The sequence below is a fragment of the Paenibacillus sp. J22FR21 genome, assembly GCF_056269135.1.
This window is the reverse complement of record NZ_JBWDNJ010000003.1, coordinates 115,344-173,014: the sequence shown is the minus strand read 5'-3', so window position 1 is coordinate 173,014 and position 57,671 is coordinate 115,344. Positions and strand designations below refer to the sequence as shown.

Here is a 57,671-nt window from a genome sequence, read left to right as displayed (position 1 = left end):
TGCAGCTCTGGGGACATAGATTTGCAAGGACAAATCGACTTCGTTACTGCTCGTCCTATCGATCGCTGCTCCCGTAATCAGCGCAAGATCATTGATTTCGATTCGATCCCAACAACCGGTAAGCAGAAACAGCCCGCATACGCACATGACTTGGGGGAGTAAACGAGACCGCCACTTAGCTTTCATGCCTTTTCCTCCCCTTGATGATCGCGATTAGGAGCAGCAAAGCAGGAACGAGCATTTGCATGAGAAAGGTGTATACAGGCACGCTGGTACCCAAGGTAACACGCAGCATTTGATAGTTAGGCGCACACCATATGCTGACGAGGATAACGAGCAGCCCAATAGGCGCAATGATCGTCCGATAATTCGGCAGCTTCAGCCACTGGGCGGTCCACAGGACAGAGCCATAGAAATTAACGGTCACCTTAATAAAGATTCCGATCAACCACGTTGCCATCAGCAACGATTCGATATGTTCCAAGAAGTCCGATAATGAAATATAACGAACCGCGACGAGAAACGGATAGTTGAACGCTTTGCTTAAGTTACCGAACATGAACAGGATGGAAAGGTTGATCAGTACCATTGTAATCGTGACGGATGCCACACTGATCAACGACCATTTGAGTTTATCGCCTTTATTCTTAGTCACGTAAGGCAGGAACGTCGAGATAATAAAGTACTGTGAGAACCACGAAGCAGGAAGAATCGAACCTCTTAGCAAGGGAAACGGTCCGTATTCCATAACCGGGTACATTTCCTTCAAACTCATATCCGGGATCATAATGATGAGCATCACAAGGATAATGGCGAGCGCAATTGGAATGAGCAGTTGAGCTGCACGGGTCCATGCCTCCAACCCCATATACAAGGCATATGCACAAACAATCATCAGACAAATGACGATCACGATCATCGGCGTCTGAATGAGAAACGTTGTGGAAATAAATTCGCCGTATTGGCGGAGCACCATCGCGTTGGTATAAATAATCGATACCACATAGATCAGCGCTAAGCTTTTGCCCAGAAAACGCCCGAGAATCGATTCAATATATTCGATAAAAGTTTCATTCGGGTACCTGAGATGCAGGGCGAACATAAGAACGACAATCAAGCAGGCGAATACTCCTGCTAGGATCGGAGTTGCCCACATATCCCTGCCCGCTGTGACCATAGATATAGCCGGTGCGCTTAAGACTAACGTCGCCAGAATATACGGATGCAAGAGATAGGAAAGCTGCAGTGGTGAAATTCGACCTTTCTCCATCATGGCGACTCATTCCCTTGGGGTGGACCCGGCTTCTGGCCTGCCGCCACTCTCGTTCTGTTCGGTGCCTTGTTCGACACATAAGGTCTCTTGCGTATCATCCAAATTGGTGCACGTACAAGCACATCCTTCATCTCGCTTCCTTTCATCGGTGCGAGTGGCTGCAGATAGGGGATCCCAAGAGAGCGCAGGGAACACAGATGGATGACAACCACAATAACACCGAGCATGAGCCCAAGCAGACCGAGCATGCCGGATAGAACCATTATCGGGAAACGCAGCATCCGAATCGCGATGCCGCTGCTGTACTGGGGCATCATGAATGAGGCGATACCCGTGATGGCAACCACCATGACCATTGGTGCGGATACCAGTCCGGCCGAAGTCGCTGCTTGTCCGATTACAAGCGCGCCTACGATACTGACAGCGGCGCCGACTTGTCTTGGCAAGCGTACGCCGGCTTCGCGGAGCGCCTCGAATGAGACCTCCATGAGCAAAGCCTCCACAAGCGCCGGGAACGGAATATCCTCTCTGGATTTCGCGATGCTGAGCAGCAGCGAGGTCGGAACCATCTCTTGGTGAAACGTCATAATCGCTACGTAGAGGGACGGCAAGATGAGCGTCATAATAAAGAATAGGTAGCGCAGCCACCGGATGAACGTACCGATCAAGAAACGCTGATAGTAGTCTTCCGGCGATTGCAGCATCGTGAACAGTGTTGCAGGGGCAATCAGCACAAACGGTGTACCATCTACGAGAATAGCGACTCGCCCCTCGAGCAAGGATGCGCTCACGACATCCGGCCGCTCCGTCACTTGAATTTGCGGAAAAGGGGAGAACGGATTGTCTTCAATTAATCCTTCGATATAACCGCTCTCTAATATGCCGTCAATATCGATCCTCTCGATACGCTCTCGCACCTCTTCGATCAATGATGGCTCTGCGATGCCTTCGATAAACGAGATGAGCACCTCCGTACGGGTTTGGCGTCCGAGATAGTAAGGAACCATTTTGAGCGAAGGCGTTTTGATTTTACGGCGAATCATCGCCGTATTGACACTAATCGTCTCGGTGAACCCTTCCCTTGGTCCACGAACGACTGCTTCCGCTCCCGGCTCCTCGATGGAACGCTTCTCCCACTTGGCAAGTCCAATTGAAATCCCCTGTCTCATGCCATCAATGACGAGCAGCCCGCAACCATTGGATAAACATGCGATGGCATCTTCCAATGCATCGTGCTCCAGCACAAGGGACAACGTCAGAATAGAAGCAAGCCGCTCCGACGTCATGTCGCCGGATGCCTCAGCCGGCAGCTCTAGCAAGGGCCTGATGACATGCTGATCCAGCAGCTCTACATTAACTAATCCATCAATATATACAACAAATGCATCCGTGGTATCCCCTATCGAGAATTCGCGGAACATCACATCTTTGCAATCCGAGTAAATAGCATGCAGCAAATCATTATTATCAGCCAGCACGGTGGAAAACGGTTGTGACTGAGTAGATGCATCCATAGGCAGGCTCCTTGTAAGTAATAGGTTAATTTTTTCCATAATGCACCTATGATAAACGCAAGGCTGCTTCAAAAGTAATGTTGTCTCTGATCCAGTGACGTTAAAGTGACCTGCTCGTTGAGCAGAATGTTATCCCCGACGATACCTTGAAGAGATTAGCTACTTGCACCCGTTTCCCCGAATTTCCCGCCAATTTAGATCTCTGGACGAGCTACTTTTCACTCATGAAAGGTACCCAGTACCTCTCTTTTACACCAAACCACCTTTTCACCCACATGCGAGGTACCCAGTACCTCTCTTTCTCCCAAAACCACCATTGCAAGCGCAAGTGAGGTACCCAGTACCTCTCTTCGTATTTGCCTTCCCTTTGCTCAAATTGCGTTGCCCCTCCCAAACGAACAAAAAAAAGCTGCCCCAAAAGTGTTACTACACTTTCGAGACAGCTTCTTCTATACAAATCAGCTATGCAGCGGATAGTGACACGCTACTTGCCGCTCATCCATGACGACGCGCAGCACCGGCTCCTCTGTCTTGCACCGTTCCTGCGCGAACGGACAGCGCGGGTGGAAGCGGCAGCCCGAAGGCGGATTGGCCGGAGACGGAACATCTCCCTCCAATATGATGCGATCCTTCTTCCGCTCGGTTGTCGGCTGCGGAATGGCCGACAGCAGCACCGACGTATAGGGATGAAGCGGCTTGGCGAACAGTTCCTCTGTCGGCCCTACTTCGACCATTTTGCCCAAATACATAACCCCTACACGATCGGAAATATGCCGGACGACGTTAAGGCCGTGCGCAATAAACAGATAAGTCAGACCCAATTCCTTCTGCAGCTTCACCATCAGATTGAGCACCTGCGACTGAACGGAAACGTCCAGCGCCGACACCGCTTCGTCGGCCACGATGAATTTGGGATTGAGCGCTATTGCCCGGGCAATGCCGATCCGCTGCCGCTGACCGCCGGAGAACTCGTGCGGGTACCGATTGCGGCGTGAAGCATCCAAGCCGACCAGCTCCATCAATTCCACGACGCGGTCATCGATTTCCTTAGCCGTCATTCTGCGGTGAACCTTGAGCGGCTCGCCAATCAGATCTCGTACAAGAAACCGAGGGTTCAAAGAACCGAACGGATCCTGGAAAATAATTTGCATCTCTTCCCGAAGCTTGCGAAGCTCGCTCGTTCCTACCTCTTGAATATTCCGGCCCTCGAACTTAATTTCTCCGGCTGTTGCTTGCTTCAGATTCAGCAATACGCGGGCAAGTGTAGACTTGCCGCAGCCGGACTCGCCTACGAGGCCGAAGGTTTCTCCGGCACGGATACCGAACGATACATCATCGATCGCCTTAACCTGTCCTACGACACGATTGAGCAATCCGCTCTTAATGGGGAAATACTTCTTCACATTGGAGGCTTCGATCAAATATTGGCCGCTCATGAATGTGCCACCTCCAGCTTGCTCTTAATTGTCACTTTCAGCTCTTGGCTGCTGAATGCGCCGGGCCTTGGATCTGCTCCATCATGATCATCAAGCCAGCATGCAGCCTTATGCCCCGATGGTGAAGTCTGCATCGCCGGCTCCTTATGACGGCAAATATCCATGGCATACGGACAGCGCGGGTGGAAACGACAGCCTTCCGGCAGCTGGCTGATCGGCGGAATCGAGCCTTTGATCGTATACAGATCGCCGCCCCGTTCCCCTTCTAAGCCCGGAATGGATTTAAGCAGCCCAATCGTATACGGATGACGAGGCCCATCGAAAATTTCCTTCACCGTTCCTTCTTCCACTACGGTTCCCGCGTACATGACCGCAATGCGGTCTGCCACCTCAGCTGCTACGCCCATATCATGGGTAATCAGCAGCATCGACATATTGAACTCTTTCTTCAACTGGAGCAGCAAGTCCAGAATCTGCGCCTGAACCGTCACGTCCAGCGCCGTTGTCGGCTCATCCGCAATCAGCAGCTCCGGGTTGCAGGCGAGCGCCATGGCAATGACGACACGCTGGCACATGCCTCCGGACATCTCATACGGATACTGCTTCGCGCGAATTTCCGGTGCGGGAATGCCGACGCGGCGCAGCATCTCGATGCTTTGCCGCCAAGCTTCCTTCTTCTTTAAGCCTTTATGAATACGCAGCGCTTCTGAAATCTGGTCACCGACCGTAAAGACCGGATTAAGTGCAGACATCGGATCTTGGAAGATCATCGTAATCAAATTGCCGCGGATTTTGAGCATGTCGGATTGTTTCTTCTTCACCAGATCTTGACCGTTAAACAGCACTTCGCCATCTACAATCAAGCCGCCTGCATAATCGATGAGACGCATGACGGACATGGCCGTAACGCTTTTGCCGCTGCCGGATTCGCCGACGACGCATAGCGTTTTTCCTTTTTCCAAATCGAACGAAACACGATCCGTCGCCTTGGCTAAACCTCTATCAGACAGAAAGCCAGTTGTTAAATTCCGGATTTGGAGAATTTTTTCCGCCATCTGTCCAGCCTCCTTCGAGGAATCGTTGTCTTCCTAGGATCCAAGCCATCGCGAATGCCATCGCCGATAAAATTAACCGCCAGCACGACAAGCAAGATACATAACCCCGGATAAATCGCTTGAATCGGGTCAGTCAGCATAAATTCCTGCGCGTTGCTCAGCATCAGTCCCCAGCTTGTATTCGGCGTCTGAACGCCGAGTCCAAGGTAGGAAAGGGCCGATTCACTCAGAATCGCTCCGCCTACCATGAGTGTTGCCGTAACGATAATCGGTGCCGAAGCATTGCGAAGCAGGTGTCGGAAAATGATGCCAAGGTCAGAAACCCCCGTAGCCTTAGCTGCTTCTACATACTGCATTTCGCGAAGCTGCAAGTACGTGCCGCGGACAAGTCTGGCTACGCCCATCCAGCTCGTCAAAGCAAGAATCAGAATCATGTAACTAATCTTCGAACCAAATATAGCCAAGATCAAAATGTTCAGGAACAACGTCGGAATCGAGTTCATGACGTCAACGAAACGCATCGCAATCGTATCTACCCAGCCTCCGAAGTAACCGGCAAACGCGCCGACAAGCGTACCGATAAATACGGATACAAAAGCCACGGAGAAACCAACCGTAAGCGAGATCTGCGAGCTATGCAGCAATCTGGAGAAAATATCCCGGCCCAGCTCATCGGTGCCGAGCAGATGACCATCTGTCCCTGCCGGCAAATTCGGAAACATCATATCGATCCGCGTAGGATCATAAGGTGAAAACCATCTTGCACCCAGCGCGGCAATAACAAATATAGAGAGGATCACAAGTCCTGTCACGGCAAAAGGGTTTGTGCGAAACTTCTTCCACGCGGTCTTCCACGGTCCGTCCGGACGTTTGTCCAAGGCCGCTTGGGTTCCGGAGGCCGACTTCTTCTCAAGCACTGCGTTACTCATGATGCCGCGCCTCCTTTAGAGCCTAATTGCACCCTTGGATCAACAACGGCGTATAAGATATCGGCAATCAAATTGCCGACGACGACGATAACGGATACGATCAGCGTGATGGACATCAGCACGGAGTATTCCCTTGCCACAGCCATATCTACGAATAAGCGTCCCATTCCCGGCCAGTTGAACACACGCTCTGTTAGAGCGGCTCCGCCTACCAGAATCGGCAGGTCGAGACCCAGAATCGTAATGATCGGAATCAGTGCATTGCGCAGGGCATGGCGAAAAATAACCCTTCCCTCTTTCAGCCCTTTCGCGCGCGCGGTACGAATATAATCCTGGTTCAATACCTCCAGCATGCTTGCTCGCGAATACTTCGTGTACGCAGCCAGAAATCCGAGCGTCAGCACGGATACCGGAAGAATCAGGTGCAGGAACAGGTCGCCGAGGTTGCCCTCTTTGCCCATGGTATACATATCCGATAAAGGCAGCAGATCAAGCTTGAGTGAGAAATACTCCTGCAATATAATGCCAAACCAGAACGTCGGCATCGCGAATCCAACATAGGAAACGAAGTTGGCCGTCTGGTCGGAAAGTCCATATTCGGCTGTACTGTTATAAATCCCCCAAGGAATTGCGATCAAGAGCGAGAAGAGCCATGCAGCGCCCATTAATACCATTGTGTTTTGCACGGTTGGCCATAGAATGTCGCCGACCGGAATATGATTCTTAAACGTATAGCCGAGATCGCCCGTAAGCAGATTACCTAACCAAATCGTATATTGTACAAAGATGGGACGGTCGAGCCCCAAGTTATGGGCTTGTATCGCTCCAGCTTCCGGTGATAAGCCGGGGGCTAAAAATATCTTCGTAGGTCCGCCGGGTGCGGCGTGAATCATGAGGAACGTAAGAATCGAAATTAAAAATAGTACAAGGACGGATTGCAGTGTTCGGCGTATCATATATTCAGTCATTCCAGCGCCCCTCCTTTTACTGAACACAAGAGAAGGGCCTGTTGGCCCTTCCCTTGTTCAGCTATACAGTATGATTGTCGAACCTATTCTGTTGCCCACCAGTTGATTGCATGGTACAAGTAGCCGTAGCCGAGGGCAGATTCCGGTTTGTCTTCTTCAGCCCAGTGGATCTTCGTGCCGTCTACAACTTGCGGAAGACCATATTGGTACAAGAATACATAAGGAAGGTCAACCGAGATTTGTTTGCCGATTTCATGGTACACATTTGCGCGCTCTGTTTGATCCGTAGTCAGTTGACCTTTGGTCCATAAAGCGTCGATTGCTTCGTTCTTATACCAGCCGCCGTTTTGGCCGGTTGGCGGGTAATATTTCGAAGAGAAGATGCTCTCTGCATCCGGATCCGGGTTAGACAAGGACCATGAAAGCAGAATGGCAGGGAATTTACCAGGCGTGATGTTCTGGTCGATCCATGTTGCAAAGTCAATGCCCTTAGGAGTTACTTCAACGCCAACATCTTTCAGGTTTTGCTGAATGATTGCGGCAACTTGCTCACGACGGCTGTTGCCGGCGTTGTATTGCAGTTCGAAGGAGAAGCGGTGTCCGTCTTTCACAAGGATACCGTCTTTGCCCGCTACCCAGCCGTCTTCAGCCAGAAGTGCTTTGGCCTTCTCAGCGTCATAAGCGTAGTTAACGGCTTGGTCACCCGGATCTGCCCATGAACCCGGCAGGAATGGCGAGTTCATCAGCTTACCGGTTCCTTTAAGAACATTGTCGACCATACCTTGACGGTTCAGTGCAGTAGCAATGGCTTGACGTGTCTTCTGACCTTTGAACGGTGAATATTTATCAGGGAAGTTCTCATCCTTAAAGTTGAACTGTACGTATTCGTATTGAGGACCCGGAGCAAGAATCACGTTCAGATTCTCTTTCGCCTTAATCGCATCGATTTGGGTAACCGGAATCGCCGGAGACATTTGAATGTCGCCTTTGATCAGGGCTTGTACTTCTGTGTTCTGGTCAGCGTAAATTTTGTAGATGATCTTAGCCAAGTGCGGCTTCTTCTCGCCCCAGTAGTTCGGGTTCGCTTCCAGCGTAATGTATTGGCCTTGTTTCCACTCGGCGAATTTCCACGGACCGCTTGTAACGGTTTTCGCTGGATCTACGCCGTATGCGTTCTTGCTCAGTTCTTTAACCGGCACATCCTTCAAGATGTGGGAAGGAACTAGGGAGCTGGCAAGCGTGTATTGGAATGGTGCATACACTTGCTTCAGTTTGAATTCAATCGTCGTATCATCGACTTTCGTGATGGTATCGATTTTGTCGACTGTGCTGATACCAGGTGCGCCGGCATCAGGGTTTTTAACAGTGTTGAAGGTGAAGAGAACGTCGTCTGCAGTAAGCGGCTGACCGTCGTTCCATTTTGCAGTGCTTTTGATTTTGACTGTATATGATTTGCCGTCTGCGCTGATCACTGGAAGCTCGGCAGCAATCGACCAAGGCTCAACTACCAGGTTGGCATTGCGGTCTACGTCGTATAACTTGGCGTTGATTAATGTTTCAATATCGCCGGAAGAAGTGTCATTGATATAAATAGGATTTACAGAGACGATATCGGAGAATGTGCCAATCGTCATGGTTCCGCCGTCTACAGGCGTGTTTGGATCAGGAGTCGCGGGTGTTTCAGTCGTAGTGTCGGTGTTTGTGGTAGTGTTCGTTGCTTCAGTTGTATTAGCAGGTTTGTTGTTCGTTGTTGTATTGGCGTTGTTTGCATTGTTATTACCGCTGCACCCCGCCAACATTACTCCAACAAGAGCGATGACAGACAAACAGGAAAACCAATTCGATACCTTCCTCATCTTGTTCATTCCTCCCCATGATCTCAACAAAATGATTACATAAATTGACTTTTGTTGAAATATACCAAACTATTAGAATTTTCTCAAAACTTTTTCGCGAGATTCATAGCCTTTTCTGAAATCTTTAGAACTTCTTTACCAAGTTTGCCTTCAAACGACCAAATCCCCTATTAAATGACTCCTTTCGAACGCTTGTATTTGATGCTGCAGTTAGGCTGCTTGACTTCGAAATCATTGTAATCGATTTGACATTTACAGTATATTGGGGGAATTTCAGCATAAAAGAAAGCGTTTTTAACATCCCAATCTACCGAAGTCTTGCATTTACAAGATTTAAACATGTCATGAGTTGGGGGAATTGGATGGATCGGTTGCATACGGCTACATTCGAAAAATAGTCCCAAAGTAGGCGGAGTGTATTTTTATGCAGTAGGCACTATTCGCTTCAACGCGTTGGCGCGGCGCCTCAATTTGACAATAATCTTCACCGCGTTTACCGATTACTTCATTAAAGCAGTTGAGTGAATAGTATTTCTTATAGGTTTTGAAACCGTTGGTTTTACTAGTTTTTTTAATTTATAGTTTCCAGTTACAGGAATTATTAATTTCCGGCAGGCAAAATGAAAGGCCTCCCGAAATAGACCGCGCGGAATACGAGTATGAGCCAGCTACGTTCAATGAACGCAGTTTAGATGAGCGTGTTACAACACTATGAATATTTATGCACAATTAATAATTCTTCAAAAAATATCACGAATTTAACGTAAAATGTTAAGAAATATTACATAAGCTTCATTTTGATGACAGTTGCATGCGTTGTTTGTCCAATAAAACAAACCGCCAATACGTCTGTTCACGTATTGGCGGTTCTCTTCTTCCTTACAAGGAATTCATTACGCGGTAAATCGTTACAGCCGCTTGAGCTCTGGTAGTCTCGCCTTTAGGGGCGAAGCTGCCATTGCCAAGGCCGTTCATCAAGCCTGCCTCTTGCACGGCAAGCACAGCTTCTTGCGCATAAGCCGAGATTGCGCCTTGATCTGTGAACGATGCTGCTGAGCCAGCTTCCGGTTTCGCCAGTTGAAGCGCACGGTAGAGGATGACCGCCATGTCTTGGCGCGTGATGCTGTCATTCACGCCGAAGCTTCCGTCTTGCTTACCGGTTACGATGCCCAGCTGCTTCGCCGCTGCAATGGCATCCGAGTACCACTGGCCGCTCTTCACATCAGTGAACCCTGTTTCTGTGCCCGCCGCTGCTGCTTGCAGGTCCAGTGCTTGGATCAGCATCATGATGAAGGCTGCCCGCGTCACTTGCCCTTGCGGTGCGAAGCGATTGTCCTCAACGCCTTGCAAGACTCCGCGTGCAGCCAGCGCTTCAATGCTGTCCTTCGCCCACGCTACCGTTTCAATATCTCCGAATTGGATAGCTGACGAGCCTGCTGCATAGTAGCTGAAGTGCTCCGGCGAGAACGTGACGGTTTGAGTCTTCTTGTCATATTTCGCGTTCTTCACCACTTCCAGCTTGCCTTCGTCGTTCACGTAGTACACCACGACTTGGTTCGGATTCTCTCCTGCTTTCAGCTGGTATGGCAGTTCAACCGTTACGTCCTTCTTCTTGAACTGACTTACCTTAGTACCGTCTACAGTTAGCGTAAAGTCATATATAATGTGATCGCCGATCTGCGCTCTGGTTTGCTCGTTCAACCTAGATCCATCGACCTGTTTCACCGATAGCTCTACTTCATTGCTGCTATCGCCGATAATCGCGTTCCACATGCCTGCATCGAACGATACCGTTGCCAGACCTGCATCCAGCACCAACGATTTCTTATCGTCTGCCAATCGGTTCACTTGCTGCGCCGGCAGCTGGAACACAATGCCTTTGACTGTGCTAACCACATCCGCCGCTGCCGTTACCTTGACGGATTTCGTTTTCCCTTCGCCCGCTTGAAGCAGCTCTGCTCCCGTTACCTTCACCGCTGCTTGTCCGGATGCATCCGGCGTTGCTTTCAGCGCTACATGACCTTCCGTTACGACTGTTGTCGGAGGAGTCGGTGTAGGCGGTATATACGGTGTTGGGTCAACATTCGCAGTCGTTATTTTAATCGTAACTTCCGTACTGCTCGACAATTCGCCGTCTGTAGCCGTTACCGTAATGACGTAATTGCCTGCTGTTGCGTTCGCCCATTGGAATTCGCCGGTCGCTGCATCAAGCGTTGCATCTGCCGGTAAATTCGAAGCACTGAATGCAAGGTCGTCCCCATCCTCATCTGTAGCCGGAACAGTAAAGCTTACGGTCTCTCCTGTCTGTACAGAGATCGGAGCAATCGTACCGATAACCGGCGCATGATTAGCCGAAACCGCATCCAGATCATCCACGAAGAAATCATCCAGAACCACGACTACATCAATTGCCGACAACGTTGGAGCACCTGGTGCTCTTACAACTTCGAATGCAATGTAGTAATCGCTGTAATTGCCCGTATTAAATGTCAGCTCAGCACTGGCTGTACCGGTTGATTTAATAATAGGGAATGTCCAGTCTGGGATATTGCTCTTTCCAGTTCCCGTTGCTTCAGATAACAATACGCTTTGTTTCGGTCCGCCAGAGCGTGACTTCGCCGAAATCTGATACAGACCGGCTTGGTTCGCTTCGTATTTCAGTCCGACTTTATACGTCGTATTCGCTTTAAGCTTCAGCGTAGATGGCAATGTAGCCGCAATCTCTTGCACGGAAGTTGTGCGATTAATGAGATCTTGTTCGTTCGACTTTAAGGAGAACAAGCCATCAATAACATACGTCATCGGCTGCTTCACATTCGGATCCGCTGCTTTCAGCCCATCGCTTGCTTTCTCCGCAAGATGAGTCTGATTACCGCTGTTTGCCCGGAATGCGAATGGCCCAAGTCCTTCCGATACATTCTCGAAATCCTCATAGAAGTAATGAGAGCCAAAATCCGTTCTTCCCGGATTTTCCCACAATCTCACATCATCGAACCATACATTGGATGTGGCTGCAGTGACTGCATCTGCCTTCAAAGCAATCGTCGCTTTGCCCGACTGGTCTGCCGTGAAATCAACCTCTAGCCGTTGGAAGTAGGTGCCTTTAAATTTACTAGGCTCTTCCAAATTCAAAACCTTCGAAGCGTTGATCGTATTCATCAACACAGGTCCACCATAGTTAGACACTTGTAGGTACGCGTTTCTATTCGTGGTGCTGGCAGCTTGATCGTCTATATTACTACCTGTACCGTTATTGATATCCACCCATACAGAAGCCGTATAGGTCTTACCAGGTGTTAAGCCGGATACGGTTTGTGAAAGTGTCGCATCGTCCACACCGCTAATTCTTACATAGTTGTTCATGTTGTAATCATGCTTAACCGTAACATGACTTGCAGTGGCGTTTGTGGTTGAAGATTTCTGCCAGGAAGTGAAGCTGCTGCTGTCGAAGCCCGGATCTTTGACCGGTCCGCCAACGCCCCATTCGCCCGCTTGTTGAATCGTCGAGCCTTGTTCGTCAGCTTTAGACTTATAGACCACATAAGGAACGCCGACCGTTGTGTTGTCGATCGTTACTTTACCGTCCACAACAGGAAGAGTCCGCTCCCAGACACGGCCGGTATCCGTCAGCTTGTACATTTCAACCGAGGATAAGCCGTTCCAGCTGTTTGGCATATCCCAAGTCGTTGCACCGCCTATAGGATTCCAATAATAAATTTTCGATTCGTTTTGCGGATCCCACGGCAGGAACAATTGGGATTTCTGATTCTGAACATCCAATTGTCCGATTCCCGTGTCGCCAGCCGCTTTGTCCAGCACGACATCATAAACAGCAATTTTCTTGCCGTTCTTCTTGAGAGACGCCGTACCGAGAATCAAATTCGCATTGGATGGGCTTGCATGATACTCATCCAAAGTTGCCGTTACGCCGTTGCTGAATACGACGCTTTGATCCATACCTGTACTGTCATAGGTAAGGTTCATAATCGGGAAGTGCTGCATGTATTTCGTCAGTAGATTGTTGTTGTAGAACAAATCGATACCGTTCTGCATATCTGTTCTGCCCTGCCATGAACCGACACCTGCTTGCAGCATCCCTCTCAGGAGCACGCTCGTTGCCGGACTTGGCGCTTGGAACGTATCTTGGTATTGGTTCTTCATGAAACGAACGATCATACTGCCGTCTGTTTTACTAGGGTAATAAGGGTCCGTTCCCCAGTGTGTCCAGATGACGTTCTGTTCCATTGGTCCGGAGAACTCGGTTGCGAACCAGAAACCCAGCTTGTTCTGGATGATGTTCGCGAACTGATCCGCATGCCAGCCTGCACCGCTATAAACATCATCATAAACCATGGCTAGATTCGGAACTTCTTGCTTAAGCTGTGCATATCTTCTCTCCAGTTCACCTGTAGAGAGATCCTGGGCACGGTCCGGTCCATAGGTCGGATCGACCCAATCATAGGCGGAACCCGAGCTCGTCCATTTGTCTTTTTCCGCATAATAAGCATCCGGGTCTTGACCGTCAATGTTGGTATGAACGCCGACTTTAACGTTATATTTCAACCCTTCATCGACAAGCGTGTTGAAATCCTTGAGTCCGCCCGGGCGGATACCAAAGTGTCCCGCAACGTCCGGATGGCTGTCATCATGTCCTTCAGCCTGATAGCCTTTTTCAAGGATTAACTGACCAAAGCCGTCGTACAGATTGTACAGTTTCTTCGCATTATCCAATGTTCTTAAGAATGGAGCCTGCGTTAAGCTGTTAAAGTTCATTGCGATATACGATACATAATTGTTGATCTCATCTGCTCCGGGATGGAGATTCTGAGACCATTTGTCTCTGTACTCGATCGCTGCGTCTTTCCAATCTGCCGTACTATCGTTGTTTCTGTCCGGTGTGATAATGATCTCGGACGACAAATCATAGTTAGGAGGGAATTTCGCGTCATCAATGACGTCGCCTCTTACATTCCACTGTCCGTTCCACATCGAGAGCAGCTTGTTCGAAGTGCCATTCTCGGCCGCGATATTCATATTCACTTTCCCAGGTTGGTTAATAACATTATTGATGATTGTCGCAGCGAGTTTGCCATCGCTGACGAAACCATAGGTTCTGCTCTTACTGTCTGCTTCTTGATCGGCAAGCTTCTGACCGAATGCCGCATCATTCGTATAATACTCTTCATAGAATTGATTCCATTCCCCGGTAATCCATACGGATGCGCCTTGCGCATTCGGATTCGCGCTGGAGACGGTCACCAATTTCTGATCCGGGAACTCCAGTGTGACTACTTTATAACCTTCCGGCTCCGCATTAATATGCGTATTCATAAGAACGGATCCGTTTGTAACCTTGAAGGTGACGTCCAACTCCACATTGCCGATAACGGCTTCCGTATTATCATCGATTACAGGTACATTTAGCTTATAAACTACAGTATCGCTGGCTGTTTTCATCGCACTAACCACGGTCGCGAAACTCTCATTCCCGTTAATCTTTACTGTACTCAAGAAGTCGCTTTGACCTTGGAGCGTATCGGTTACTTCACCGCCTACCCAACTGTAGCTGCGAACAGTCGGGAAACGATTGTCGAGCTCGACGCTTAATTTGCTCGATGTGATTGTAATAGGCGTCAGTGTTCCCGTTGTTGGCGGCACCGGCGAAATATATCTCTCTTGCGATAACTTGCTGATCGTAATTTTCTTAGCGTCAAACCAGCTTCGCAGACCCACTTTGCCTTCTACTACAGGGAAGTCAGCAGATCCGCTAACAGCGAGTACATCGTTGACAAACACTTTGACACTTTGTCCGATATACTTTATTTTCACTGTATATTCGGTGTCAGGCAGCAATGTTGGTCCGTTCGACGTCAGCACGCCATAGTGACCCCCATCCGTCTGCCATCCCCACTCCTTGCCGCCGCCATAATAAATCATCGCAAACGGCTGGCTTGGTGATGTATATCGGAAATAGAATCCAATCCTGCCCGTGCTGGAGCTTGTGGTAAATTTCACGGTATAAGTGCCATCTTGCATTTCAAGGGAATCGTTGTCATAAATTTCACCGAAAAAGCTGTTAAGCACGAGCTTATTATCCGTAATAACTGGTGCCGGAGAGTAAGTAGATCCATCGGCATTGTTTTTCCACGTTCCCGTTACGCCATCTGTATAATCTCTGACGTACTTGGTAGGTTTAGCTGGTGTATACAGATCGTTCTGATCATACTCTACTTTCATTTCATCCAGTATTGTAGTGAGTGATTCCGCGTGTGTCGATACGCCTACGCGGCCATAGGAGCTGAATAAACCGGGATTCGTACCGGCATAAAGCTCAGTCCCGTCTACGCTAAGTGAGTAATCATCACCATGGTAATCAATTTTCACTAGATGAGGCGTCGTGCCGAGAGACTGCGGTGCACTTGTTAAATCAAAGCTTACATTCGTGCCGTCATTCATCCCGACCAGCTTCCAGTTCCCGTCACTGTCGGTTCTTACGGCACTCCAATTGCTCTCATCTTGATAACGGAACAGAAGTCCGGCATCCGTGTACGTACCGTCAAGCTGAAGTCGTGCGCTATATGAGCCATTACTGATCATAGGCGATTTACTATCCGCGACTTGACTTGTCCCATCCGTTGTCACTACTTTAACCACTCTACCGTCAAAGCCCGGCAGCGGCGTCTTCAATGAATAGGTGGCGTTCGTCGTCACCGTTCCGATATTGGCAACCGGCGCTGTTTCATTATCAAAGTTACGATCATAGACAACGTTATTGTCCGTATCCGTAACTTTCACACTATCGATATTGAGAGATTTCGCACCGAAGTAGGAGCGGAAACCGATTTTACCCGCAGCTGTCGGCAATTTATTGCCCGTCGTGGAGGAGTAAATCAGTCTGCCATCCAAATAAATCTCGTACGTATCCCCAACAAATGTTTCTTTCAAGGTGTAGATTTTTCCCGGAACAAGGGACTCCGCTTTATTCTGGGTTGTTCCCCATACTTCTGCGGAACCATTAAACCCATCCCAAAGCCATCCGTTAGGATCTCGGCAGACCAAGGAATAATGCGAGGCATCCTTCACCCTTACGGCAGGGCAGAATTGTTCGGCTGCTCCGCCATCGATACCGAATTTCATTTCAACGGTACCATCCGCAATATCGGGCATATCGCTGAAATAGAAGACGTTATTACCGGTTTGCTGAGCGGCCAGAAACTTCCCGCTCATTCCGGAGTAAGAGGTTACTCCACTGATAGCCGTATCTGACTTATCAGTCCCATTGTCAGCGAGATTGGCATCCGTGCCCGTATCGAAATTGTTCGTATACGTATTCAACTTCGGCTGTGCTGCCGTATCTTGGATATACTTCAGCGTGGAAGCAGATACTTCAAAGTTATGCGTCCATTTGAAGGAGATTACCCCTTCTTTACCTGCTGCCGTTGGGATGGAGGCTGACTTCTCCTCGAAGTCAGGCGCCTCCTTGCTATCCAGCACCTGAGTATCGTTAATAGACACGACAAAATCTTTGCCCGTATACTTGATGTTTAGTTTGAGCGGAACGCCAACCTCAGGAGTCCCGGCAGCGATCGGAAAGTCAGCCCCGAAGTATCCATACCAATCTTCCGTGCCATCGCTTTTCCAATTCATGAACCAGCCTTCGCCGGGTTCATTACCCAGGTAAACCCAGTTATTAGCGTCAATATAGCGAACTACGATTCCATAACGGTTTTGTGAACCGGATTTCGTAGTAAGGGTAGCCGTATAATCTCCATCTGCAACTGCAGGCGAGTTGGAATCGATGATAAAATTTTGGTAGGAACCATCATTTGTCGGCTCGCTGATGGTCAGTTTGCCGCCTGCCGATGTAATCGCTGCGGTTCCGGATTGCAGCCAGGTACTCGCATCATCCAAGTTGGAATTGTAGGTTTGATCGACTTGCGCGGCCTGAGCAACCGTGCTGCCCAGTACATTTGCAATCCCTTGCATCGGGATGATTCCCGATGAGAAAACAAGTGTCGCCGTTGTGATCAAACTGATCGTCTTCTTCAATAACCTCAAATTCATGACCTCCATTGTCAGTTGCCTTGCGGCCCGCTAAGGATTGTGTGAACAGCTATGTACTCCTTGCTTGATACGCGCACTTCTTAAATGCACCCCCCATCCACGAGTTTCCTACGATACTTTGTATCTTACAGATGATGAAAACGCATTCAAATGATGATTATTGATAAAAAAATGATATTTTTTGTTATTTTTCGTGTTTTATTTCGCAAAAAAACTCTAATTATTAGTTTCCCTTAGCAAAACAAGAGAAAATAACCATTAGAGTATCCATTTCGCTTATACGATCATCGAGACTCCGCGATGTGCCTTCGGACTGTGACCTGTTATTTTTTTGAAAATACGACTGAAATGCTCCGGATTCATATAACCGACCCGATCGGACACCTCGCAAACTTTCAGCCCGCTTCCCATTAATCGTTTCGCCTCTTCAATTCTCAGCTTCGTCAAATATTGAATGAAACTGCTTCCGACTTCCCTGGAAAACTGTTTACTTAGATAGCTCCCACTGACGCCTACCATTTGACTGATTGACGGGAGCGTTATATCCTCGCAAAAGTGTTTGTCTATGAACGTTTTTGCTTTCGCGACAGGAAGTGAATATCTCTCCTGCTGCTTGCATGCATGCTCATGAATCAAGTCATGGATTCGGCCCAGCGTGCCCTCCATCCATTCCGAAATGCCCCTCATCGTGTCAAACTGCCCGATAAAGTCCAGTGGATTACTAACCTCCTCCTGGAGCTGCTGCCAACGCAGTCCACTCGGATAGAGGATCGCGCCAATTTCCCATATCATCTCGGTAAACTCCGATTTAATGACTTCGGGTTTCAAACTTTCAGCAGCCTGCAAGAGCAGCATACGAAATTGGGTATACCGCATTCGCCAATGTACGGCATCCGATATAGTAAGACCCTTCACCACATCAGCCCTTGCAATCCGTAACTGCCCCAGGAAGGATTGTAAACGCACAAGCTGCTCCGGCGTTTGTTTGGATACCGGTATAGCTTCAGGAAAAAAAACTTTATCAAACCCGCGATAATAACACAGCTCTGCGGCATTAGACGACTGCTCCGCCAAAGCAATCCATTCCCATGAACTCCTGCCCCAGTCGCTGACTCCAATGGAGACAGAAACATTCATAAATTGCTTTAAACGTACGCTTACTGTCGTCAATACACCATGGATGTTTTCACGCGCAGACGTCTCGCTGCGATGATGGGGAAACGCCATCAGCAAGGTGTACTCACGCGGATGTCGATCCAGAATTACAGCTGGGATAGCTTGGGACTCCATGACTGTCCGAATGGTTTGTTTAATAAATCTCGCAGAGCTGTCCGTTACATGAGCTTGTGACAATTTAACCGAAGCCGCAACAAGATTCACTTCACCAAGCAGGCACTTCAGCTCAGCAAAGGCTTCACTGCGAGCAGAAGTTTCCAGTTGTTCATCGTTAAACAGGGAAATAAGCAAGGGCTCCAAATTCTTCTCAGCACTTACGGTCGGACTCCTGTCAGCCGCCGCTTCTTCCACGGGGATTGCCTCTTTATGCTTCATGACTTCATTCACGGCTTTAGACAGAATTGGCGCAAGAGTGGCTTCATCCATGTTTGCTTTGAGCATATAATCCTTGGCCCCGTTAATAAACGCTTCCCTCACGTAATCGTAATCATGAAATGCACTTAATACGATCGGATATACCGGCTTCGTCAGCTCAAGCTGACCCAGCTGTATAAGAAATTGTAATCCGTTCATCTTGGGCATCTGAATATCCACGCAAACGATATCAATTTCAGGATGCTGCGCAATGAAGTGAATCGCTTCTTGACCGTCAGATGCTTCTCCGACGATGTGAATATCCGCATGTTGAGAGGTGATCATATGACGCAATACGAGTCTGACTAAAGGCTCATCGTCCACAATCATCAGATTGATCATCTTATTTGTTCCTCCCCACCTATGATTAGGATTATCCCTTCACGGCACCGTCCATAAGACCCTTAAAGATAAACCGTTGGAACGTGATGTATACCGCTGCGCTTGGAATCAGCACGAGCACAATACCGGCACAAAGTGCGGATAGATCAGAGCCCCGTGCACCAACAAATTTCATCAGTGCCGTCGACATCGTCACAAGCTCCTTCGAAGGCATGTACAGAAATGGAATATAGACATCATTCATGACGGTTACACTCTTCAGAATCGCAAGCGTCGCGGTCGCAGGAAGAAGTAACGGAAATATAATGGAGCGGAAGATCCGCACATAGGATGCTCCATCCAGCATCGCACTTTCATCAAGCTGGTTTGAAATTTTCTCGAGAAACTGCATGTAAATATAAATCTGCATGATGTCCGTACCTATATAAATTAAGATCGGAGCTCGCAATGAATCATACATACCAATCGTATGAATGATTTGAAAACGAGCAATTTCAGTTGTATAAGCGGGAATAATCATGGCGACCAGAAACAGGGCGTACACAACATTCTTTAGTTTAAATTGAAACCGATTCAGGATATAAGCAGTCATCGTACCTAATATGGCATTGCCGCACAGCGTGATGAAAGCAATGACAGTCGTATTCCACAACCCTCGCAGCATATCACCTTGCGTATACGCCAGCTTGAAATTGCTGAAATTCAAGAAACTTCCGGGCAGCGCCAAAGGTGTTGTCTGAAACAGCTCCGTTCTCGTCTTGAAGGCTCCGAATACAACGAGCACAATCGGAACAAACACAATTACGAAGATGAGTGCGAACATCGTATAATAGAACACATTTCCCGGTAAGTTCCGTCTCCAACTGGACATATCAGTTCCCACTCCTGTCCTTGATGATCCAATTCTGTATCGAGGAGAACACGATGATCAGGATCAACAATACTACGGCCATGGCCGATGCTAAACCGAAATTATTGAATTTAAAGGCTGTGAATAAGGAGAATAAGCCAAATGTGCTGCTGGCCACACCGGGTCCCCCGCCTGTCATGACAAACGGAATATCGAATTGAAGCAAGGCACCGGTAACATTCATGAATAGGATGATCTCAACAACCCGGCGAATACCAGGGAATGTGATATAACGCTGCTTCTTCCAGAAATTCGCTCCATCAATCGAGGCTGCTTCATATAAATCCTGTGGAATCGATTGAAGACCTGCCAGGAACAATATGACGTGCACCCCGCAGAAACGCCATAAGGAAACAGCCACCAGCGAGTAATTCACTAATTTCAAATCACTTAGCCAACCATGAATCCAGCTCTCGAGTCCAACGGAAGTTAAAAAGCTATTAAGCGGTCCGTTGATGGGATAGTAGATGTAACTGAACATATAAGCAACAGCTACGCCGTTAACGACATAAGGCATAAGTATAGTGAAGCGGAACAGCGAGCTTCCGCGTATGGCCCGATTTAATAGAACGGCAACCATGAGTTCCAAAGGAATAAACAGCGTATGCACCAGAAAATAAATGCCATTATTGCTAATCGATTTCCATACATCCGGCATCGAAAACAAAACCTGCTTATAGTTATCAAAGCCAATATAGCTCTTCGTGGCGCTAAACCCATCCCAATTCGTAACACTATAGTGAAACAATTGTAAGGTCGGATAAACCAAAAACAATAACAGCAATGAAACAGGAATGAATAAAAAGCCGAAGATAACCCATTTTTGCTGTGCCTGGTAATTCATTCTCATCCCTCCTGCAAGGTAACCGCATCTCTCTATCATGCTCTTTCTAACTTGCTGCTTTGTTGAAGAAGAGAGGGTACATGGTTTGACCCCAAGTACCCTCATCAGCAGGTATCCAGTTATTTAATCGACTCTACGGCTTTCTTCCAGTTGCCATTCAACGTTTTCTCAACATCTTCTACCGTTTTGCCGGCAAAAATGTCTGCTGCTGTTTTCTTCTCGTCGTATTGCGCAGCTGCTTTTACTTTCGCGTATCTCTCATCTGTAGCATCATAGATAAACGGAACAAAAGGAGCTGCCTCGTTCGATTTGTTAAAGAACGGAAGGTCTGAAGTTACACCTTCAACAGTAGATGTATTTTTCAGCTCGTTGATATAAGGTTGGTAAACTTCCGGGCTAAACATCCATTCCATGAATGCTTTCGCTTCTTCCACGTTCGCGGAATTTTTGTTGATGGAAACGTATTGATCAGCCAGAGTCATATTCGGAAGCGGATCGCTGGCAGAAGTTCTCCAAGGCATTGGGAATGCGGCAAGGTCGTCGTCGTTGCCCACCTTCGCCAGATGATCTGCATAATACCATTGTCCTAATGCTATAACTGCTGCTTGTTTGGCTTGGAACAGCTGGGTTGCTTGGTCAAAACCAATGCCTAGTGCATCCGGTCCTGCCAATTTATCTGATGCGATTTTCTTGATCATGTTTGCAACCGTTTCGAAGGTAGAGCCCGCACCGAACGGCTCTGCATTAGTAGCCAAGTTCGCTTGGTATTGCTCATCCTTGGATAGAATATGAGGACCAAACTCAGAGAATGGATAGAACGTCCAGTCATCCTTACCGCCAATTGCAAGCGGAATATATTCATTGCTGGCTTTGATTTTCTCGAGCACGTCAATGAACTCATCCATCGTTTGCGGAATTTGCAGATTCAGCTCTTCGAAGATGCTAGGGTGATAGTAAACATACTCAGAGAACGATACCAGAGGCAATCCCAGCGTTTTACCGTCGATCACGCCTGGGAATTTATTGGTTTTCACTACAGGCAGCTCATCAAGCGGAAGCAACGAATCTTTATAGATTTGGAAGTGAGCCGGTTTCAGGTACATCAGATCAGGCAGGTCGCCAGCTGCAAGACGCACCTTCATATATTGACCGCTGTTATCCGGGATCGTTTCCACTTCAATGGAAACGTTCGGTTTAAGTTTGGTGTACTCTTTCACTTTCTCTGTCCAGAACGCGATATCTGTTTTGGCTTCCCACATGCCGAGCTTTAATTTAACAGGCTTAGCTGTGTCTGTTTCTGCGTTAGACTCAGCGGCAGCTGTCGTATTATTACCCGTGTTCGTGTTGTTCTCTTTGCTGCTCCCGCAGCCTGTCAACATCGCTACTGCAAACATACATACCACGAGCAATACAAGATAAAGCTTATTGTTACGCATTGATTTACCCCTCCGTTTGTCATGTTTATCTACGGTTGTTATTCAACCTTCTTCATAATAACCGCCATGTAACCGCATCCAAATGATTGTTGTTAAGGTAAACATGATCTTTTTTGAACCATTCTACGCCGAGATGATCTCGTCTTCATCAGAATTGCTTATGACAGGCAAGAGCAGCATGACGCGCGTACCGCCTCTTGCACTCGCCTCCATATGAAGCCCGTACGTTTTCCCATAATGAAGCTGAATGCGCTGATGTACGTTCAATATCCCCATTCCGCTATAGCTGCGATCTTTGACAGGCTCTTCCGCTTGCCTGCGATAGCTCTCGAGCGCTTGATCCGTCACGCCAACCCCGTTATCCTCGATGCAAACCTGAAGCATCTCATCCTTCATGCCTGCCGAGATATAAATGATGCCGCCGTGATCCTTTCCATTCAATCCATGGATCAGGCTATTCTCAATAATCGGCTGCAAGAGCAGCTTAAGCACGTACAAGGACTTCACACGTTCTTCGATCTCCCAAAACGTATCAAACTTATTCCCATAACGGATTTCCATAATGGACAAGTAATGCTTCAAATTCTCTACTTCATCAGAGAGCCTCGCCAGCCGCCCACCGCGGTTAAACGATGATGACAATAGCCGCATCAGCGAGTTCGTCATATTCTGAATATTGTCCGCTTTACTAATTAGCGCCATCAGCTTAATCGCGTTTAGGGTATTAATTAAGAAATGCGGATTAATTTGCGATTGCAGCACCGAGAATTCCGCCATTCGTTTCGCTCGTTCTTGTACTTCCTGCTGCTTCATCAGCTGTAGAATCTTCACAATCATATGATTGAACGTATTGCCAAGAGTCAGCAGCTCCAGACTTCCGGAGGCATGTGCATGCGTAGATAAATCACCATCCATGACACGCGACATCTGACGCATGAGTCGGTGGATCGGCTTCGTGACATTATGTACAAAATAAATCGCTACGGCACCAAGCGACACCATGATCAGCATCGCGGCAAGCAGAATGATTTTGTTCACTTTCTTATAATTGACGATTAACTCGCTGTATGGCGTTATATTCACGATTGTCCAATCGGCTTCACCGACATTGGCGTATGTGACCAGCATCTTCTTCCCATCGATTGTCTTCAGAAAATGCCCCCATTTTCCCGTAAGCTTCTGAAGCATTGGCCCCAACGATTCTCCCCGCTGCTCCTGCTGCTGATTCGAGGTCACAATGGATCCGTCACCATCTACCAGAAATACTTTCGATGATCGATTCGTATCCTGAAGCAGGATATTGTCGAACTCGCCTCCATTGAATGCAAAATAAATCACTTCAACGTCTGACAAAATATTAAATGCGCTTGGTGAGAAAGAAGCCGTCATGATATTGGTAAGCAGCTTCTCGCTATGAACGACTATAGGCTGCAACCCCTGAAAATGAACTTTATCCTGCTTATTCAACGCCAGTTGATACCAAGCCGCATTGCGTATCGTCCTTTCATTGCCTTCCATATTGCTTAGATAGGTGTAGGTACCCGCCTTCTTGAAGAAAAATTTAACAGAGAGAACATCCGACATGATAGATGACGTATGCTTGTTGAGAATTTTATGCAGCATGCTGATATTCGTTTGTCTTTCCACGGAGGTGGTCTTGTTGATCTCAGATGCAGTGGTAAGTACATCCGGATCCATACTGATTGCCGCGAAGATGCTGATCATTTTGTTAATTTCCTGTTTCGTCGCATAAGCGACGGTTTGTGAGGATTGAAGCGTTCTTTCGGTAGCTTGATTAATGACATCGGTTTTGTACATACGTAGAACAAAGATACTGCTGAGCGTAATTGGAATGATGACGATGAACACGACAAATATGCTAAGAATCGTAGATAATTTCATGCCGTTGGTTCGGGCGAGCAATGCTGATTTCAAAGGTAATAGCCCCCCGTTTGATGAATGTACTGACAGGCAAATCGTAACATGCGGTGTAGGGCCAGAACCATTACGAATGGTATGGGGTTTTTACATAAATGTAGTCAAACTTTCTACTCAGCAACAAAAAAAAGACCACTCCGAGGAGTGGCCTTACGATCGATTACAGCTGTGCAGTTTTCTTCCAGTCGGCAGCGAACTTCTCCATGCCTTGATCCGTCAGCGGATGCTTGGAAATTTGCTCGATGACCGAGAATGGAATCGTGGCAATGTGCGCGCCTGCCATCGCTACGCGAGTAACGTGATCGGGATGGCGGACAGAAGCAGCGATGATTTGCGCATCCAGGTTATGAATACGGAACAATTCAGCAACCTTAGCGACCAATAGAACACCGTCTTCGGAGATGTCGTCCAAGCGGCCAAGGAACGGAGACACATAAGTTGCGCCTGCACGAGCGGCCAGAAGCGCTTGGTTCACGGTGAAGATCAGCGTTACATTCGTTTTGACGCCTTTCTTCGTGAGATAACGGCAAGCTTCCAAGCCTGCAAGCGTCATCGGGAGCTTGATCGTGATGTTAGGATCGTTATTATTGATCTTGATCAGCTCATTCGCTTGCGCGATCATTTCTTCGGCAGTAAGAGCGTCAGGCGTGACTTCGGCCGATACGGATTCGACCTCAGGCACTAATTTTAAAATTTCTTCAATGCGATCCTCGAACTTCACGCCTTCCTTGGCGACCAAGGAAGGATTCGTTGTTACGCCGGACAAGACGCCGGTTTTGTAGGCTTTCTTGATATCTTCTACATTGGCAGTATCGATAAAAAATTTCATGTTTACGACCTCCAGTTATGGTGTTGATAGTAGATAATTACCAGCTTATTAGTTCAGCAATTGTTTCGTTTGACGAACTACATTTTCCGTGGAGAATCCAAAGTACGCTAACACTTCTGTACCCGGACCTGATGCACCGAATGTATCGATCGATATATTCTTGCCGCTTAGTCCCGTGTAGCGTTCCCAGCCTAACGAGATGCCGGCTTCAATGGACACCCGTTTCGTCACAGCAGCAGGTAGAACACTTTCCTTGTAGGCTGCGGATTGACGATCGAACAGCTCTCTACTCGGCATTGCAACTACGCGAACGGAGATATTCTCCTGTTCGAGCTCAGCCTTGGCGTTTACGGCAAGGGAAACTTCCGAACCCGTTGCAATTAGGATGACATCCGGCTGAGCGTTCGTTTCAGCTAGGATATAAGCTCCTTTTGCTACCGCATCAATATTGCCCTTGGTCGCTTCATATACAGGCAGGTTCTGTCTGCTCAAGATGAGCGCAACCGGACCTTCCTTCTGCTGCAGCGCATATGCCCATGCACTTGCTGTTTCATTGGCATCCGACGGTCTGATGACGGTCAAGCCAGGAATGGTACGCAGTGCTGCCAGATGCTCAACAGGCTCATGCGTAGGCCCGTCTTCGCCGACTGCGATGGAATCATGAGTAAATACATAAGTTACAGGCAGCTTCTGCAGCGCCGCCAGACGGATAGCCGGGCGCAAATAATCGCTGAATACGAAGAAGGTGCTGACAAATGGTTTAACGCCTCCATGAAGAGCCAGACCGTTGCCGGCTGCGCCCATCGCATGCTCACGAACGCCGAAGTAGATGTTCCGTCCCGAGTACGACCCTACAGCGAAGGTTTGCTCGCCGCTGATATCCGTCATTGTCGAGTGCGATAAATCCGCGCTTCCGCCGAAGATGGCAGGTACGGTTTTCACAAAATGATTGATCGCATTTCCGCTTGCAATACGCGTTGATACCGTCTTAGCAGAATCAAATGTTAGAATATCTGCTGCAGCAATTGATACTCCGCCGTCGATCACTTGCTCGAGTTCTTGGCCTTGTGCCGGGAATGCGGCTTTATAGGAAGCAAGCAATTGGTTCCACGCTTCTTCTTTGGCCTCCCCATTACGCTTCAGCTGTTCGAAATGAGCTTTCACATCTTGCGGAACCGTGAACTCTTCCTCGTACTCCCAGCCATATACTTTCTTCGTTGCTATGGCTTCTTCTTTGCCGAGCGGATTGCCGTGTACTTTGTTTGTACCCGCTACTTTACTGCCGTAACCAATAATCGTCCGAACCTCGATCAAGGTTGGCTGCGTTTCATTCTGCTTAGCCGCTTCGATCGCTGCAGCAATTCGTGTAATATCATTGCCGTCTTCCACACGGATATACTGCCAGTTCGCCGACTCCGCTCTCTTCTGAATATTCTCTCCAAAGGAAAGGTTTAGCGCTCCATCCAAGGAGATGTCGTTAGAATCATACAATACGACTAGCTTGCCCAGTTTCATATGTCCGGCCATCGACATGGCCTCATAAGAAATGCCTTCCATTAAGTCGCCGTCTCCAACGAGTGCATACGTATGATGATCGACAACCGGGAAACCTTCTTGATTGTATTTAGACGCAAGATGCGCTTCAGCCATCGCCATGCCGACTGCCATCGAAATCCCTTGTCCAAGCGGGCCTGTCGTCGCATCGACACCATCTGTATGGCCATACTCGGGATGCCCCGGCGTCTTGCTGTTCAGCTTACGGAACTGCTTGAGATCATCGATCGAAACCTGATAACCGGACAAATGCAGAAGGCTATATAACAAAGCGGAACCATGGCCCGCAGATAAAACGAAACGATCGCGGTTAAACCATTTAGCATGGCTTGGATTGTGATTTAATGACTTGGACCATAATGCGTAAGCCATCGGCGCAGCGCCCATTGGCAATCCCGGATGACCGGAGTTCGCGCTGTTAATAGCGTCAATGGATAAAGTGCGGATCGTATCGATTGCGAGTTGTTCAATTGTTTGTGATGTAAGCATAGTGTTCCCCTTCCTCTTCTTGTGTTTCATTCACATGTTCTGTATGTTGATCGAACCACCAGTGATATCCATCCTCTGCTAATAGCGCATCGGATGCAGCTGGTCCGTAAGTGCCTGCTTCGTAAGGATAAAGCGGAACCGTGTTCGCTTGGAAAGCATCCAAGATCGGCTGCACCCATTGCCAGGACAGTTCTACTTCGTCCCAGTGCGCGAAGAATTTAGGGTCGCCGTTCAGGGCATCATGAATCAAGTTCTCATACGCTTCCGGCGTGTCGTCTTGGCTGGCGTGGAAGTCGATATTAATCGGCTTGAACTCCCCTTTATGCTGCGGGTCCCTTGTATTTAGCTGCAGCACGATGCCTTCGTTCGGACTGATCTCGAAGACCAGAAGATTAGGCGCTTGTTTGTGGTCATACGCCTGCGCCTCCTTGGAAGTCTCCTTTAACGGCTCCTTGAACTCAATCACAATCCGAGTTGATTTCTCTTTCATGCGTTTGCCTGTTCGTATATAGAAAGGAACGCCGCGCCAGAAGTAATCATCGATCTGCAATCGAGCCGCAATGAACGTATCGTTCATGGATGTACTTGCAATTCCAGGTTCATCTAGGTAACCGACAACAGGCTTCCCTTGAATCGTTCCGGCTTTGTATTGTCCGCGGATAATGCTCGCGCTGATTTCCTGTTTCTGCACCGGCTCAAGTGCTTCCATGACCTTCTTCTTCTTGAAGCGGACCATCTCGGAGTCGCTGTGATTAGGAAGATGGCTTGCCAGCATCATGAGAAGCTGCAGCATATGGTTCTGGAACATGTCGCGCACAGCACCTACATGATCGTAATAACCGGCTCTTTCTTCCACACCGACCGTTTCATTGGCCGTAATTTGCACATTCGCAATGTAACGGTTGGTCCATAACGCCTGAAGGACCGGGTTCGACTGCTGCAGAATCTCGAGCTTCTGAACCATCGGTTTGCCGAGATAATGATCGATACGGAAAATTTCTTCTTCCGCGAAAGCTTTGCTCAGCTTTTCATTTAAATCCCGAGCAGATTGCAAATCATAGCCGAAAGGCTTCTCGATCACGAGGCGCTTCTGGGCAGCCCCAAGTCCGCTAGCCTGGATATTAGCGGCAATGGTTTCGAAATGCTCCGGCCCCACTGACAAATAAAACATCCGATTCGGTTTCGTAACGTGAAGCTGCTGTTCCCGCTGTTCGATGAGGTTCAGCAAATTGCGGTAATCTTCAATTCGGCCCACATCCAGTACGTTGTAGCGGAATGCTTCCAGAAAACGCTCCAGCGAGGCAGGATCTTCTACTACCTTACGTCGCGAATAGGTACGAAGCGATTTCTCGACATTCGACCGAAAGGTTTCGTTAGACAGCTCTCTTCGGCCAAGACCAATTAATGTGAAAGCTTCAGACAGTTTCCCATCGATAAATAAGTTATATAATGCCGGATATATTTTTCGTTTCGCTAAATCACCGGTTGCGCCAAACAGTACAAACGTAGTCGGTTCCATTTGTCCATACTCCTTCCAGTTAAACGCTGGTATCTCTTCTGTACTTCCACTATAATACGAATTGCATCTATACAAGTAATACATATATTTCAGAGGAGCTATAGACCACGTCTATGACCAACAATTATGAGTTGTATAAAGTTTTTTATTGGGCCGCGAAGACGGGCAGCTTAACTCAAGCCGCTAAGGCACTTTATATTACCCAACCAAGCGTCAGTCATGCGATCAAACAGCTGGAAGACAGCTTTGGCATTACGCTGTTTTACAGAAATTCGAAAGGAGTTGCGCTTACACAAGAAGGTTCTTTGCTGTATTCCTATATCGAGCAGTCCCATATCTTGATCTCAATAGCCGAAGAGAAAATGGCCGCACTTAAAAATCTCGACAGCGGCGAGCTGCGAATCGGCGGCAGCGACTCCCTGTTCAAGCATTACATGCTTCCTTATTTGGAGGACTTTAATCGCAAGCATCCCGGCATCCGGCTTCATCTGAATCATGGGACGACACCCGAGGTAATATCTTTTCTTAAAGAAGGCAAAATAGATCTAGGCGTTGTCCGAATGCCGATTGTGGATCCTCAGCTTGAGGTGAGGGAGAGTATTCAGCTGCAGGATTGTTTTGTTGCGGGAGCTCGTTACGCCGATCTGAAGGAGACCGTTCTTTCGCTGGAGATGCTGCTTCAGCACCATCTGATTCTGTTCTCACGCAATAGCCGGGCACGAATGGCGATCACGGAATTATTCCAAAACTACGGCTACACCCTTAAGCCTGAAATTGAAGTCGGCAGCGTGGATCTTCTGATTGAGTTCGCGAAGCGTGGACTTGGTATCTCCTACGTCACAAGGGAATTTGTGAAGAAGGAGCTCGAAGAGGGCTCTCTATTCGAAATTAAGCTGGACGTGCTTCTGCCGCCTTCTCAAGTGGGGATTATGATTATGCGCAACATGCCGCTATCTATAACAGCTACTCGATTTATCGAGTATTTTGATAAATTCTCCTTGCGTTAGCAAAAGAGAGGCTTGGCGGGCCTCTATCTTACCGGATGAAGCGTGGTAAATTTCCATTTTGATACGGGAGCCATTTGTGCCGCATTTGCAACGCCATGCCAGCCCATCGAGCACGACGATTAATGCTGCATTTTCTGCAACATTTCTACGTCAAAAGAGCTCTGGTCACGAAAATGCTGCATGGAATGCAACATTTTTGTGGCCAGAGCTCTTTTAGTCTTTATTTATCTTGGAAATGTTGCATTTCTTGCAATATCAGATCAAATTCAGCCTCCAGAGAGGTCAATTGTTGCATTTCTTGCAACAATCACATGTTGCTTATACGTCGTAGTTGACGACGTAGTGATGCCGTTCGGTATGGTAGTAACCTTCGCTGTATTCGATTAATTCGCCACTCTCGTCGTACGCATAGCGCGACCTCTTAAGCAGCGGTGTTCCCGCTTCGATTGACAGCGCAGTCGTGACGGAATCAGACACCGCCGAAGATACGGAGAATTCATCCCGGTACTTGCTGATTGTAATACGCTGTTCTTCCAGCAAGTCGTACAGCGACTGCGCACCTAGGTCAGACAACTCGATGCCGGCGGCCCGACTCAACAAGTAATGCGTGTAATGAATGTAAGGCTCGCCGTTCAGTTGGTACAATCGCTCGACTCGCAAGCATCGCTCACCGAACAACTGATATGCCGTCGTGCCTTTTTCACTCGGGACATGCGCCGCGCTTAGCAATTGTTTAGCGATCTGATGCCCTTCATCGACCAGCACCTCTGTAAACCGTTTCAGCTTAGACAGCTTGGAAGCGGACGTATTACGGATGACCTTCGTCCCTTTACCGCTGCCCGTCTCCACATACCCTTCCTGCGCCAGCTCCTTAATCGCGTTCCGTACCGTAACCTTGCTTACCCGGAACTCTTGCTCAAGCTGAGGCTCGGACGGGATGTTCGTTCCGACCGGGTAAACCCCGTGCAGAATTCGGTCCTTCACGATGCTCGCGATCTGCACATACAATGGCTTCTTACTGCGTGATAGCTTCATTATCGGATCACGTCTCCATTCGCAAGATCCGTCATCGCACGCTCGATCTCGCGCTCCGTCGACATCGGCGTATCTCCGGCAACCGTATGAGCGAGCATAGCGGCTGCGGCTGCGAAGCGAACGGTACGATCCGGCTCGAATGCGGAGAGTTCACCATGAATGATGCCGCCGGCGAATGCATCGCCCGCTCCGATTCGATCGTAGACGGCAAAAGTAAGCGGCTCTGAAGCAACCGTCAGAGTGCCATTCTTATACATAAAACCACGCAACGAATGCGTGTTGTCTCCGTTAATGGTGCGATGCGTGCCCGCCATCGCGGAGAGGCCGGTGTATCGCTGAGTCACCATCGGCAGCAATTCCGTTAGCTGCTCCATTCGATCTGTTTTGTCCGTCGACATGCCGAGAATGTGGATCATGTCCCGCTCATTCATCATGACGATATCCGCGAGCTCCAGCATTTGTTCGTAATGAGGCTTCGCTTTCGCGTAACCTCCATCTCCCCAATGGGTCGGCCTGTAATTACAGTCGAAGACGACCGTTCCGCCGGTCCCCTTCACTGCCTTAGCAAGCTGAACCATATGCTGTCTCACATTATCGTTCATCGCCAGTGTGATCCCGCAGAAATGAACGAGCTCGATTCGTGCAGCGATAGCGTCGTAATCATATGCATCGAGCGGAGCCGTATTGAAGCTGCTCTCCTGCCGATTGGCGTAGGTGACACGACCCGGCCTCGCGCCGAATCCGTTCTCAAGGAAGTACATGCCAAGGTTACTGCCGCCTCGCCCTACGAAATCTAACGACAAACCCAGTTTGCGCAAATTCGCCGCGGCCGCTTCTCCGAGTGCATTGTCCGGCAGCCTCGATATGAGGCTGCTGTCATATCCGAATCGAGCCAGTGCAGAGGTTACGTTCACGCCGGTGCCGGAGAACGAATAGCGCAGATGATCCGACTGCGACATTAATTCATAGCCCGGCACTTGCAGACGCATCATGACTTCGCCGAAAGCGGCGACACGAGTGCGATTACCCATGGCGATCGACCAACTTCTTCATGATCTCGAGCAGCATGCGAACATCCTCAACATTCGTCTTGCCGGTTGCTTTGTCTACGATCGACGAATAGACATGCGGTATAACCTGCGGTATGCCCGCATCAAGCGCAATGCGCAGTATGGGCTCGAAATTGTCCATGTCGATGCCGCCTGTCGGTTCGAGTGCAAACCCTTCTTCTGCGCAAGCCTTCGCAACAGCTCGCAATTCATCCTCACGACTCAATCCATTCATCGGAAAATATTTGAGCGCATTGCCGCCCATATCGCGAACGAGTGCGATTGCCGTCTTCACAGGCACGATGGCCTGCTCCGGCTGTGCTGCGCTAAAAGGTCCTGTCGAAATATTCACGTAGCCTGCTTGTCCTGTAGGAGAAACAAGGCTGTTGATCCAGCTGTCTCGCTCTCCTAAATTCGCACGTGTAGCGCCAACTGCCGGGAAAACCTGATTAATATGCGTGCCTGGGTAATGCTTCGCGATCTGTGCAACGACGGCCGCCTGCCGATTGTCCCCGGCCCCGAGTCCAATCGAGACCGCGTCATCGATTGCTTCCCCATATCGCTTCATCGCGGTAACGGCAGCTTCCACGGTCGGATAGTCCTTGGAGAGGATACCGACAAGGACATGCCCTTCTGCGGCATCGAAAACTTCCTTCGCATTCTCGATGCCGTTAGCCAGCACATTAAGTGCCGCGCGACTTTTATACAATCGTTTCGTCATGTTGTGCATGTTAATGGCCTCCCGTAAGCGTAACTATTCTAGCTGCAATGACATTCATATCATCACCAAGCAGCGGACGCGGATCGATATCAAAATACCCCTGCTTCACGCCATAATCGCGCGTGTAGATGGCGATATCGCCGCCTTGCAGTCCTTCAACGACTGCCTTCGCCGTCGTGCCGGACAGCGCTGGATCTACCTGAATGCGCGCACGGAATATCGCGCGCCCCGCTTCATCTTGGACAATCGTCACTTTAACGCCTGGCTGCTCGTTCAGCGGAATCAGCGTTTGCAGCGTTACCTTCTCCTGCTCACTATTATCCTTCTTAACCATATACTCCTCGAGCGCTTGGAGCAGCCCGAATATCGTTTCCTTCCCGACCTTCATGCTGCGGCCAATCCCGTGCAGCTGCATTTTGACCATCTCGATATAATCACGTTTGCCCCCGACAATACCGGAGGTCGGACCTTCAATCGCCTTGGAGCCGCTATAGATCGCGAGGTCCGAGCACTTCACATACTTACGAACATCCTCTTCCGCAGCTGCATCCACGATAAGCGGAACCCCTTTTCGCTGCGCCACTTCCCAAGCTTCCTCCACACTAATCATGTTCTTCTGCACCGCGTGGTGTGACTTCACGTATAGAATTGCGGCCGTGCGATCGCTGATCGCGTCTTCGATATGCTCGGCTTTGCCCTCATTCGCATAACCGACTTCAACGAGCTTGCCTCCGCCCAGAAACACCATCGTCTCCACAGGTGCACCGTATTGGACATTATGTCCTTTGAGAATAATGATTTCGTTCTTCGCGATTGCCTCTTGATGAAGCCGTTCGCTCATACGCCGATTGCCTTGCGTAACGATACCCGCAACAGACAATGCAATTCCGCTTGATGCTGAGTTGACGACAACAGCAGCTTCGGAGCCCAGCACTGCCGCAATATGGTCGCCCGCTTTATCCACCAAATCGGCGATTTCCACATAGCGTTGTCCGCCTAGCTTCATCGCTTCCATGACGGTATCGGAAGGTGCCGACACCCCGAGGATGCTCATTCGCCCGCTGGCATTAATAACGCGTTTCAACCCATACTTAGCATTCAATGAATCGCCCATTCGCATATACTCCTCTAACTTTAATTTGATGATCGCCTTCGCGCATGTCTCCCTCCGAATCGACGAACACGCTACGCTCCTCTTTAACAGAGAACAAAGTCAGATTAGCCCGATCACCTGCTTGAATGCGGCCCAGTTCCGGTTTCCCCAACCAATCTGCCGCGTTCACTGTCACGGCTTCGATCACTTCGCTTAGCGAATACCCTAGGCACAGAAACTTCGACATCACATGCGCCAAGCTATATACAGGACCATGCAGCCGATTCCCGCGATAAATGTCCGAACTAATCGTATCGAAGCGAATTCCGTTTCGCCTCGCCGCCTCTGCCGCCTTGAAAGAAAAGCTGGCTGTGCCGTGTCCGACATCCATTCGAACGCCTCTCGCGATAGCCGCATTCAGCTCCAGAATCGGACTTCCGTCCTCGCTGAATAAGTTGTTGCTTTTCCCGTTCAAATAGTGCGTTACAACATCATTTCTCACGAGCAGCGGTAGAATCTCTTCGATTCTAGGAGGAGCGGAACCGATATGAACCATCAAGGGCAAAGCGGTTTCTTCAGCCAGCTCCCTGGCCATATTCAAAGGCCGAATACCGTTGTCGCGAACGACGCTGCCGCTCATTCTGGCCTTCCAGCCGACGATAAAATCGGGATACGCTTGGACGGCTTGCAATGCGGCTGGTCTATCGAGCCAAGCCAGATCGGACAGCTCGTCGATCCGCTGCAAACCAATCTTCGAAACGTTCAGCAGCGCGAACACGGTCGTCATCGCCCTCTCGCGGCTTGTGGCCAATTCGCCGATTCGATCCGCGCCGCAGCTGCCTGCGTCAACAATGACCGCAACGCCTTGTTTTACGCCGATCTCGTCAATGTCATCCCCATACGGGTCAAAATCGGGGAATGCATGAACATGAAGATCGATCCAACCGCTCGATACATACCAGCCGGAACAATCTATGACTCGCCCGGCAATCGAGGCATTGCTTGCCCCCGCTGCCGTTATTTCCGCTATGACGCCGGCCACGATCACAATATCGACTTGCCGACCATCCATGAGTGCTGCCCCGCGTAAAACCAAATGATCAGTCATCGTAAGCCCACCTTTATTTTTGCCGAAACGAAACGAATAGCCATCAGAATTTAGATTTTAACGTTATAATGTTTAATCTACATGGAAACAAGTTTAGCGTCAACAAACATTATAATGTTTAAGTATTCCACTCTAATAAAAAAAAGCCCACCTGTCCTATCGACAAGTGGGCATTCCTTATTAACTAGAACTGATAGCTGAGATTGCTCATGGAGCCATATTTGATTGGCTCATCGAATAAGACCCGAGCTTGCTGTCCCGGCATTCCGCTCCCAAGCGCGATGAGCAAAGGTACGAAATGTTCGGCACGAGGTACTGCTTTCTTGGCATGCGGAGCTAATGTTTCATAGTTACTCAGTGCCTCGATGTCTCTTGCAAGAACTTTATCGGTAATCCAATCCGTGAATTCTACGGCCCATGCGCGAGGCGGAGCATCCATGTTCCGATCGAACTCATTGAAGTTGTGCGTCAAGAAGCCGCTGCCGATTACGAGGATGCCATCCTTCTCAAGTCCCTGCAGCGCTTCCCCGATCGCAATTTGCTGTCTGGCAGGCAAGAAAGCATTTACGGAAACAGGAACAATGGGTATATCGGCTTCCGGGTAAGCATGACGCATAATCGGAAATACTCCATGGTCGAGACCCCGATATTTGCGCTGAACCGGAATGTTATGCTTGCGCAACCGTTCTTCCACCATGGACGCGACGATATTGGACCCTCTTGCCGGATACTGTACCTGGTAGTACTCGGGCGGAAAACCGTAATAATCGTATTCCATCTCATGGATGTCGTCCGTGGCCGCGATTGTTGTAACTTGGTTCTCGAAATGGGCGGAGAAGATAACGATCGCTTTGGGACGGACTGATTTACCGAAGCGATTCAAGAAAGAGGTAAATTCGGACTTCTCGAAAATCGTAAATGGCGAGCCATGCGCCAAAAAGACGGGCGAAAGCATATTGTGACCTCCTTAGTAGAGACATACCTATCCCCTTGAATGAATATAACTATAGACTTATAATATATTCTAGCTGTATTCTCGGGAAGTAGGATCAATCAAATTACCTAGTATCCAAAAAGTAACCATAGATAAACACTGGAGGAATTACGATGATGAACGATGGTGGGTGCAAGATCGAAACGGCGTTAGAAATTCTGGTCGGCAAATGGAAACCCGTTATACTCTTTCATCTTTTCGGCAACGGTACGATGAGATTTAGCGAACTGCAGCGTGCCATGCCCGACATCTCCAAAAAAATGCTCACCTCGCAGCTCCGGGAATTGGAATATCACGATATCGTTCACCGGGAGGTCTACCGCCAGATTCCCCCGAAAGTGGAATATTCCATTACCGAATACGGTGCCAAAATGACGCCATTACTTCAAGCGATCGGCAATTGGGGAATGGAGCATGTGCAGCATTTGAACGAGATGTATGGCGCTGACCGCGCGGTAGAGATATTCGAAACAAAAGAGAATAAGCTTGCGGGCAAGTAACCCGCCGCCGCGACACAGAAAAAGCAGTCCTGACCATCAAGAACCTTGATGATCAGGACTGTTTTTTCATTCCGGGGCTTGTGAAGCATAACGATCCGTACGGCTGATCAATCCGGTCTTATCTGTCGGAGGCCGCTTAGTCGGTTTTATTGCGAATACGTTATCCATTCTTCACATGTTTATCCCAAATTTGGACACTGTAACATAGTGAAGGAGTGGCGACCATTGGCAACCATTACAATCGCTTCGATTCAAGAGGCTCTTTATCATACCGATGATCTAGTCGTGCGCGAACTGAATATAGGCGAATCTAAAGCTGTACTTATCTATTTGGAAACGATGTGCGAGGCCGCCAAAATCGAACTCAGCCTGTTCAAGCAGCTGCGGCGTGAAACGGCAGATGGGAACACCTTTCCGCCTCTAGAAGAACTGCTTACCGCAACCAAAGTTGATCTTTGCCCCACTATTCAGAAAGCTGTTGACGATCTCATTCACGGACGTGCCCTGATCTGCGAGGCAGAAGCGAATCGCTGCTACAGCTTTGATGTCAGCAAGCAATACAGGCGCTCTCCCGCAGAGCCTGAGAATGAACGTTCCTTGGCCGGCAATCGGGACGGTTTCGTGGAGCATCTGCAAAGCAATTTGAATTTGATTCGTAAGCATCTGTCCACCGGAGAGCTAAGCGTGCGCTATTTTTCGCTTGGCACGACGGCGAACCGGCGGGTTGCTTTGGTATGGCTCGATGGAACCGCCGACAAGAGCATGGTCTATGAAGCTGCTAAACGTATTTCCGCCTTGACATCCACGCACGACTTGCATCCCGGTCTTCTTCGCAAGCTGTTGCGTGAGAACAAATTCTCCATTTTCCCGCAAATTTTCAATACGGAAAGGGTCGATTTTGCTTCAGCCCTGTTGGCTCGCGGAAGGATCGGCGTGCTTTGCGATCAAAGCAGTTCCTGCCTGATTCTTCCTGTTTCTATCTATACCTTCATGCTGACGGTGGACGACCTGATTCAAGGCACGTGGCCGTCGATGCTCATGCGGATAGTAAGGGTTGTCGGATTGATGTTCGGCCTCCTTCTGCCCAGCCTTTACATCTCGATTGTCGGCTTTAATTATGAAGTCCTGCCGTTCAAAATGGCGTTCAGCATCAAAAGTTCCCTGGAGAGCGTTCCCTACCCTCCGATCTTTGAAACGATGCTCATGATTTTCATATTCCAGCTCATTGCCGAAGCCACGCTGCGTCTGCCCTCAGCGCTCGCCCAAATGACGGGTATCGTCGGCGGTATCATTATCAGCGAGTCGCTCGTTCAAATCGGGTTCGTGTCGAATATTCTAATCGTGGTTATTGCGCTGACGACCATTAGTAAATTTACCATACCATCTATGGAGCTCCGATCGACCACGACGATTTCGCAGTTTATCCTTATTTTCGGTGCAACTGTCCTGGGCTTTTACGGTATTGCGTTCGCGTTTATCGGCGTACTGATCCACGCCCTTGCCATGGAACCTTTCGGCGTTCCTTACTGTCTGCCGGTTAGGAGCATCAAGCGATGAAAACTGCGAATCTCCCGATCGGTCCCATCCAACTATTCTGTCTGCTGTTCCAAGCCCAGTTCGGCCTAGGCGTCTTATCTCTTCCACATGCGGTCGATGCCGATGCCGGACAAGACGGTTGGATTGCCTGCCTATTCTGCGGTTTAATTAACTTGATTCTATTGCTCGTGATTTGGATACTAAGCAAGCAGAACAGGAGCCTAACCGTATTCCAGATGCTGCGACAGCGGCTTGGCCCTTGGATAGGCGGATTATTCAACTTGGCCATAGCCGCATACTCCATTACCGTAAGCTATGAAACCCTTGCGAATTGGGTCTTCATCTCGAATCTTTGGGCGTATGAGAATACCCCCGCATGGATGCTGTCACTGCTGCTCGTCGGCGGATGCGCCTTTCTCGTTTCGCAACCGGTCCGTGTTTTCGCCCGTTTCGCCGTATTCGCCATGGCGTTCGTCCCGCTGTTCATCGCGCTAATCTGTTACACGCTTAAGGACGCAAATCTGGATTATATATTGCCGGTTTTTTCGATGGGGCTAGCAAAAATCAGCCTTGGAGCGTGGAGTGGGATGATGTCGTATGCCGGCATCGGCATTCTGATGGTACTGTCTCCTCATATTCAGATGCCGTCCAAATCGGTTCTGCGCATTGCCATAACAGCCAATATCGCGATCACAGCCGTTTATATGCTCTGTGCATTCTCGACTACGGCCATCTTCAGTACCGAGATGATTGGCTTCATCCGCGAACCGTTATTATTTCAATTCAAAACGGTTTCGTTCAAGATCATGGAGCGAACAGATCTCATGGTACAGACCATATGGATTCTGTTTATCATGACTTCCTTATCCACCTATCTGCTGCTGTTCATGTCCGCGGTGACAGCGCTGGCCAATGCCCGGAAAGGAGTAAGACTTCCCGCTCTGTTTGTGGTTGCCCTTGTCTTAATTGGGGTAGGTGCGTGGAAGCTGAATGTCTCGCAATTATCGAAGCTGCAGGACATCATCGCTCTTTACGTGCCGACGGTGGCGATCGGGATGGTTTTGATGATGCTCATAATGGTTTATCTACACAAATGGCTATCAGGTAGGAAAGGGGCTCGAGCATGAAGCCGCAGTCCGAAAGAACCTTCCTCTTGCTCCTCCTCCTGCCGTTATTAACCGGGTGCTGGGACAGTCGCGAATTGAAGGAGATCCGAATCGAACAGGCTGAAGCCTTCGACTTACTCGATAACGGCAACATTCGCTTCACGATTACCATTCCAACCATTAAGTCCGCCGTTCAATCCAAATCCTCCATCGTCTCGCCAAGCTTTACTGGGGATGGAAGAACCGTCAATGAAGCCTACCTGGAAATGAAAAAGGCGGTTTCGCAGGAGTTAGACTTTGGCAAAGCTCGCGTGATTCTAATCAATAAGCGATTCGCAAAGAAAGGTTTCTACCCTGCGCTGGAATCATACTACCGGGAAGCCCGCAGCCCGATCAATGTCAAGATGGCTATCGTTAACGATTCCGCAGGGCAAGTCTTGAAGATGAAAGTCGCTGATCGCTTAATGATCAGCGATTACCTCTACGATTTGCTTCAGAGCAGCGAAGAGAACGGCTTGATTCCAAAAGTTTCGCCGTATCTCATTTCTTCCTTGTTCACCAATAGCGGTACCGACGCCGTGCTCCCGATCATTAATCCACTAGGAAAAGACCGTGTAAAACTAGAGGGACTCGCGCTCATGCATGGGAAGCGGATGACCGGAGAGTTGGATGACAAAACATCCGCGAATTTCGTCATGCTTTCCAAATTCAATCCCGAATACTTCACTGTCACGGAATACATCAATACGTTAAAAGCCAATGTTTCCCTATTTATGTCCCGTGATAAGCGGAACATAACCGTCGCGACCGATAAGGGTACCGTCAAGGCCGTCATCAGCGCCGATTTCACATGCAATCTGGTGGAAATCCCCAAAATGGTTCACACGGATGAGGAGATGCTGAAGAAGGTTGCATCAGAACTGGAGAAACTGTTGAACGATAAAGCGAAGGAAGTCATCAAGCAACTTCAGCAAGCCAATTGCGATGCATTGGGCATCGGACTTCACATCAAAGCGCATCATAACCGCTATTGGAAATCCATCGCGTGGGACGACGTCTATCCCGAGATAGATATTGAACCCCGCATTAAAGTCAGCATCGAAAAGAGCGGGATCATGGAGTAGAGCACATTAAGGCGATCTCTCTCCGTTGTATTCCGGAAAGCGATCGCCGCTCGTTTCTCTCAAGGTTTAACTTAAATCGACCATTCCTTTCGTGCTTCTTCCATGGTCTTCGACTTTTCTTTGCCCCACGCATAATGGCCCTTCGGCTTCACGCCTACCCAGCGCTCATCAACGGGCTCCGAGCGAAGCTGATAGCGAGTATCGGAACTCATGCGGAATCTGTTGGTCGTATTATTGACCGAGCCATGCAGCAGGAACATGCCGAAGATAATGATGTCGCCAGCCTCAAACGGCGTCGTTGCCCATTGGCCGCCGAACTTGTCCACGCATTCGATCGGATCTTTGGAAATCCACCCAAGCTCGATATTGTCACGATCGACATCCATTTGTCCGTAAGTCGCTTTAATTTTCTCGAAGTTTTGCGATCCTAGGCAGATCGATAGCGGCCCCTGTTCGTATGGAACATCGCCTAGCGGCGTCCACATCGTATACACTTGTTTGGTACCGCGTCCCATATAGACGATGTCGTAATGGGCTCCGGTAAAGTCGCCGTTTCCTACTGCACGCGGCCATTTGTAGTCATAGGTCATCGCTTCTCCGCCGAGCAAACGATCAAAGAAGCTCATCACTTTCTCGCTGTTAACCAGATGATAGAATGGCAGCATGTTCTCATCGTCTTCATTCACGGCGCCGCCGAACATCGCGCCTTTGGCGCCTGGAGCAATGACACCTTCTTCAATCGGGAAGCCGGAATCCAGCTTATTCATGTCATGAAGCTTTTGCAATATTCCGCTGCGTGCGCTCATCACATCCGCCCGATCATGGAAACCGCGAATAAGCAGGTAGCCATCCTCTTCCAACCGTTGTCTGAGCGCATCTACATCGTGCAGCAAATCATTTGCACTGCGAAGCTCCGTCAAATACTTGCTGCCCATCTCGAGTTCCGCATTTCCCATCATGATCTTCATTGATAATTCCTCCCGTTTGAGTGGTTTCTGCTTGATAACCGAATCATAACACCGGTTATTGAAGTCAACCATTCAGAACGGTATGGATTTGTTACATAAATGTAGTCTATACTAATTGTTATCCCTCAAATACTGATATATTTGTAGGAAAACCACCGATTACAGAGGTCGATCTCGATGGATCATATGTTTCGATTGCCCAATTTGTACAATGCCATCCGCATTCCGGGCATGGAATACGCCAAACAAGAAGCCGGATGGTCCTATTCGGATCATCGGCACCCTTTCTTCGAATTCCTGTTCTGCATTTCCGGTGAGATCGAACAGTGGGTCAACGGCCGAATGTATCATCTGTACCCCGGAGATGCGATTATCATTCAATCGGACATGCTTCATCGTACCGAAACGCGAGTAGGCTGCAGCTTTTTCGATTTTCATTTTGAAGTCGAAATCAATGCCATCAATATGATCTTTCAACTCACCTCCGATCCTGTATTTCGCAGTGAATCGCATGGGAATGTATCGGAATGGGTGACGCAGTTCATTACGCGTTTCGGTGAGCATTTGCAGCACATGATGGCTCGCGATGATAAGAGAACCTCGATTACCGACGAAATGACTGCCTCCGTTAAGCAGCTGCAGATCCATTCCAGCATTTTGGATTTTATCGGCAACCTGGCATCGGAGCTTATTTCCACGCAAAATCATCAGCATCCCGCTTCCGGCATTAAACCTTCGCAGATGAAGCTTGCGCGGGAGGCGGCCTACTGGATGGAATATCATCTCCATACGCCGATGAATATATCATCGCTATCGACACAATTGAATGTTCACCGAACCTACTTGCATGAATGCTTCAAACTCGTCTATGGGATCTCACCTTCTGTGTACCTGCAGCGAATCCGCATTCGCGAGGCCAAAAAAATGCTGCAAAACCAATCGATCAGCGTGGAAGAAATCGCTCATTCCCTGTGCTATTCTTCAACCAGCCATTTCAGCCATGCTTTTCGGACGGCCATGGGGGTCTCGCCTCAGCAATTCCGTAATTTCACTAGCACAACTACAGAGTAAAAGAACCAAGCACGCCAGCCTACTAAGGCGCAGCCAATTGCTTGGTTCTTTTTTATCTACATATATGCAAACATGCTGGACGAATAGAAATGGTGCGGTCCGCTGCCTGATGCTACCATGAAACGATAGGGAAGCTATTATGAGGCATAAAGGAGTAAACCACCGATGAGCATTCAATTGTTTAAATCGTTATGGGGCATGGAGCATCTGTCCTACCGGGAAAGTATCGAGCAAATTGCGGCAGCCGGTTACGACGGCGTGGAGTCGACACTGCCTGCTCCTGAACATACGAACGAATTTATGGAGCTGCTGCAGGAGCATCAACTGAACTTTATTGCCCTTATCGGCTCTAGCGGCGCAACAGTCAGCGCTCATGAAGAGGTGTTTGCCGCAGGGATAGAACGAGCAGCGGCATTCCGCCCGCTGCTTGCTATTTCCCATAGTGCCAGGGATTGTTGGTCCTTTGAGGATCAAGTCCGCTTCTTCCGTTCGGCGCTTCGCGCAGAGCAAGCCGCAGGTGTACGCGTTGGGCACGAAACGCATCGCCACCGCGCCATGTACACGCCTTGGAACACGGCCAAGCTGCTTGAGGAACTGCCTGATTTGCGCATTACAGCAGATTTCAGCCATTGGTGCTGTGTCTGTGAAACGTTACTCGAGGATCAAGGGGATGCGCTGAGGATCGCCTTCGAACGTACGATTCACATCCACGCCCGCGTCGGCTATGCGCAAGGACCGCAAGTTCCCCATCCTGCCGCCCCGGAGTATGCGCTGGAATTACAGCGGCATGAGCTATGGTGGAGCAGCATTCTTGCACAGCGCGAGGAGCAGGGATTCACATCGACAACCGCAACCCCTGAATTCGGGCCGCCCGGGTATATGCATACGCTCCCCTTCACCCATCAGCCGGTGTCCGATTTATGGGACACTTGCTTATGGATGGGGGAGCGTCTGCGGACAACATTCAAATAAGCCTGCGGCGATGCTCTGAGGGAGGGAGCCGAAGCTGCTTCATTCCGCACGAACCGGGGGCGCCGCGTAGGCTTCATACCGCACGAACCGGGGGCGCCGCAATTCCTACATTCCGCACCGTATGGTGCTGCTCCCTGAAATGATGTCAGTTGTGCAACATTTTCGCTGGAAAGTCCCTTCACCGAAGGTAATGCTGCGCGAAATGCAACATTACCTTTTTGATGTTGGCTTTTAAGCTTGAATTCATCGAAAATGTTGTATTTCGGGCAACATTTTCAATAGAGCAGCGGAATCCTGGCAGAAATGCTGCATTTACTGCAACATTCCGCATGCACTCCCAAACAAACTAACCCCATCTCGCATTTCACTACGCATTGCCCGATACGCCTGCGACGCTGCCTTCAGGATTGTCTTCCGGCATGATGGCTTGAATCTGCTCACGCCACCCGTGAAGCATCTGACGCAGTCGTTCGGTCCGCTCTGGATGCAATTCAGCAATATTGTGCTCTTCCGATAGATCTGTTCTCAGGTTGTATAACTCCAAACGCCCGTCTTCAAAAAACTCAATGAGCTTATAGTCTCCCTCTCTCACCGACGACCCCGGCGTTCCCCCTTGATTGCCGTAATGGGGGTAATGCCAGAATATAGCGTCCCGGCTCAGGCTCTCCTCACCTCTAAGTACGGGAACTAAACTTACGCCGTCCTTATGCTGATCCGGCAGCAGGTCCAGTCCCGCCATCTCCAGCAGCGTCGGATAGAAATCAGGGCTCGTTACCGGGACCTCACTAACACTGCCCGGCTTCGTGACGCCAGGCCATCGGATAATTAGAGGCTCCCGCACGCCGCCTTCGTACATCCAGCCTTTCCCTTCTTGAAGCGGACTGTTGCAGGTCGGCGAACCTTCGGCCGTTGCCAGACCTCCATTGTCGGACGTGAACACGATCACGGTGTCATCCAGCTGGCCTGTTTCTTCCAATGCCTTCACTAATCGGCCAATATTCCAATCGAGATTATAGATCATCGCCGCGTAGGCAGGGTCAGACTGCACGATGCGCCTCTGCACCCGCAAATGTTTCTTATGTTCGCAAGGGAAGAACTCTCCTTCGACGAACGCTTCCACGCGGTCCAGCCCAAGAGCCTTGGCCTTGTCCGCGAAACGCTTGGTGAGCTTTGCGCTGACCTCGATCGGGATGTGCACGGCATAATGCCACAAATTCAGAAAGAATGGTGTCCCGTCATTTTGCCGGATGAGCTCTATTGCCTCGTCCGTCAGTCGGTCCGTTAAATATTCTCCTTCAGGCCCTTCCCCCAACGTCTCAATGCCATAAGGGCTAAAGAAGCCGTTTAACGGCATCCCCCAGCTGCAGCCCCCGATATTGACATCGAAACCGTGTCGGTCCGGATAATGTTCACGTTCGCCGAGATGCCATTTGCCCACATGCCACGTCTGATAGCCCTGCTCCTTCAAAGCGGACGCCACGCTTTTCTCCTGCAGAGGAAGGTGCCGGATGTACGGCGCATCGATCAGTTTACCGGTCGTATGTCCGCCGATCCAGTTGGTCACGCCAACATGCGCCGGATATTTGCCGCTCATCAAGCTGGCCCTGGTAGGCGAACAGACCGGAGCGGCAGCATAAGCATCGGTGAATCGAACACCCTCGGCGGCAAGCCGGTCCAAGTTCGGCGTTTCATAGAAGATGCTTCCATAACATCCTAGATCCATCCAGCCCATGTCGTCGATTAAGATAAATAGCAGATTTGGCTTTTCCTTCGGCTTACCCACCAATTGTTCTCCTCCAATCTATAAATAGGGAAGAGAGCCCGCGTCACCCGCGGGCTCTTGTCTTCTCAAGGTGAAACGGCTGTCGCCGTCCTTTCGGCGGAGAAGCGCGTTTCATTCCGGTGAAAAATAAGCATGGTATAAGGTGAAACTTATACTTTCTTATATTTTTAATAAGGCCGATCGCCTACAATCGCCACCCGCTCCGCTACGCGGCGGTTCGGGTAATAATCCGAATTCGCATAATGCTGAGTTGCGCGATTATCCCAGAATGCGATGGAGTTCGCTTCCCAGCGGAAGCGGACTTGAAACTCAGGCAGCTGCGAATGGCGGAACAGATAAGTCAGCAGTTCTTCGCTTTCCTCCGGCTCCAGGCCAACGATTCGCACCGTAAAGTTCGGATTGACGAACAGCGTTTTTCTTCCCGTTTCAGGATGAGTACGCACGACCGGATGCTCGGCCGCCGGAAATTCCTCTTGCCGGCGCTGCAATTCCTCGGGAGCCAGATTCACCCCGAAAACGTGGGTGAAATCATGAATCGCCGTCAGCCCGTCGATGCGCTGTTTCACCTCATCCGGCAGATTATCATACGCAGCCGCTTGATCCGACCACAGCGTGTCGCCTCCGAGTGGCGGCACCTCTGTCAAGCGTAAGACCGAACCAAGTGCAGGCGTCAGTCTCCAGCTGACATCCGAATGCCAGTTGTTCTCGTGCCCGGGCTTCTTGTCATTCTTCGCGAAGCGTACGACCTCATTCGAATTTCCTTGAGGCAGGAAAGGATGGGTTTCCAGCTCTCCCCATAGTCGGGCGAAAGCCTGCTGCTGCTCGCTGGTAATGTCCTGATCGCGGAAGAATATCACTTTCCATTCCAGCAATGCGCGGTTCAGTTCCTTCTGCAGCTCCGGCGATACCGGATTACTCAGGTCGACACCCTCGATTTCTGCGCCGATCAGCGGGCCATAAGGTTTAACATGAAACAACGTATACGGCTGCTCAACTACTCCCTCCGGCAACCGGTCAATAATGCGTGGGCCTCCTTTAAGACCTCGATCCGGAATTTGCCTCGGACGTTCCTCGTTCGTAATCGTTTTAACCATCGCACATTCTCCTCACTATTCGCTATTTGCGGTTATTTACCTGCGTCTTGATTCTTGTATTCTTCGTTAATCTCTGTCAGGATGGCATCGCCGCCGGCTTGACGCCATTCTTTGCCGAGCTCTTCGATCCCCTTATCTACGTCAAGCTTGCCGTTTAACAAGTTTACGAAATATTGGTTGTATACTTCATTAACCGCTTTTCCATATTCAATCTCAGAATTCGTCTTGCGGGTAATGAGATTTGGCACAAAATATTGTGAGGCGACTTTGACCGATTCAATGGCGCGATCAATGTTCTTCTCCGTCTGCGGCAAGTAGTTCTCATCGATTGGCCAAGTCACGTTACCCCATGCAAGCGGATGACTCCAGCCGTTCGGAGCAAACCCGTCTTTCTCGCGTTCCGCTTCGTTGTAAGTAATTTGATCTCCTTGCTTCGTGTAATGGACCCCTTCAATGCCGAGCTGCAGCAGGTCGCGGCCTTCCTTGGACAGCATGAACTCGATGAACTCCGCCGCCTTCTCGGGATTCTTGGCCTTATTGGTAACAGATGTGAAAAAAGCGGTCTTCGGACGCGTAGCCATACCTTGTTTGCCGTCCGGTCCTGCCGGCGGCGGTGCGAAACCAAGCTTCCCATCGGGATTGACCTGCTGCAAACTGCCTTCTACGCGGCTCACGTGGCGGAATAGTGGGCCATCCATTACACCCGCTTTGCTTTGGAAGAACTTCTGCTCCTTTGTCGGCCGGTCATAGATGATATATTCCGGATCGATCAACTTCTCCTGGTACCATTTCCGCAGCTCCTCAATCCCCTTCTTGAAAGCAGGATCTTCGAAGCGCGGAATGACTTCTCCTTTATCGTTCAAGGCATAGTCAGCGTATGGCAGTCCGTACGCATATAGAACAAAATCGAATGCGGTGAGTGCGTCCCCGGCAACCGGCTTGTTCGTGATAAAACCGAAGGTGTCGGCTTTGCCATTGCCATCCGGGTCCTTCTCCACGATGGCTTTCAGCGTATCGTGAAACTCATCAAGCGTTTTCGGATGCGGCAAGCTCAGCTTATCCAGCCAATCCTGGCGGAATTGAACGGTGTAATTCGACTTTTCCATGCCGCTCACGAAGGGATATCCGTAATATTTTCCGTCGACGGCAGTCCACTGCAAGCCATTGTCGAGCTTGGCTTTGATTGTGGGGAGTTTGTCGAAATAATCGTTCAATGGAACCACAATGCCTTCTTTGATCCATTGGGAAACGGATGAGGACGGATACTGCGTGGTCACAACGTCAGGAAGATCCCCGCTCGCGATCGCCACGTTAATCTTGTCGTACGAGAATTCCGGCGATATCTTGATCGTCAGCTTGATGTTCAGCCGTTTATTAATCTCGGCAATAATGCGATCGTTCGGCACCAACGGCTTAGCTCCTTGATCGCCGGTGGTCAAATACACGAGTTCATACGGCTCTTCCGCAGCGGAACCGGAGTTGGTACCGGAGTTGTTCGTACTCGCTTCGTTGGAGTCCGGCTTATTGGAGCAGCCCGCCGTTACGATCAGTGCTGCCGCAGCTAGTCCAATCACCCATTTTTTCATTGTTAACCCTTTCCTCTCAACCATTTCTCTTTCCTCCCGTTAGATCATTTTTTTATAGTGAAGGAATTACTCCTTGACCCCGCCAATCAAGACGCCATTGATAAAATACTTCTGGAAAAAAGGATAGATGAGCATGACCGGAATGGAAGCCGCCATAACCGTCGCCATCTTGATGGACGGTCCAAGGAGGAACAGGCTGTCGCCGCCTCCCGAGTAGGACGATTCGTTCTCGAACAGCATGCTTCGCAAGAACAGCTGCAACGGCCATAGTTCCTTGTCGCTGATGAAGAATATCGCGTTGAAGAAATCATTCCAACGCGTTACGGCATAGAAGAGTGTAATCGTCGAAATCGCCGGCATCGATAAAGGGATGACAATCTTGAACAGGATCCCCAGGTCATTACTGCCGTCAATCTTGGCTGCTTCAACCAAACCATCCGGCATCGAAGAGAAGAAGTTTTTCATAATAATCAGGTTATACGTATTGAGAGCGCTCGGAATGATCAACGCCCATACCGAGTTCATCATGCCTAGGTCTTTGACAACCAGATAGGTCGGAATAATACCTCCGCTGAACATCATCGTAAAAACAAGCAGGAACATGATTACGCGCTGCCCCTTAAGTGAAGGCCTCGACAGCGCATATGCCGCCAGAACCGTAAGGATCATATTGAGCGCCGTTCCCACAACCGTGATGAACAGCGTCACCCCGTAAGACTTCCATAATTCATTCATTGAGAATAAGTAGGTATACGCTTCGAATGTGATCTCTTTGGGAAAAAGATGAATACTGGAACCGAGGTACTCCTCCAGCGGGATGATCGATACAACGAACGTATCCCAGAATGGATACACCGTAACGATGGCTACGATAGTCAGAAATACCACATTAAACGAGTTGAAAAGCTTTCCTGCCCTGCCGGTGTATTGCATAAATCTCCCTCCCGTATCAGTAAACGCCCTGTTCTCCCATCTTCCTGGAAAGCCAATTTGCCAGAACGAGCAGAGTAAAATTAATCAGGGATTTAAATAAACCAACCGCTGCCGCAAGGCTGAATCTGCCATCCGTTAAGCCGATTCGGTATACATACGTGTCGATAATATCCGATACGCGGTATACACCCGGATGATAGAGCACGAATATCTGCTCAAAGCCGGCTTCCATAATGCCCCCCAGCCGAAGAATGAGAATGAGCACGATGGTACTCCGGATCAGCGGGATCGTGAGATGCACAAGCCGCTGGAAGCGATTTGCCCCGTCGATGACCGCCGCTTCGTATAGATGCGGGCTGATTCCGGCCAAGGCCGCCATGTAGATAATCGTGTTCCAGCCGAACTCTTTCCAAATCATCGAGAAGACAAGCGTGCTGCGAAAATAAGATTCATCACTTAGAAATCCGATAGGCGTACCCCCAAACAGCTTAATCAAGTTATTGACGATGCCGCTGTCCGTGGAAAGCAAATTAATGAGAATGCCGCCAAGTATCACCCAAGAAATAAAGTGAGGCAGGTAAATGATCGTCTGGATCGTCTGCTTAAACACCTTCACCCTTACCTCATTCAATAGCAGGGCAGCAATAATGGGAGCCGGAAATCCGAAGGTAAGCCGGTAAAGCGAGATGATCACCGTGTTTTTGATGACCTGCCAGAATTTATCCTGCGAGAACAAGTATTCGAAATGCTTCATACCGGCCCAATCACTGCCCAATATCCCTTTCATAATGCTGAAATCCTTGAAGGCAACGACCGCTCCGTACATCGGGATGTAATGAAAGATCAAGTAGTAGAGGAGTGCGGGTACCAGCATCAAATACAGGTAACGATTGAACCAGACATACCTCATCAGTTTTAATTTGCGCCTAACGGGCTTCTTGTGAGGCAGCACTCTAGCCTCTTGCAGAGCCGCCTCGCTGTCAACGTATTCCATCCACGAATGCTCCCTTACGGTAAAATAAAAGACACAACATCGAGTACATGTTGTGTCTCCGGTTGAACGGTCGACTTCGTATTCATCTCATCAATCAAGTAAATTAGCGGCTTGAATCTCTGGTCATCCAGTCGTTTTTCCCAACAAAAAAAGGAGACTCAGCGCCTTTGTTAAAGCGTGGTCTCCGGTTGTCCGGTTGATATTTTATTATTCCGATGAGATTACTTTGGTATGTGGATTATACTATCATGCCAACATTTCGACGTCAACTGTTATTTCCTGAATTCTCCAGAAGGGTCTCCGCTTGCAGCCCGGAGGCCTTCAATCATTTTATAGCGGCTGGTGCGCTGTCAGCTTAAATTCACGGCGGTACTCCATTTGTTCCCCGGGCTGCAGTTCAATGGCTTTGAACGATTCTACGCTGAATGCGTGGGGACATCCCCATACAGCCACCTTGGAAGGCACGAACCAGTCGATCTCCCGAATGCTGCCGATGTTCTCATATTGGATACAGAGCTCGAATACGTCATCATCCCTCTTAACTGGCTCCGCTCTATAATAGAAAGCTTCTTGCGGTGCATCTGTGAAACGAAGCTGCCCATCAACCTCTTGGATAAAGGATGGGAGTTTACCGGGATCAACAGCTGCATCCATGTGATAGGAATACCCCGGCCCGATCGGTTGCTCCTGGATGGCGATAAAATTGTGTACGTATTCCTCCGTGCAAATCGCCTTTGAGCCTAGATTCACGAGCTTGTAATCGATAACAACGCCATCCATTGGTTAATAGAATCATATGCCTCTCTCCTCTTCCTTGGACGATAGGCTGCCGTTTGCCGCGCATCGCATCCTCATTTACCAGCCTCTCTTCAAGTGTATCAATAAATGCATCATTCTGCCGTACCAATGGCAACCGCATCAAACGATAACGAAAACAAAATACTCTCGCCTCTAAAATAGAGGCGAGAGCAGGCATCCCAGCTCTAACGGTCGTGACAGTGGCTATTTGGCCTAAATGTACCCATTTTAATTTCTAACGGTTGCCAGCGAACTTATTTGATCGTTTTCCACTAGGAATGGGTCCATTTGCTGCAAATAACGTCTGTCACAACCGTTAGCGTTTCAAACAGGCTGATTTGCATGAAATAGCCACGCTGACAACCGTTACATTTTGATTCAAGGTGTGTAGACAACAAAGTGACTGTCGAGACTTTCTCGGGTAACATGGCTCTCGCCTTCTGAATAAGAGACGAGAGCATTATTCCCGTGGAACAGGCAACTAAGAAATCGACACAATAGGAATTTTTCACTTTGCGTGCTGACATGCAACAAGGAGCAGCTGCCGATGGCAAACTGCTCCTTGTATCGTCATTTACCTAGTCCCAAAGCTTTGCTTAAACAGAAAGCTAAACCATTTTTCTCGTAGTAGTCCTGATGTTCTTCCTCCGCTTTGTAGAACGTAGTCGCAGCCGTAATCTTCGTTGCGTTGCCAATACGTTTGGCAGCGCCTTTTCGAGATAATTCAGCCAGTTCTTGTTGTTCAGTGCTTGTGTAGAAAATAGCAGCTTCTGCAGGACTGGCGTTCTTCCAGAAATGCTGCAGCAATTCGTTATACGTAATCACATTCGGATTATAATGCACCTCGACTGCTTCGAGATGGTCCGTTGCATGAGAAACAACTTGTTGATAAGTCGGATCCTTCATTACTCCACCCGTATACCCGGCATACACAGTTGAGACACCATCAAGCTTCTGAAAAGCATCTTCCATATGCCAGAAACAGCCGCCTGCAAAAACAGCGGTTTCTAAAGGAACAGCATGTCCATTACCTGTCTTCATTCGTATCCCTCCAATATTCTATAGGTGCATTAACGCAGCGACTTGAATGCAATGCGAAGTTCCGAAGCCATAAAATGTAACTATCTAAGTCGTCTTAACAAGTTACTAGACGTACTATATCACGGCCCGGCCGCGATGGCAAGTAACTATTTAAATTAATTTTGGTAGTTACAATTTAAACAAAGCCCTTTGATGTTTCTGAAACGCAAAAAAACCGCCTTACCAAGAGGCGGCTATCTTAATTTGACACAATCTTTATTGAGGAATGTCACAACATAGGATGGATGGTTCGATTATTCGCTTTCAATTGGAGCAGCAGCAGCAGGCAGCATGATCGCGAACACCGTTCCCGCCGGACTTGTCTCTGTGACTTCCATTCGTCCGCCATGATCTTGGACGATCTTATGCGAAATGGATAAACCCAGTCCTGTCCCTTGAGCTTTGGTCGTATAGAAAGGTTCAAACAGCTTTGCTTTGGTATCTTCGGACATCCCTTTACCCGTGTCAGACAATTCGATGAATACGCCGTTCTCCATTCCGTAAATCTTAACACCGATTCTCCCGATATCGTCCATCGCGTCAATGGCGTTTTTGAACAAATTAACGAGCACCTGCACGATTTTGTCCTTGTCTATTCGCACATATATGGGATGTTCGGGATAATCGACAATAAGGTCATGACCTTCTCTCTCGATTTCCGTGCCCATTATCGAGAGAGCCCTTTCTACACAGGAGCGGATCGCTTCCGTTTTCATTTGGGAGAGGTTAGGTTTCGAGAATTGTAAAAACTCGGATGTCAGCTCGCTAACCCTCGTGATTTCATCCATGATCATCGGGTGGTATTTATCGATATCCTTATAGCCGTGCTGATAGGCCAGCTGCAGAAACCCTTTTATCGTTGTCAACGGGTTGCGGATTTCGTGGGCCATTCCCGCCGCCAGCTCGCCAATTACCTTTAACTTGTCCGAACGGAAGAAGTGCTCATCTCTTTTCAGCCAGGCTTCTTTCTTTTGAAGAAACAGCTGATCTTCTACATCCTCTATCGTTTCATTCGTCGAGCGTCCGTTTGAAAAAGCATAAGCGTAAATGATGTCTAAATGGGATGACTGTACGATTATGGTTTCGATGACATGCTTCACATAATCTTCAGCAGCTTGTTGATCGGTATACGCCATCGCGATTGCGAATTCGCTCCCGCCGTAACGGGATACGCTCGAAGAGCCGAAATGTACGGTTAACTGTCTGGCGATATCCTTCAGCCCATTGTTGGCTTTCTCAAACCCTTGCTGGAAGTTGACGACTCTCAAATCCTGACAGTTCATAATAATTAAGCCATATTCGCCGCGCTCTTTCATTCGGTTTAATTCATTGCGAAATTCATGGTAATTAAGCAGTCCGGTAAGAACATCCCTTTTCAATAGCTCATCATTCTTTTTCTGCAGGTCCTCTTTTTCCTTTTGTTTGGTCTTGATGATCCAAATCATGGCCACAAGGACTAATCCGCTTGCAATGTCAGATAACGTAACTAACACGGAGTAATCATTAATTTCCGAATACGTGTAGCGCACCAGACTGTATAAACCCATCAGCAGAAGGGCGTGGTAGTAACTGTGTTTCATCGTTTCACTGCGGGTCAGAAGACGGATGAGTTCGATCACATAGAGTGTCAAGCACCAATTCAGTTCGCTCAACCAATGAAAAACGATTAGACATGCAATTTGTAAGTAGATTTGCTTGGTAGAATTCCGCATGAGGTTAATGGACAGAAACACGGCTATACCCGCAGCGATCATGAAGAGAGGGTATGTCGTCCGTTCTAAATAGATGGATGAAAACGAAATAATCCCTAGCAGAACAGGGAGCAATATTTTAAACAGAATACTGTTTGCCATATCCATGTCACCCTTACGCTATTGTTAATATTTCCCTACTCCTTGTTCATTCGATAAACAAGGCGAAATACCCTTTCGCAGACAAGTAAAAATCACGTGAATAAACAACGTGTATCTCAAGATCCCCCTCCCGTCGATTGCATACTTTTATCACTTGATGGTGAAATTATGGAAAACGATGCGTGAGGAGGGAGAAATTGTGAAGTTAAGCCCATCCGTAGAAGAATCAGAGTCCTATCTCAAGCAGCTCTTCGCCGAACAAAGCGACTTTCAATCGAAACGGCTGTTCATCGGGGAATCGGAGTTTCGTTTGTTTTATTTCGATACGCTGATTGATTCCGGCGTCGTTCAAGAATTTATTCTGAAACCACTGCTTCAACGTCCGGAAGCGAAGATTCAGGATGTCGTTTCCATTCTCGATTACGCCGAAACCGAGCAATTCGAGGATGCGGTTCAAGCGATCATATATGGCAAAACCGTGATGCAGCGCAATGGAGAGGACAAGCTTTATCTGCTCGGTGCGGATCTCAAGAAGGAGCGCTCCATCAATATTCCGACCAATGAGCGGGTTCTTCGCGGCGCGAACGAAGCGTTTATTGAGAATTTAGATACGAATCTGAACCTGATGCGCAAGCTGATCAACTCTACGGACTTTATCGTCAAAACCTATACGCTCGGGCGGATCTCCCAGACAAAAGTGGCAGTTATGTACCTCAAGTCCATTGCAACGCCGGCGATTGTTGAAGAGCTGGACAGAAGGCTTCAAAGCATTGATATTGACTATGTAGAGGTACCGGGTTTTCTCGATGAGCTGATTCGGGAGAAGAAATACAGCCTATTTCCTCAGCTGCTCATTACGGAACGGCCTGACCGCGCGCGTTCGTATCTCATGGAAGGCAAGGTCGTCGTCGCTGGAGCCGGGTCGCCGGATACCCTTATTTTACCTGTATCGTTCTGGTCGTTCTTCCAAAGCGCGGACGATTATCAGATTGGCTGGTTACTGGGCTCCATCTTTCGACTATTACGCATTTGCTGTTTCTTTATTACCATTGGTTTGCCCGGCCTTTATGTAGCGGTCAGTGCCTTCAATTCGCAGCTGCTGCCGATCAATTTCGTCAATACGCTGCAGAGCTCGCTGAAATATGTTACATTCCCTCCGGTATTCGAGGCGCTTGCCATGATGCTCTTGCTCGAAATATTAAGAGAGGCGACGATTCGGCTGGCCAGTCCCGTCGGCCAAACGATCGGCGTCGTTGGCGGTATCGTGATCGGGACCGTCGTCGTGCAATCCAATTTGGTATCCAATACGATGGTTATCGTCGCGGCTTTAACGGGCTTGGCCTCCTTTATCGTACCTTCTTACGAAATGAGCAGCGCGATGCGCCTGCTAAGTTATCCGGCGTTGCTCTTATCTGCACTGTTCGGCTTGTTTGGGCTTGCCTTTTTCTTCATCATGGTCTGCATCCACCTCTGTCATTTGGATACGATGGGATATCCTTACTACACGCCTCCGTTCTCATTTGGCGACGCGAAGGACACGTTGATTCGAGCTCCGATTTGGAATTTGCGTAAAAGGCCTGCAGCTACAGCGCCGGGTAACCGAATCAGGCTGCGAAATCCAAGGGGATGGAAACGATGATCAAAGAAGAAGGCATCAGCGGAAGGCAGCTGTTCACGCTCATCTTTATGTCCCAGATTGGGCTTGAAGTGCTGTCCTTGCCGCATGTGGAAGCAAGCATTGCCGGGCATGATTCTTGGATTGCCGTATTGCTGTCCGGACTGACTGCGCAGATCGGCATCATACTGATTTGGTGGCTTGGCAGCCGATATCCGGCGCGGAATTTCTTTGCCTATACTTCTTCCATAATCGGCAGACCGCTTGGAGCTTGCATTAATTTGATGTATGGATGCTACTACACGCTTTCCGGGTATTTGCTGATCATGCTTTATGTCGAACTTTTATCTCGCTGGCTGTTTATACTCACGCCGAAATGGGTGCTGATTCTGATGCTGCTGATCGTCACCGGCTATGCGGCGACTTCCTCGCTGCTGAAGCTCGCGAATCTCACTCAATCTTTCATGCTCATTCCTGTCGTTGGTTTCCTGCTCATTGTTTGTAGCGGGCTGTATGGGATGGACATAAGAAATTTGCTGCCCATCCTGCCGAGCGGCTGGTCTCCGGTTATGAAAGGCGTGTACACCGCATTCACAGCCTATGTCGGCTACGATCTGCTGCTTTACGCTTACCCGTATGTAAAGACGAAGAGCAAGAAGAAGCTGCTGCTTGCGATGACGCTCGCGAACGCCTGCACAATTATCTATTATGTGACAGTCTCTCTGATCTGCTCCACGATGTTCAGCTTAAAGCAGCTCACGCTTATTCCCGAGCCGATCGTTTTTATCCTCAAGAACTATCAGATTGAGATTTTGCAAAGCATAGACATCCTGTTTCTAATCTGCTATTTGTGTTTGGTTTCGGATACGGTTTATGTGTATTTCTTCATGGCGGCGAAAGCGTTTATGCATCTTCGCGGACGAGGCTTGGGCAAGCAGAAGGTCTGGGTCTTGGTTATAACAGGCGCATGTTTCATCGGGAGCTTCCTCCTGAAGAGAAGCAGCGCGATTAACCAGCTCGCAACGATACAGGACCAACTGTCCGTCATCATGCTCTTTGCTTTGCCAGTCATTCTGCTCATTATCTCCGGGTTGCGGGGCGTTGGGAGGGGCAAAATATGAAGAGAGGGATTACTTCACTGATGATCTGCCTGCTGCTTACAGGTTGCTGGGATCAGGTGCAGCTGAAGAAGCAGCTATTCGTCGATGTTGTAGGAGTGGATTACGTCGGGGACAGCAAGAAACTCAATGTGAGCTACATTATTGCTACGCTTAAAGAGGCTAATCTGGGAGGGGGCAAACCATCCGGAATATATGTAAGCTCAACAGGCGACAGCCTCTATGATGCCGTAAGGCAAACCAACCAGACAATGCCGGGCATCCTTACTGTTCAAGAGACCAGACTGTATCTCATAACCTCGCGCTTTGCCAAAGATCAACCGCTTAACTATTTGAATGCCACCGGCCAATTCATAACCAATCCGTTATATGCCTATTTAGCCGTGTATAACGGCGACCTGTCGAAGCTATTGTCGAAGAAGAAAATCAAAGAGCAAATCGTACCGGAATATTTGGTTGGTTTATTGGACGATCAACTGAGACGTGGAAGAATTCCTTCCAATAAACTGCTTCGCTATATCCTTGGAGGCGAGGGATTCGTAAACGACTTTGCTCTGAATATGTTCGAACCCAGCGGGGACGAGGTGCGTCTTGCCGGTACCGCCCTGTTTCGCGACGGGAAGTATACCGGGGTTAATCTGAATAACGAGGAAACGCTATTAGCTTGCCTCATGCATGAAGCTTTGGGCAAAAACCAGCCGCTCATCGGGCATATCGAAGGTAAGGTATATACGGTTTTCGTTCAGAACGTGAAGCACGATCTTCATGTGATTCACAATGAGAAAGACATTCGCGAGATTGACATCTCGCTAAAGCTCGACGTCACATTAGTCGAAGATGGCTTTAACGATAAGAAACATACAAACAAGATGCTCGCAGATCTGGAGAAAGCAATCGCCGCGGATCTCACCTCGAAGGCATCTTCCATCATTGCCACATTGCAGAAGGCGAATTGCGACTACTTTCAGCTTAGTCATGAGGTGGCAGCCTATCATCCGAAGCTGTATAAAGGGATGAATTTTCGGGAGCAGTATCCGAAGCTCACCATTAAGCCAAACGTGAAGGTTAAGATTCTGAACACCGGCGTTCTGGGGTAGCACAAGTAAGTCTGCAGCTGTTGAAGCTGCAGACTTATTTTCGTGATTTTGTTCCCTTCAAGCGCCAATTCCATTAGCCATTGTCGACCGGATTTCGGGTCGGTCGGGTCGGTCTTCTTGATTCTAACGAATCGTGAAGGCCTTATTGGGCATGCTTTTGACTCTTCGAGAATCTAACGAATCGTAGGTCTTATATAGGAATAATCGGCTCCAAAATACGCGTAAAACATTAAATAGGGCCGCTACGATTCGTTAGCATTTTTTCAGCGCAATTTCAGGGCAATTAAGACCTGTACGATTCGTTAGAGATTAAGAGCCTTCTCCATGGGCTTGATTGCTTGAAGCAAGAAACGCGTTGACTCCACGAAGATACTCGAATTGGGCGTTTGTGTAATGGGATCCATACCAAAGTCGTTCCAGCGGCGCATCCTCAATTTCCATCGCGCATTTTGCCCAAAACGTTCTCCACCAAAGATCGTGAACCTCCCGAACGGAAGCTATCGATGCTTGATTTGCTCTTGCCACATATTTAATCGCTTCTTTCAAACCGTCATCCGAATCACGATTGGTCCGCGCGGATAAGACAATAACGGCTGGACGTCTCTCCCGTAGAATGAATGCATTGCCTGTATCCGTTAAAGCATGTACCGCTAGGCAGCCTTGAGTAGACCCATTCGGATCCCAACCTGAATATTGCCGGGAAACCCAGTCGACCCGGTTTGCCAGTCCTTGCTGCGTATTTGATTCATGGCAGGATTGCGCCCATAACTTGATGTCAACCGAAACCGGACTACCTTCGCATGAAAGCTCCACGACCAATATATTGTCCATAGCCGCCACCCATGTGCGCATGGTTACAATCGTCGACCCCGAGTTGAAAATCGATAGTA

General features: G+C 48.9%; 43 protein-coding genes (2 of these 43 cut by a window edge). 10 read left to right on the top strand and 33 right to left on the bottom strand.

Going from position 1 to position 57,671, the window contains the following annotated elements; genetic code table 11:
• The 17 genes from AC0YNS_RS11505 to zwf all read right to left on the bottom strand — a co-directional run.
• A protein-coding gene (locus AC0YNS_RS11505) for a Ger(x)C family spore germination protein (protein WP_475781135.1) crosses the window boundary here: on the bottom strand, positions 1 to 186 show its start. The gene continues 1,002 nt to the left of window position 1, outside the view; 186 of the gene's 1,188 nt are visible here — the first part of the coding sequence; its start codon is at positions 184 to 186; its stop codon lies beyond the left edge, outside the window.
• The gene (locus AC0YNS_RS11500; protein ID WP_475781134.1) at positions 176 to 1,273 is read right to left on the bottom strand and encodes a GerAB/ArcD/ProY family transporter; all 1,098 of its coding nucleotides are present in this window, start codon (positions 1,271 to 1,273) and stop codon (positions 176 to 178) included. The genes AC0YNS_RS11505 and AC0YNS_RS11500 overlap by 11 nt, the downstream gene beginning before the upstream one ends.
• On the bottom strand, positions 1,270 to 2,787 hold the full coding sequence (locus tag AC0YNS_RS11495; protein ID WP_475781133.1) for a spore germination protein: 1,518 nt from the start codon (positions 2,785 to 2,787) through the stop codon (positions 1,270 to 1,272). Before AC0YNS_RS11495 ends, AC0YNS_RS11500 begins: the two co-directional genes overlap by 4 nt.
• Before the next feature lie 458 nt (positions 2,788 to 3,245).
• Complete coding sequence (locus AC0YNS_RS11490) at positions 3,246 to 4,223, bottom strand: ABC transporter ATP-binding protein (protein ID WP_475781132.1); 978 nt, start codon at positions 4,221 to 4,223, stop codon at positions 3,246 to 3,248.
• On the bottom strand, positions 4,220 to 5,278 hold the full coding sequence (locus AC0YNS_RS11485) for an ABC transporter ATP-binding protein (protein WP_475781131.1): 1,059 nt from the start codon (positions 5,276 to 5,278) through the stop codon (positions 4,220 to 4,222). Before AC0YNS_RS11485 ends, AC0YNS_RS11490 begins: the two co-directional genes overlap by 4 nt.
• On the bottom strand, positions 5,245 to 6,207 hold the full coding sequence (locus tag AC0YNS_RS11480; protein ID WP_475781130.1) for an ABC transporter permease: 963 nt from the start codon (positions 6,205 to 6,207) through the stop codon (positions 5,245 to 5,247). Before AC0YNS_RS11480 ends, AC0YNS_RS11485 begins: the two co-directional genes overlap by 34 nt.
• Positions 6,204 to 7,175, bottom strand: a complete 972-nt coding sequence (locus tag AC0YNS_RS11475; RefSeq protein WP_091212472.1) for an ABC transporter permease — start codon at positions 7,173 to 7,175, stop codon at positions 6,204 to 6,206. The genes AC0YNS_RS11480 and AC0YNS_RS11475 overlap by 4 nt, the downstream gene beginning before the upstream one ends.
• An 83-nt stretch (positions 7,176 to 7,258) precedes the next feature.
• Positions 7,259 to 9,031 (bottom strand): ABC transporter substrate-binding protein, encoded by a 1,773-nt coding sequence (locus AC0YNS_RS11470; protein WP_475781129.1) that lies wholly within the window; start codon positions 9,029 to 9,031, stop codon positions 7,259 to 7,261.
• Positions 9,032 to 9,910: 879 nt separating this feature from the next.
• Positions 9,911 to 17,089 (bottom strand): endo-alpha-N-acetylgalactosaminidase family protein, encoded by a 7,179-nt coding sequence (locus AC0YNS_RS11465; RefSeq protein ID WP_475781128.1) that lies wholly within the window; start codon positions 17,087 to 17,089, stop codon positions 9,911 to 9,913.
• A gap of 282 nt (positions 17,090 to 17,371) precedes the next feature.
• On the bottom strand, positions 17,372 to 19,027 hold the full coding sequence (locus AC0YNS_RS11460) for a response regulator transcription factor (protein ID WP_475781127.1): 1,656 nt from the start codon (positions 19,025 to 19,027) through the stop codon (positions 17,372 to 17,374).
• A 31-nt stretch (positions 19,028 to 19,058) separates the two neighbouring features.
• The gene (locus AC0YNS_RS11455; RefSeq protein ID WP_475781126.1) at positions 19,059 to 19,898 is read right to left on the bottom strand and encodes a carbohydrate ABC transporter permease; all 840 of its coding nucleotides are present in this window, start codon (positions 19,896 to 19,898) and stop codon (positions 19,059 to 19,061) included.
• Between the two features lies 1 nt (position 19,899).
• Positions 19,900 to 20,781 carry a carbohydrate ABC transporter permease gene (locus tag AC0YNS_RS11450; protein WP_475781125.1) on the bottom strand — a complete coding sequence of 294 codons (882 nt, stop codon included), beginning with the start codon at positions 20,779 to 20,781 and terminating at the stop codon, positions 19,900 to 19,902.
• A 119-nt stretch (positions 20,782 to 20,900) separates the two neighbouring features.
• Positions 20,901 to 22,217 carry an ABC transporter substrate-binding protein gene (locus tag AC0YNS_RS11445; protein WP_475781124.1) on the bottom strand — a complete coding sequence of 439 codons (1,317 nt, stop codon included), beginning with the start codon at positions 22,215 to 22,217 and terminating at the stop codon, positions 20,901 to 20,903.
• A gap of 123 nt (positions 22,218 to 22,340) precedes the next feature.
• Positions 22,341 to 24,152, bottom strand: coding sequence for a cache domain-containing sensor histidine kinase (locus AC0YNS_RS11440; RefSeq protein WP_475781123.1), 1,812 nt, complete (start codon positions 24,150 to 24,152; stop codon positions 22,341 to 22,343).
• 163 nt (positions 24,153 to 24,315) lie between these two features.
• Positions 24,316 to 24,984 (bottom strand): fructose-6-phosphate aldolase, encoded by a 669-nt coding sequence (gene fsa, locus AC0YNS_RS11435; protein ID WP_475781122.1) that lies wholly within the window; start codon positions 24,982 to 24,984, stop codon positions 24,316 to 24,318.
• 48 nt (positions 24,985 to 25,032) lie between these two features.
• The gene (gene tkt, locus AC0YNS_RS11430) at positions 25,033 to 27,027 is read right to left on the bottom strand and encodes a transketolase (RefSeq protein ID WP_475781121.1); all 1,995 of its coding nucleotides are present in this window, start codon (positions 27,025 to 27,027) and stop codon (positions 25,033 to 25,035) included.
• Entirely contained in the window at positions 27,005 to 28,546 is a 1,542-nt protein-coding gene (gene zwf / locus AC0YNS_RS11425) for a glucose-6-phosphate dehydrogenase (protein WP_475781120.1), read from the bottom strand. The genes tkt and zwf overlap by 23 nt, the downstream gene beginning before the upstream one ends.
• Before the next feature lie 113 nt (positions 28,547 to 28,659).
• On the opposite strand from zwf, the gene AC0YNS_RS11420 reads away from it, so the two are divergent.
• The gene (locus AC0YNS_RS11420; protein WP_475781119.1) at positions 28,660 to 29,553 is read left to right on the top strand and encodes a LysR family transcriptional regulator; all 894 of its coding nucleotides are present in this window, start codon (positions 28,660 to 28,662) and stop codon (positions 29,551 to 29,553) included.
• Positions 29,554 to 29,871: 318 nt separating this feature from the next.
• On the opposite strand, the gene AC0YNS_RS11415 is transcribed toward AC0YNS_RS11420, so the two are convergent.
• The 6 genes from AC0YNS_RS11415 to AC0YNS_RS11390 all read right to left on the bottom strand — a co-directional run bounded on the left by AC0YNS_RS11415 (position 29,872) and on the right by AC0YNS_RS11390 (position 35,514).
• Positions 29,872 to 30,588, bottom strand: a complete 717-nt coding sequence (locus tag AC0YNS_RS11415; protein ID WP_475781118.1) for a GntR family transcriptional regulator — start codon at positions 30,586 to 30,588, stop codon at positions 29,872 to 29,874.
• Positions 30,588 to 31,619 carry a sugar kinase gene (locus AC0YNS_RS11410; protein ID WP_475781117.1) on the bottom strand — a complete coding sequence of 344 codons (1,032 nt, stop codon included), beginning with the start codon at positions 31,617 to 31,619 and terminating at the stop codon, positions 30,588 to 30,590. The genes AC0YNS_RS11415 and AC0YNS_RS11410 overlap by 1 nt, the downstream gene beginning before the upstream one ends.
• The gene (gene dagF, locus AC0YNS_RS11405; protein ID WP_475781116.1) at positions 31,612 to 32,367 is read right to left on the bottom strand and encodes a 2-dehydro-3-deoxy-phosphogluconate aldolase; all 756 of its coding nucleotides are present in this window, start codon (positions 32,365 to 32,367) and stop codon (positions 31,612 to 31,614) included. The genes AC0YNS_RS11410 and dagF overlap by 8 nt, the downstream gene beginning before the upstream one ends.
• Position 32,368: 1 nt before the next feature.
• Positions 32,369 to 33,472, bottom strand: coding sequence for a DgaE family pyridoxal phosphate-dependent ammonia lyase (locus AC0YNS_RS11400; RefSeq protein WP_475781115.1), 1,104 nt, complete (start codon positions 33,470 to 33,472; stop codon positions 32,369 to 32,371).
• Positions 33,450 to 34,559 (bottom strand): amidohydrolase/deacetylase family metallohydrolase, encoded by a 1,110-nt coding sequence (locus AC0YNS_RS11395; protein WP_475781114.1) that lies wholly within the window; start codon positions 34,557 to 34,559, stop codon positions 33,450 to 33,452. Before AC0YNS_RS11395 ends, AC0YNS_RS11400 begins: the two co-directional genes overlap by 23 nt.
• A 184-nt stretch (positions 34,560 to 34,743) precedes the next feature.
• Positions 34,744 to 35,514 (bottom strand): DODA-type extradiol aromatic ring-opening family dioxygenase, encoded by a 771-nt coding sequence (locus AC0YNS_RS11390; RefSeq protein WP_475781113.1) that lies wholly within the window; start codon positions 35,512 to 35,514, stop codon positions 34,744 to 34,746.
• A 155-nt stretch (positions 35,515 to 35,669) separates the two neighbouring features.
• Between AC0YNS_RS11390 and AC0YNS_RS11385 the strand changes: the two genes are divergently transcribed.
• The 4 genes from AC0YNS_RS11385 to AC0YNS_RS11370 all read left to right on the top strand — a co-directional run bounded on the left by AC0YNS_RS11385 (position 35,670) and on the right by AC0YNS_RS11370 (position 39,819).
• Entirely contained in the window at positions 35,670 to 36,053 is a 384-nt protein-coding gene (locus AC0YNS_RS11385; protein WP_475781864.1) for a winged helix-turn-helix transcriptional regulator, read from the top strand.
• Between the two features lie 225 nt (positions 36,054 to 36,278).
• A complete protein-coding gene (locus tag AC0YNS_RS11380; RefSeq protein ID WP_475781112.1) occupies positions 36,279 to 37,610 on the top strand; it encodes a spore germination protein in 1,332 nt (443 codons plus the stop codon).
• Positions 37,607 to 38,716 carry a GerAB/ArcD/ProY family transporter gene (locus tag AC0YNS_RS11375; RefSeq protein ID WP_475781111.1) on the top strand — a complete coding sequence of 370 codons (1,110 nt, stop codon included), beginning with the start codon at positions 37,607 to 37,609 and terminating at the stop codon, positions 38,714 to 38,716. The genes AC0YNS_RS11380 and AC0YNS_RS11375 overlap by 4 nt, the downstream gene beginning before the upstream one ends.
• Positions 38,713 to 39,819 carry a Ger(x)C family spore germination protein gene (locus AC0YNS_RS11370; RefSeq protein WP_475781110.1) on the top strand — a complete coding sequence of 369 codons (1,107 nt, stop codon included), beginning with the start codon at positions 38,713 to 38,715 and terminating at the stop codon, positions 39,817 to 39,819. Before AC0YNS_RS11375 ends, AC0YNS_RS11370 begins: the two co-directional genes overlap by 4 nt.
• Before the next feature lie 71 nt (positions 39,820 to 39,890).
• On the opposite strand, the gene AC0YNS_RS11365 is transcribed toward AC0YNS_RS11370, so the two are convergent.
• A complete protein-coding gene (locus AC0YNS_RS11365) occupies positions 39,891 to 40,787 on the bottom strand; it encodes a phytanoyl-CoA dioxygenase family protein (RefSeq protein ID WP_475781109.1) in 897 nt (298 codons plus the stop codon).
• A gap of 177 nt (positions 40,788 to 40,964) precedes the next feature.
• Between AC0YNS_RS11365 and AC0YNS_RS11360 the strand changes: the two genes are divergently transcribed.
• Together AC0YNS_RS11360 and AC0YNS_RS11355 are read left to right on the top strand one after the other, a co-directional pair.
• The gene (locus tag AC0YNS_RS11360; RefSeq protein WP_475781108.1) at positions 40,965 to 41,858 is read left to right on the top strand and encodes a helix-turn-helix domain-containing protein; all 894 of its coding nucleotides are present in this window, start codon (positions 40,965 to 40,967) and stop codon (positions 41,856 to 41,858) included.
• 165 nt (positions 41,859 to 42,023) lie between these two features.
• Positions 42,024 to 42,830 (top strand): sugar phosphate isomerase/epimerase family protein, encoded by an 807-nt coding sequence (locus AC0YNS_RS11355; RefSeq protein ID WP_475781107.1) that lies wholly within the window; start codon positions 42,024 to 42,026, stop codon positions 42,828 to 42,830.
• A gap of 367 nt (positions 42,831 to 43,197) precedes the next feature.
• Here AC0YNS_RS11355 and AC0YNS_RS11350 read toward each other — a convergent pair whose 3' ends face one another.
• The 8 genes from AC0YNS_RS11350 to AC0YNS_RS11315 all read right to left on the bottom strand — a co-directional run bounded on the left by AC0YNS_RS11350 (position 43,198) and on the right by AC0YNS_RS11315 (position 52,951).
• Positions 43,198 to 44,613 carry a sulfatase gene (locus tag AC0YNS_RS11350; protein ID WP_475781106.1) on the bottom strand — a complete coding sequence of 472 codons (1,416 nt, stop codon included), beginning with the start codon at positions 44,611 to 44,613 and terminating at the stop codon, positions 43,198 to 43,200.
• A gap of 167 nt (positions 44,614 to 44,780) precedes the next feature.
• Positions 44,781 to 45,707: a TauD/TfdA dioxygenase family protein gene (locus AC0YNS_RS11345; RefSeq protein ID WP_475781105.1), complete on the bottom strand. Its 927-nt coding sequence runs from the start codon at positions 45,705 to 45,707 to the stop codon at positions 44,781 to 44,783.
• Positions 45,708 to 45,739: 32 nt separating this feature from the next.
• Complete coding sequence (locus AC0YNS_RS11340) at positions 45,740 to 47,317, bottom strand: extracellular solute-binding protein (protein ID WP_475781104.1); 1,578 nt, start codon at positions 47,315 to 47,317, stop codon at positions 45,740 to 45,742.
• Between the two features lie 42 nt (positions 47,318 to 47,359).
• Positions 47,360 to 48,226 (bottom strand): carbohydrate ABC transporter permease, encoded by an 867-nt coding sequence (locus AC0YNS_RS11335; protein ID WP_475781103.1) that lies wholly within the window; start codon positions 48,224 to 48,226, stop codon positions 47,360 to 47,362.
• A gap of 16 nt (positions 48,227 to 48,242) precedes the next feature.
• Positions 48,243 to 49,220, bottom strand: a complete 978-nt coding sequence (locus AC0YNS_RS11330; RefSeq protein WP_475781102.1) for an ABC transporter permease — start codon at positions 49,218 to 49,220, stop codon at positions 48,243 to 48,245.
• A 330-nt stretch (positions 49,221 to 49,550) separates the two neighbouring features.
• The gene (locus tag AC0YNS_RS11325; RefSeq protein ID WP_475781101.1) at positions 49,551 to 50,000 is read right to left on the bottom strand and encodes a hypothetical protein; all 450 of its coding nucleotides are present in this window, start codon (positions 49,998 to 50,000) and stop codon (positions 49,551 to 49,553) included.
• 588 nt (positions 50,001 to 50,588) lie between these two features.
• Positions 50,589 to 51,059, bottom strand: coding sequence for a peptide-methionine (S)-S-oxide reductase MsrA (gene msrA, locus AC0YNS_RS11320; RefSeq protein ID WP_475781100.1), 471 nt, complete (start codon positions 51,057 to 51,059; stop codon positions 50,589 to 50,591).
• Between the two features lie 293 nt (positions 51,060 to 51,352).
• Positions 51,353 to 52,951 carry an ATP-binding protein gene (locus tag AC0YNS_RS11315; RefSeq protein WP_475781099.1) on the bottom strand — a complete coding sequence of 533 codons (1,599 nt, stop codon included), beginning with the start codon at positions 52,949 to 52,951 and terminating at the stop codon, positions 51,353 to 51,355.
• 199 nt (positions 52,952 to 53,150) lie between these two features.
• Between AC0YNS_RS11315 and AC0YNS_RS11310 the strand changes: the two genes are divergently transcribed.
• From AC0YNS_RS11310 to AC0YNS_RS11300, 3 genes are read left to right on the top strand one after another with little or no spacing between them, the layout of a single operon-like run.
• Positions 53,151 to 54,590, top strand: a complete 1,440-nt coding sequence (locus AC0YNS_RS11310; RefSeq protein ID WP_475781098.1) for a spore germination protein — start codon at positions 53,151 to 53,153, stop codon at positions 54,588 to 54,590.
• Entirely contained in the window at positions 54,587 to 55,687 is a 1,101-nt protein-coding gene (locus AC0YNS_RS11305) for a GerAB/ArcD/ProY family transporter (RefSeq protein ID WP_475781097.1), read from the top strand. The genes AC0YNS_RS11310 and AC0YNS_RS11305 overlap by 4 nt, the downstream gene beginning before the upstream one ends.
• Positions 55,684 to 56,781: a Ger(x)C family spore germination protein gene (locus AC0YNS_RS11300; protein WP_475781096.1), complete on the top strand. Its 1,098-nt coding sequence runs from the start codon at positions 55,684 to 55,686 to the stop codon at positions 56,779 to 56,781. The genes AC0YNS_RS11305 and AC0YNS_RS11300 overlap by 4 nt, the downstream gene beginning before the upstream one ends.
• Before the next feature lie 309 nt (positions 56,782 to 57,090).
• On the opposite strand, the gene AC0YNS_RS11295 is transcribed toward AC0YNS_RS11300, so the two are convergent.
• Positions 57,091 to 57,671: the 3' portion of a hypothetical protein gene (locus AC0YNS_RS11295; protein WP_475781095.1), read on the bottom strand. Its footprint extends 304 nt past the window's final position; only the last 581 of its 885 coding nucleotides appear in the window; the start codon falls outside the window, past its right edge — the gene reads right to left on this strand; the stop codon is at positions 57,091 to 57,093.

Bases quoted from the DNA above. Each gene is read 5' to 3' on its own strand.
- AC0YNS_RS11445 (WP_475781124.1), bottom strand. From the start codon at position 22,217: ATGCGTAACAATAAGCTTTATCTTGTATTGCTCGTGGTATGTATGTTT.
- AC0YNS_RS11500 (WP_475781134.1), bottom strand. From the start codon at position 1,273: ATGATGGAGAAAGGTCGAATTTCACCACTGCAGCTTTCCTATCTCTTG.
- dagF (WP_475781116.1), bottom strand. From the start codon at position 32,367: ATGCACAACATGACGAAACGATTGTATAAAAGTCGCGCGGCACTTAAT.
- AC0YNS_RS11360 (WP_475781108.1), top strand. From the start codon at position 40,965: ATGGATCATATGTTTCGATTGCCCAATTTGTACAATGCCATCCGCATT.
- AC0YNS_RS11390 (WP_475781113.1), bottom strand. From the start codon at position 35,514: ATGCTTTCGCCCGTCTTTTTGGCGCATGGCTCGCCATTTACGATTTTC.
- AC0YNS_RS11375 (WP_475781111.1), top strand. From the start codon at position 37,607: ATGAAAACTGCGAATCTCCCGATCGGTCCCATCCAACTATTCTGTCTG.
- AC0YNS_RS11315 (WP_475781099.1), bottom strand. From the start codon at position 52,951: ATGGCAAACAGTATTCTGTTTAAAATATTGCTCCCTGTTCTGCTAGGG.
- AC0YNS_RS11370 (WP_475781110.1), top strand. From the start codon at position 38,713: ATGAAGCCGCAGTCCGAAAGAACCTTCCTCTTGCTCCTCCTCCTGCCG.
- AC0YNS_RS11330 (WP_475781102.1), bottom strand. From the start codon at position 49,220: ATGGAATACGTTGACAGCGAGGCGGCTCTGCAAGAGGCTAGAGTGCTG.
- AC0YNS_RS11495 (WP_475781133.1), bottom strand. From the start codon at position 2,787: ATGGATGCATCTACTCAGTCACAACCGTTTTCCACCGTGCTGGCTGAT.
- AC0YNS_RS11470 (WP_475781129.1), bottom strand. From the start codon at position 9,031: ATGAGGAAGGTATCGAATTGGTTTTCCTGTTTGTCTGTCATCGCTCTT.
- AC0YNS_RS11385 (WP_475781864.1), top strand. From the start codon at position 35,670: ATGAACGATGGTGGGTGCAAGATCGAAACGGCGTTAGAAATTCTGGTC.
- AC0YNS_RS11365 (WP_475781109.1), bottom strand. From the start codon at position 40,787: ATGAAGATCATGATGGGAAATGCGGAACTCGAGATGGGCAGCAAGTAT.
- AC0YNS_RS11410 (WP_475781117.1), bottom strand. From the start codon at position 31,619: ATGGGTAATCGCACTCGTGTCGCCGCTTTCGGCGAAGTCATGATGCGT.
- AC0YNS_RS11305 (WP_475781097.1), top strand. From the start codon at position 54,587: ATGATCAAAGAAGAAGGCATCAGCGGAAGGCAGCTGTTCACGCTCATC.
- AC0YNS_RS11355 (WP_475781107.1), top strand. From the start codon at position 42,024: ATGAGCATTCAATTGTTTAAATCGTTATGGGGCATGGAGCATCTGTCC.
- tkt (WP_475781121.1), bottom strand. From the start codon at position 27,027: ATGCTTACATCACAAACAATTGAACAACTCGCAATCGATACGATCCGC.
- AC0YNS_RS11460 (WP_475781127.1), bottom strand. From the start codon at position 19,027: ATGATCAATCTGATGATTGTGGACGATGAGCCTTTAGTCAGACTCGTA.
- zwf (WP_475781120.1), bottom strand. From the start codon at position 28,546: ATGGAACCGACTACGTTTGTACTGTTTGGCGCAACCGGTGATTTAGCG.
- AC0YNS_RS11420 (WP_475781119.1), top strand. From the start codon at position 28,660: ATGACCAACAATTATGAGTTGTATAAAGTTTTTTATTGGGCCGCGAAG.
- AC0YNS_RS11485 (WP_475781131.1), bottom strand. From the start codon at position 5,278: ATGGCGGAAAAAATTCTCCAAATCCGGAATTTAACAACTGGCTTTCTG.
- msrA (WP_475781100.1), bottom strand. From the start codon at position 51,059: ATGAAGACAGGTAATGGACATGCTGTTCCTTTAGAAACCGCTGTTTTT.
- AC0YNS_RS11395 (WP_475781114.1), bottom strand. From the start codon at position 34,559: ATGACTGATCATTTGGTTTTACGCGGGGCAGCACTCATGGATGGTCGG.
- fsa (WP_475781122.1), bottom strand. From the start codon at position 24,984: ATGAAATTTTTTATCGATACTGCCAATGTAGAAGATATCAAGAAAGCC.
- AC0YNS_RS11335 (WP_475781103.1), bottom strand. From the start codon at position 48,226: ATGCAATACACCGGCAGGGCAGGAAAGCTTTTCAACTCGTTTAATGTG.
- AC0YNS_RS11415 (WP_475781118.1), bottom strand. From the start codon at position 30,588: ATGAAGCTATCACGCAGTAAGAAGCCATTGTATGTGCAGATCGCGAGC.
- AC0YNS_RS11300 (WP_475781096.1), top strand. From the start codon at position 55,684: ATGAAGAGAGGGATTACTTCACTGATGATCTGCCTGCTGCTTACAGGT.
- AC0YNS_RS11400 (WP_475781115.1), bottom strand. From the start codon at position 33,472: ATGGGCGATTCATTGAATGCTAAGTATGGGTTGAAACGCGTTATTAAT.
- AC0YNS_RS11490 (WP_475781132.1), bottom strand. From the start codon at position 4,223: ATGAGCGGCCAATATTTGATCGAAGCCTCCAATGTGAAGAAGTATTTC.
- AC0YNS_RS11340 (WP_475781104.1), bottom strand. From the start codon at position 47,317: ATGGTTGAGAGGAAAGGGTTAACAATGAAAAAATGGGTGATTGGACTA.
- AC0YNS_RS11480 (WP_475781130.1), bottom strand. From the start codon at position 6,207: ATGAGTAACGCAGTGCTTGAGAAGAAGTCGGCCTCCGGAACCCAAGCG.
- AC0YNS_RS11345 (WP_475781105.1), bottom strand. From the start codon at position 45,707: ATGGTTAAAACGATTACGAACGAGGAACGTCCGAGGCAAATTCCGGAT.
- AC0YNS_RS11475 (WP_091212472.1), bottom strand. From the start codon at position 7,175: ATGACTGAATATATGATACGCCGAACACTGCAATCCGTCCTTGTACTA.
- AC0YNS_RS11325 (WP_475781101.1), bottom strand. From the start codon at position 50,000: ATGGATGGCGTTGTTATCGATTACAAGCTCGTGAATCTAGGCTCAAAG.
- AC0YNS_RS11450 (WP_475781125.1), bottom strand. From the start codon at position 20,781: ATGAATTACCAGGCACAGCAAAAATGGGTTATCTTCGGCTTTTTATTC.
- AC0YNS_RS11455 (WP_475781126.1), bottom strand. From the start codon at position 19,898: ATGTCCAGTTGGAGACGGAACTTACCGGGAAATGTGTTCTATTATACG.